The organism is Photobacterium carnosum (assembly GCF_002849605.1).
GTDB classification, from domain to species: Bacteria; Pseudomonadota; Gammaproteobacteria; order Enterobacterales; family Vibrionaceae; genus Photobacterium; species Photobacterium carnosum.
In genome coordinates this window covers 1-57,671 of sequence record NZ_NPIB01000009.1, presented here as the reverse complement: position 1 = coordinate 57,671, position 57,671 = coordinate 1, and the positions used below count along the sequence as shown (strand labels likewise).

General features: G+C 39.5%; 51 protein-coding genes and 1 tRNA gene (1 of these 52 running past the window's edge). 22 read left to right on the top strand and 30 right to left on the bottom strand.

What is annotated here, in order from left to right:
• Positions 1-163 carry the 5' portion of a YeaC family protein gene (locus tag CIK00_RS09445; protein ID WP_101768628.1) on the bottom strand. Its footprint begins 161 nt before the window's first position, so the window shows 163 of its 324 coding nt (coding positions 1-163); it begins with the start codon at positions 161-163; the stop codon falls past the left edge of the window.
• A 173-nt stretch (positions 164-336) separates the two neighbouring features.
• Between CIK00_RS09445 and CIK00_RS09440 the strand changes: the two genes are divergently transcribed.
• Complete coding sequence (locus tag CIK00_RS09440; protein WP_233426548.1) at positions 337-1,191, top strand: DUF2989 domain-containing protein; 855 nt, start codon at positions 337-339, stop codon at positions 1,189-1,191.
• Between the two features lie 72 nt (positions 1,192-1,263).
• On the opposite strand, the gene msrB is transcribed toward CIK00_RS09440, so the two are convergent.
• The gene (msrB, locus tag CIK00_RS09435; protein ID WP_101768626.1) at positions 1,264-1,653 is read right to left on the bottom strand and encodes a peptide-methionine (R)-S-oxide reductase MsrB; all 390 of its coding nucleotides are present in this window, start codon (positions 1,651-1,653) and stop codon (positions 1,264-1,266) included.
• 335 nt (positions 1,654-1,988) lie between these two features.
• Between msrB and gap the strand changes: the two genes are divergently transcribed.
• Positions 1,989-2,984, top strand: a complete 996-nt coding sequence (gap, locus tag CIK00_RS09430; protein WP_101768625.1) for a type I glyceraldehyde-3-phosphate dehydrogenase — start codon at positions 1,989-1,991, stop codon at positions 2,982-2,984.
• Positions 2,985-3,323: 339 nt separating this feature from the next.
• Entirely contained in the window at positions 3,324-4,199 is an 876-nt protein-coding gene (locus CIK00_RS09425) for a D-hexose-6-phosphate mutarotase (RefSeq protein ID WP_101768624.1), read from the top strand.
• A 56-nt stretch (positions 4,200-4,255) separates the two neighbouring features.
• Here the strand turns inward: CIK00_RS09425 and CIK00_RS09420 are convergent, their stop codons facing one another.
• Entirely contained in the window at positions 4,256-4,636 is a 381-nt protein-coding gene (locus CIK00_RS09420; RefSeq protein ID WP_101768623.1) for a VOC family protein, read from the bottom strand.
• 555 nt (positions 4,637-5,191) lie between these two features.
• Between CIK00_RS09420 and CIK00_RS09415 the strand changes: the two genes are divergently transcribed.
• The 3 genes from CIK00_RS09415 to CIK00_RS09405 all read left to right on the top strand — a co-directional run bounded on the left by CIK00_RS09415 (position 5,192) and on the right by CIK00_RS09405 (position 10,058).
• Complete coding sequence (locus CIK00_RS09415) at positions 5,192-7,126, top strand: PrkA family serine protein kinase (protein WP_101768622.1); 1,935 nt, start codon at positions 5,192-5,194, stop codon at positions 7,124-7,126.
• Positions 7,127-7,150: 24 nt separating this feature from the next.
• The gene (locus tag CIK00_RS09410) at positions 7,151-8,422 is read left to right on the top strand and encodes a YeaH/YhbH family protein (protein ID WP_101768621.1); all 1,272 of its coding nucleotides are present in this window, start codon (positions 7,151-7,153) and stop codon (positions 8,420-8,422) included.
• A gap of 106 nt (positions 8,423-8,528) precedes the next feature.
• A complete protein-coding gene (locus tag CIK00_RS09405; protein WP_101768620.1) occupies positions 8,529-10,058 on the top strand; it encodes a SpoVR family protein in 1,530 nt (509 codons plus the stop codon).
• 88 nt (positions 10,059-10,146) lie between these two features.
• Here the strand turns inward: CIK00_RS09405 and fadR are convergent, their stop codons facing one another.
• Positions 10,147-10,998 carry a fatty acid metabolism transcriptional regulator FadR gene (gene fadR, locus CIK00_RS09400; RefSeq protein ID WP_101768619.1) on the bottom strand — a complete coding sequence of 284 codons (852 nt, stop codon included), beginning with the start codon at positions 10,996-10,998 and terminating at the stop codon, positions 10,147-10,149.
• A gap of 520 nt (positions 10,999-11,518) precedes the next feature.
• On the opposite strand from fadR, the gene nhaB reads away from it, so the two are divergent.
• Positions 11,519-13,108 carry a Na(+)/H(+) antiporter NhaB gene (nhaB, locus tag CIK00_RS09395; protein WP_101768618.1) on the top strand — a complete coding sequence of 530 codons (1,590 nt, stop codon included), beginning with the start codon at positions 11,519-11,521 and terminating at the stop codon, positions 13,106-13,108.
• Between the two features lie 139 nt (positions 13,109-13,247).
• Positions 13,248-13,760 carry a disulfide bond formation protein DsbB gene (gene dsbB, locus CIK00_RS09390; protein ID WP_101768617.1) on the top strand — a complete coding sequence of 171 codons (513 nt, stop codon included), beginning with the start codon at positions 13,248-13,250 and terminating at the stop codon, positions 13,758-13,760.
• 71 nt (positions 13,761-13,831) lie between these two features.
• On the opposite strand, the gene CIK00_RS09385 is transcribed toward dsbB, so the two are convergent.
• Positions 13,832-14,485: a YecA family protein gene (locus CIK00_RS09385; protein WP_101768616.1), complete on the bottom strand. Its 654-nt coding sequence runs from the start codon at positions 14,483-14,485 to the stop codon at positions 13,832-13,834.
• Between the two features lie 182 nt (positions 14,486-14,667).
• On the opposite strand from CIK00_RS09385, the gene CIK00_RS09380 reads away from it, so the two are divergent.
• From CIK00_RS09380 to ypfJ, 3 genes are all read left to right on the top strand, one after another.
• Positions 14,668-15,345: an NAD(P)H-binding protein gene (locus tag CIK00_RS09380; protein ID WP_101768615.1), complete on the top strand. Its 678-nt coding sequence runs from the start codon at positions 14,668-14,670 to the stop codon at positions 15,343-15,345.
• Positions 15,346-15,423: 78 nt separating this feature from the next.
• The gene (gene dusC, locus CIK00_RS09375) at positions 15,424-16,380 is read left to right on the top strand and encodes a tRNA dihydrouridine(16) synthase DusC (protein WP_101768614.1); all 957 of its coding nucleotides are present in this window, start codon (positions 15,424-15,426) and stop codon (positions 16,378-16,380) included.
• Positions 16,381-16,428: 48 nt separating this feature from the next.
• Complete coding sequence (ypfJ, locus tag CIK00_RS09370; RefSeq protein WP_101768613.1) at positions 16,429-17,295, top strand: KPN_02809 family neutral zinc metallopeptidase; 867 nt, start codon at positions 16,429-16,431, stop codon at positions 17,293-17,295.
• 90 nt (positions 17,296-17,385) lie between these two features.
• On the opposite strand, the gene CIK00_RS09365 is transcribed toward ypfJ, so the two are convergent.
• A complete protein-coding gene (locus CIK00_RS09365; protein ID WP_101768612.1) occupies positions 17,386-17,829 on the bottom strand; it encodes a YcgN family cysteine cluster protein in 444 nt (147 codons plus the stop codon).
• 292 nt (positions 17,830-18,121) lie between these two features.
• Between CIK00_RS09365 and CIK00_RS09360 the strand changes: the two genes are divergently transcribed.
• Positions 18,122-18,373, top strand: a complete 252-nt coding sequence (locus CIK00_RS09360; RefSeq protein WP_101768689.1) for a YkgJ family cysteine cluster protein — start codon at positions 18,122-18,124, stop codon at positions 18,371-18,373.
• A gap of 30 nt (positions 18,374-18,403) precedes the next feature.
• Here CIK00_RS09360 and CIK00_RS09355 read toward each other — a convergent pair whose 3' ends face one another.
• Both CIK00_RS09355 and CIK00_RS09350 read right to left on the bottom strand, forming a co-directional pair.
• Positions 18,404-18,649 (bottom strand): TIGR02647 family protein, encoded by a 246-nt coding sequence (locus CIK00_RS09355; RefSeq protein WP_101768611.1) that lies wholly within the window; start codon positions 18,647-18,649, stop codon positions 18,404-18,406.
• 280 nt (positions 18,650-18,929) lie between these two features.
• Positions 18,930-19,808 carry a Tim44 domain-containing protein gene (locus CIK00_RS09350; RefSeq protein WP_101768688.1) on the bottom strand — a complete coding sequence of 293 codons (879 nt, stop codon included), beginning with the start codon at positions 19,806-19,808 and terminating at the stop codon, positions 18,930-18,932.
• 408 nt (positions 19,809-20,216) lie between these two features.
• On the opposite strand from CIK00_RS09350, the gene CIK00_RS09345 reads away from it, so the two are divergent.
• The 3 genes from CIK00_RS09345 to CIK00_RS09335 all read left to right on the top strand — a co-directional run bounded on the left by CIK00_RS09345 (position 20,217) and on the right by CIK00_RS09335 (position 23,310).
• The gene (locus tag CIK00_RS09345; RefSeq protein ID WP_101768610.1) at positions 20,217-20,621 is read left to right on the top strand and encodes an NINE protein; all 405 of its coding nucleotides are present in this window, start codon (positions 20,217-20,219) and stop codon (positions 20,619-20,621) included.
• A gap of 199 nt (positions 20,622-20,820) precedes the next feature.
• Positions 20,821-21,417 carry a TetR/AcrR family transcriptional regulator gene (locus CIK00_RS09340; protein WP_101768609.1) on the top strand — a complete coding sequence of 199 codons (597 nt, stop codon included), beginning with the start codon at positions 20,821-20,823 and terminating at the stop codon, positions 21,415-21,417.
• Between the two features lie 18 nt (positions 21,418-21,435).
• On the top strand, positions 21,436-23,310 hold the full coding sequence (locus CIK00_RS09335; protein WP_101768608.1) for an MFS transporter: 1,875 nt from the start codon (positions 21,436-21,438) through the stop codon (positions 23,308-23,310).
• 135 nt (positions 23,311-23,445) lie between these two features.
• Here the strand turns inward: CIK00_RS09335 and menE are convergent, their stop codons facing one another.
• The 5 genes from menE to CIK00_RS09310 all read right to left on the bottom strand — a co-directional run bounded on the left by menE (position 23,446) and on the right by CIK00_RS09310 (position 29,776).
• Positions 23,446-24,867: an o-succinylbenzoate--CoA ligase gene (gene menE / locus CIK00_RS09330; RefSeq protein ID WP_101768607.1), complete on the bottom strand. Its 1,422-nt coding sequence runs from the start codon at positions 24,865-24,867 to the stop codon at positions 23,446-23,448.
• Positions 24,855-25,829 (bottom strand): o-succinylbenzoate synthase, encoded by a 975-nt coding sequence (gene menC, locus CIK00_RS09325; RefSeq protein WP_101768606.1) that lies wholly within the window; start codon positions 25,827-25,829, stop codon positions 24,855-24,857. Before menC ends, menE begins: the two co-directional genes overlap by 13 nt.
• Before the next feature lie 86 nt (positions 25,830-25,915).
• The gene (gene menH / locus CIK00_RS09320; RefSeq protein ID WP_101768605.1) at positions 25,916-26,728 is read right to left on the bottom strand and encodes a 2-succinyl-6-hydroxy-2,4-cyclohexadiene-1-carboxylate synthase; all 813 of its coding nucleotides are present in this window, start codon (positions 26,726-26,728) and stop codon (positions 25,916-25,918) included.
• Entirely contained in the window at positions 26,712-28,445 is a 1,734-nt protein-coding gene (gene menD, locus CIK00_RS09315; protein WP_101768604.1) for a 2-succinyl-5-enolpyruvyl-6-hydroxy-3-cyclohexene-1-carboxylic-acid synthase, read from the bottom strand. Before menD ends, menH begins: the two co-directional genes overlap by 17 nt.
• Entirely contained in the window at positions 28,442-29,776 is a 1,335-nt protein-coding gene (locus CIK00_RS09310; RefSeq protein ID WP_373322838.1) for an isochorismate synthase, read from the bottom strand. Before CIK00_RS09310 ends, menD begins: the two co-directional genes overlap by 4 nt.
• A gap of 393 nt (positions 29,777-30,169) precedes the next feature.
• Here CIK00_RS09310 and CIK00_RS09305 point away from each other — a divergent pair, with 393 nt between their 5' ends.
• The 3 genes from CIK00_RS09305 to CIK00_RS09295 all read left to right on the top strand — a co-directional run bounded on the left by CIK00_RS09305 (position 30,170) and on the right by CIK00_RS09295 (position 33,517).
• Positions 30,170-31,384, top strand: a complete 1,215-nt coding sequence (locus CIK00_RS09305) for a pyridoxal phosphate-dependent aminotransferase (RefSeq protein WP_101768603.1) — start codon at positions 30,170-30,172, stop codon at positions 31,382-31,384.
• Positions 31,385-31,565: 181 nt separating this feature from the next.
• The gene (gene yfbR / locus CIK00_RS09300) at positions 31,566-32,150 is read left to right on the top strand and encodes a 5'-deoxynucleotidase (protein WP_101768602.1); all 585 of its coding nucleotides are present in this window, start codon (positions 31,566-31,568) and stop codon (positions 32,148-32,150) included.
• Positions 32,150-33,517 (top strand): anti-phage deoxyguanosine triphosphatase, encoded by a 1,368-nt coding sequence (locus CIK00_RS09295; RefSeq protein ID WP_101768601.1) that lies wholly within the window; start codon positions 32,150-32,152, stop codon positions 33,515-33,517. Before yfbR ends, CIK00_RS09295 begins: the two co-directional genes overlap by 1 nt.
• Positions 33,518-33,783: 266 nt before the next feature.
• Here CIK00_RS09295 and CIK00_RS09290 read toward each other — a convergent pair whose 3' ends face one another.
• Positions 33,784-34,392 (bottom strand): tRNA-uridine aminocarboxypropyltransferase, encoded by a 609-nt coding sequence (locus CIK00_RS09290; protein ID WP_101768600.1) that lies wholly within the window; start codon positions 34,390-34,392, stop codon positions 33,784-33,786.
• 10 nt (positions 34,393-34,402) lie between these two features.
• Here CIK00_RS09290 and rrtA point away from each other — a divergent pair, with 10 nt between their 5' ends.
• Positions 34,403-34,951 (top strand): rhombosortase, encoded by a 549-nt coding sequence (gene rrtA, locus CIK00_RS09285; protein WP_227990269.1) that lies wholly within the window; start codon positions 34,403-34,405, stop codon positions 34,949-34,951.
• Between the two features lie 71 nt (positions 34,952-35,022).
• On the opposite strand, the gene CIK00_RS09280 is transcribed toward rrtA, so the two are convergent.
• The 8 genes from CIK00_RS09280 to CIK00_RS09245 form a co-directional block, all read right to left on the bottom strand.
• Positions 35,023-35,325, bottom strand: a complete 303-nt coding sequence (locus CIK00_RS09280) for a ComEA family DNA-binding protein (RefSeq protein WP_373322839.1) — start codon at positions 35,323-35,325, stop codon at positions 35,023-35,025.
• 129 nt (positions 35,326-35,454) lie between these two features.
• Complete coding sequence (gene ppiD / locus CIK00_RS09275; RefSeq protein ID WP_101768597.1) at positions 35,455-37,347, bottom strand: peptidylprolyl isomerase; 1,893 nt, start codon at positions 37,345-37,347, stop codon at positions 35,455-35,457.
• A gap of 435 nt (positions 37,348-37,782) precedes the next feature.
• Entirely contained in the window at positions 37,783-38,055 is a 273-nt protein-coding gene (gene hupB, locus CIK00_RS09270) for a nucleoid-associated protein HU-beta (RefSeq protein WP_045027685.1), read from the bottom strand.
• Positions 38,056-38,278: 223 nt separating this feature from the next.
• Positions 38,279-40,642 carry an endopeptidase La gene (gene lon, locus CIK00_RS09265; protein WP_101768596.1) on the bottom strand — a complete coding sequence of 788 codons (2,364 nt, stop codon included), beginning with the start codon at positions 40,640-40,642 and terminating at the stop codon, positions 38,279-38,281.
• A 197-nt stretch (positions 40,643-40,839) separates the two neighbouring features.
• Positions 40,840-42,123 carry an ATP-dependent protease ATP-binding subunit ClpX gene (clpX, locus tag CIK00_RS09260; RefSeq protein ID WP_101768595.1) on the bottom strand — a complete coding sequence of 428 codons (1,284 nt, stop codon included), beginning with the start codon at positions 42,121-42,123 and terminating at the stop codon, positions 40,840-40,842.
• 112 nt (positions 42,124-42,235) lie between these two features.
• Positions 42,236-42,859, bottom strand: a complete 624-nt coding sequence (gene clpP / locus CIK00_RS09255; protein ID WP_045027680.1) for an ATP-dependent Clp endopeptidase proteolytic subunit ClpP — start codon at positions 42,857-42,859, stop codon at positions 42,236-42,238.
• Positions 42,860-42,964: 105 nt separating this feature from the next.
• A complete protein-coding gene (tig, locus tag CIK00_RS09250; RefSeq protein ID WP_101768594.1) occupies positions 42,965-44,263 on the bottom strand; it encodes a trigger factor in 1,299 nt (432 codons plus the stop codon).
• A 449-nt stretch (positions 44,264-44,712) separates the two neighbouring features.
• Positions 44,713-44,789: transfer RNA gene (locus CIK00_RS09245), tRNA-Arg, on the bottom strand.
• Between the two features lie 340 nt (positions 44,790-45,129).
• On the opposite strand from CIK00_RS09245, the gene folD reads away from it, so the two are divergent.
• Complete coding sequence (gene folD / locus CIK00_RS09240) at positions 45,130-45,987, top strand: bifunctional methylenetetrahydrofolate dehydrogenase/methenyltetrahydrofolate cyclohydrolase FolD (RefSeq protein WP_101768593.1); 858 nt, start codon at positions 45,130-45,132, stop codon at positions 45,985-45,987.
• 79 nt (positions 45,988-46,066) lie between these two features.
• On the opposite strand, the gene rfaH is transcribed toward folD, so the two are convergent.
• Complete coding sequence (gene rfaH, locus CIK00_RS09235) at positions 46,067-46,570, bottom strand: transcription/translation regulatory transformer protein RfaH (protein WP_101768592.1); 504 nt, start codon at positions 46,568-46,570, stop codon at positions 46,067-46,069.
• Positions 46,571-47,022: 452 nt separating this feature from the next.
• On the opposite strand from rfaH, the gene CIK00_RS09230 reads away from it, so the two are divergent.
• Entirely contained in the window at positions 47,023-48,417 is a 1,395-nt protein-coding gene (locus CIK00_RS09230; RefSeq protein ID WP_101768591.1) for a peptide MFS transporter, read from the top strand.
• Between the two features lie 84 nt (positions 48,418-48,501).
• Here the strand turns inward: CIK00_RS09230 and CIK00_RS09225 are convergent, their stop codons facing one another.
• Entirely contained in the window at positions 48,502-49,551 is a 1,050-nt protein-coding gene (locus CIK00_RS09225; protein WP_101768590.1) for a response regulator, read from the bottom strand.
• 345 nt (positions 49,552-49,896) lie between these two features.
• On the opposite strand from CIK00_RS09225, the gene CIK00_RS09220 reads away from it, so the two are divergent.
• A complete protein-coding gene (locus tag CIK00_RS09220) occupies positions 49,897-50,781 on the top strand; it encodes a LysR family transcriptional regulator (protein ID WP_080157996.1) in 885 nt (294 codons plus the stop codon).
• A 166-nt stretch (positions 50,782-50,947) separates the two neighbouring features.
• Here the strand turns inward: CIK00_RS09220 and purF are convergent, their stop codons facing one another.
• The 6 genes from purF to truA form a co-directional block, all read right to left on the bottom strand.
• The gene (purF, locus tag CIK00_RS09215; protein ID WP_101768589.1) at positions 50,948-52,465 is read right to left on the bottom strand and encodes an amidophosphoribosyltransferase; all 1,518 of its coding nucleotides are present in this window, start codon (positions 52,463-52,465) and stop codon (positions 50,948-50,950) included.
• An 86-nt stretch (positions 52,466-52,551) separates the two neighbouring features.
• A complete protein-coding gene (gene cvpA, locus CIK00_RS09210; RefSeq protein WP_101768588.1) occupies positions 52,552-53,043 on the bottom strand; it encodes a colicin V production protein in 492 nt (163 codons plus the stop codon).
• 64 nt (positions 53,044-53,107) lie between these two features.
• Complete coding sequence (dedD, locus tag CIK00_RS09205) at positions 53,108-53,770, bottom strand: cell division protein DedD (RefSeq protein WP_101768587.1); 663 nt, start codon at positions 53,768-53,770, stop codon at positions 53,108-53,110.
• Positions 53,771-53,833: 63 nt separating this feature from the next.
• Entirely contained in the window at positions 53,834-55,096 is a 1,263-nt protein-coding gene (gene folC / locus CIK00_RS09200) for a bifunctional tetrahydrofolate synthase/dihydrofolate synthase (RefSeq protein WP_101768586.1), read from the bottom strand.
• A gap of 203 nt (positions 55,097-55,299) precedes the next feature.
• Complete coding sequence (gene accD / locus CIK00_RS09195; protein WP_101768585.1) at positions 55,300-56,217, bottom strand: acetyl-CoA carboxylase, carboxyltransferase subunit beta; 918 nt, start codon at positions 56,215-56,217, stop codon at positions 55,300-55,302.
• A 226-nt stretch (positions 56,218-56,443) separates the two neighbouring features.
• Entirely contained in the window at positions 56,444-57,223 is a 780-nt protein-coding gene (truA, locus tag CIK00_RS09190; RefSeq protein ID WP_101768584.1) for a tRNA pseudouridine(38-40) synthase TruA, read from the bottom strand.
• Positions 57,224-57,671 lie beyond the last annotated feature (448 nt).

The window sequence follows — 57,671 nt, the reverse complement described above, 5'->3', positions numbered from 1 at the left end:
CAATATTATGCCGTGACTGGTATAGCATTACTGCTTGCTGTGCACTGTCTCGCAATGGTGGTGTTAATACCGAACCATCAAGCCATTTACCTGTTTCAACTGCGGTTAAAATACGTTGATAAATCTCTGGCGTCATTACTGCTAATAGTTGGTTAATGTCCATATTCCTATCCTTATTTTCCATAATTACATCACACCACATTTTTTAGTTCTATCTCAAAAAACGAATTCATTTTTTATAAAACTATCACGCTAAATTAATTTACGACTACCTTGTCATTTACAAACAAAATAATACTGCTAAATTTAACTATCACTTTTTTATGAGTTTATCTTTTGAGCGTTGTTTTATTCTTCTCGCGTACGATGTCATTTCGTCACTTACTCAGTATTAAAGCGATAATATTATTACCGCTACTACTCAGTGGGTGTTTTGACCATTACCGAACCACAGACAGTTTATGTAACGACAACCCCAACTTATGCCAACCATTAAACCTGAATGATGGTCAATGTCGAATCCAACGCACAAATCTCATCTGGCAACGCTATGACACCTTACAAACACCAACCGATGAATATAAATTTAAAGAATTAAAAGCGACCAAAGAATATCAATACTGCCTTGAGTATGCAGCACGTATTGAACCCACAAAATTAAAACAACGTAAAACTAAACGCATACAAGCGTTATATCATAGCTATGAAAGTATTGAACGACTCAATCAAGAGTTACAGTCATCTCAAGATCCGCATATTATTTACTATCGTTGGAATCAGGGAGATCAAATAGCTAAACAACAATTTATTGCGCTTGAAGGCGATGAAAAACTTGAACACCCTGAATTACAGTTAGCGCTTGCTCGTTATTATGTAAATAAAGACAAACATAAAACATTAGATTTATTACACCATAGCCTTAGTCTTTACAAAGCAAAAGATAATATTAATATCAGTATATTACGTTCTCTTTCAACCTTATATTACCAACAGCACAATATGGCGGCGGCTTATGTATGGACCAATATTAGCACCCATTATCAACCCAATCATACGCCTCAAAAAATAACGCGTCATAATCCGTTTAAGTTAACCGAAGACGATCGAAAAAAATTAGATCGCGTAACACTCAACATCATTACAACGTTGAATAACGGCCAATACCATCGTACGGACATCATGACTCAATAGTCATAACAACACGCCATCGAATAATGATATCAGCGCTATTGTCTTAAACAGTCACAGGTACACAGTAAAAGATTAATTGTCGGCAGAAAAAAGCAGTGAAATAGAATTAACACAAAATCGCTCACCTGTTGATGGTGGGCCATCAGGGAAAATATGCCCTAAATGGCTATCACATTGTGAGCAGCGTATTTCAGTACGCACCATGCCATGACTATTATCATTTAAATAACGGATAGACTCTTTGGTAATAGGTGCATCAAAACTTGGCCAACCACAACCTGAATCATATTTATGAGCAGAAGCAAATAAAAACTGCCCACAACAGGTACAAGAATAAATACCCGTTTCATGGTTATGTAGCAAAGTACCACTAAATGGCGCTTCAGTAACTTGTTCACGACACACTTGATAAGCATCAATAGATAACTTATCTCGCCAATATGCATTATCTTTTTTATTCATTCTTCGTGGCCTTTTATAGTGTTTTAAGTAAACCAAATAAATATATTTGCAATTTAGGGGCTCTGTACCACATACTTCTTGTGCAAAAAGTCACATAAACTCGAAAACAGTTTTTACTTTTTGTAAATATGATTAAAAGTTAACAATTACTGTGACGTTAATTTAAACAATATTTGTACAAATTACCGTCGTTGTAGTGGGAATGTAAAAATATACGAACTTTTTTTTGACCTCAAGCAATTTAAACGATTTTTTTGCTTGCAGCCTTACAAAGGTTTCTGTAATTTTACCACCAGTTATATTTCATTAGAAATTAAGTTGTGGAGCAAACTGTAATGACAATTAAAGTAGGTATTAACGGTTTTGGCCGTATCGGTCGTTTTGTTTTCCGTGCAGCGCAAGAGCGCACTGACATCGAAGTTGTTGGTATCAACGACCTAATCGACGTTGAATACATGGCATACATGCTTAAGTACGACTCAACTCACGGCCGTTTCAACGGTACTGTTGAAGTTGAAGGCGGTAACTTAATCGTTAATGGTAAAACTGTACGTGTAACTGCTGAGCGTAACCCTGAAGATCTTAAATGGGATGCTATCAACGTTGACGTAGTTGCTGAAGCTACTGGCCTGTTCCTAACAGACGAGACTGCACGTAAGCACATCACAGCTGGCGCTAAGAAAGTTGTTCTAACTGGCCCATCTAAAGATGCAACTCCTATGTTCGTAATGGGTGTTAACGATTCAACTTACGCTGGTCAAGATATCGTTTCTAACGCTTCTTGTACTACTAACTGTCTAGCGCCTATCGCTAAAGTTCTTAACGACAACTTCGGTATCGTTTCTGGTCTTATGACAACAGTTCACGCAACTACAGCAACTCAAAAAACTGTAGATGGTCCTTCAGCTAAAGACTGGCGTGGCGGTCGTGGTGCTTCTCAGAACATCATCCCATCATCAACTGGTGCTGCTAAAGCAGTAGGCGTTGTTCTTCCAGAAATCAACGGCAAACTAACTGGTATGGCTTTCCGCGTACCAACTGCTAACGTTTCTGTAGTTGACCTAACAGTTAACCTAGAAAAAGGCGCATCTTACGCAGCTATCTGTGCTGCAATGAAAGAAGCTTCTGAAGGTTCTCTTAAAGGCGTTCTTGGTTACACTGAAGATTCAGTTGTTTCTACTGACTTCAACGGCGACACTCGCACTTCAATCTTTGATGCTGCAGCTGGTATCGCACTTAACGATAACTTCGTTAAAGTTGTATCTTGGTACGACAACGAAATCGGCTACTCAAACAAAGTTCTAGACCTAATCGCTCACATCTCTAAGTAATGTAAGCAATTAGCTGACTTTCTTTGAAAGCAGATAATAATAGGCGACGCTTAAGGGTGTCGCCTTTTTTACATCTAAAATATATCGATCAACTAATTAACGCTGTATTCACGCGATCAAGATGATTTAGTATCTTATAAAACAACCTATATATACGTATTTAAGCTATCACACATGAAAGATAGCGATCAAATACGTTACAAAAATAACAAATAAATCTTAATATTCTTTGATATTTTAAAACGAAAAATAAGTTTTCATTGTTTATAGTTTTGCACTGAATATCACCAAAAACATAAACAATGGGCGCTTTCGCCACCTAACATTAAGGAAAAGAAGATGAATTTACATCAACTTTCGATAATTAATGCATTATCTGATGCTGTTACTGTCTGTGAATACCAAGGTATTAAAATTATCCGCATTATTCACCCAATGGTAGAAGCAGGTATTTCTCTTCATGGTGGTCATCTACTTTGGTTTAAACCTACAGGTGAAAAAGACGTAATTTGGTTAAGTGAAAATGCTGAATTTGATCTAACCAAAGCGGTTCGAGGTGGTATTCCTGTTTGTTGGCCATGGTTTGGTAAAGCAGCAACCCCTTCACATGGCTTTGCACGTACTAGTGAATGGTCGTTATCTCAGCATCGTGAAAATGATAGCGGTGTTATTGTTACTTTAACCCTTGAAGATAACCAACAAACACGTGAAATTTGGCCGCATAAATTCCATAACCAAATGACATTTGAAATGAATGCCGAACTTAATGTGAGTTTGACATCAACCAATACAGATACTCAGCCTTGGTCATATGGTGGAGCATTACACACTTACTTTAATATCGCAGATATCAATAATATTTCAGTCACAGGCATGGGCGCTAAATATTTAGATAGCACCCAAGCAGGGAAAGCGTGCCAAGGTAATGATGTATTAACCTTCAGTGCAGAAACTGATCGTGTTTATACTCATCCTCAACCAACGATTATGATTGCTGATAAAAATAATCAACGTACTATTTCAGTGACCAATAACGGTGATAATGCGGCAGTTATTTGGAATCCTTGGCAAGAATTATCAATAAGCATGGCTGACATGGCAAACAATAGCTTTGAAACCATGGTGTGTGTTGAATCAACTATTCATACTCCAACCATTGAATTACAGCCTGGACAAACACATACACTATCCACCCGCATTGCAGTTAACCACTAATTAATAACAATTGTTCGTTATACATCATTAGCAAGCACTTAATCTTGCTAATGATTTCATGCCAGCATCGTACCTGTTGATTCAATCAATACCCACCCGTTACCATCGGGATCATTAAAAGTTGCAAACCGCCCTTCCATCATGGTAATAATTTCAGATAATGCAACCCCACGATGACTGAGTTCTTGATGGGTTGATTGAATATCATGAGTTTGAACGACTAATCCTTGTACCCCTCCCGCTTCCATTCCAGCAAATGGCTTTACTAAACTGATCGTTGTTTCTGCACCTTTTGGTACAAGCTGCACCCACCGAGTTTGTTGACCCTCTGCATGATCCCTAATCACTTCAAAACCTAATACATCACGATAAAATCGCAGTGCTTGATTTTGATCCATGACAGGGATTGACACCGTATCTACACGACAAATAGACATACATCTCGCTCCATATTCTTTTAAACCTCTATATCAACTATCACATATAGAGGTTAAATCAGCCGTTGCTATTTTGTGTAAAAAATACGTTCACTACCTTAAATTCTTACAATTTGTCATTAACTCTTAAGATTAAGACAGAATAAATGACAATTTCAGTATAAAAACCACAATAAAACTGCATTTACCTATCAATCAAAATATTTACTTCAAAAAAGTTCTATTTAATAGCGATAAAAACCACGAGGAATACTATTTTTAGCACTAACATCTAATTGATTAAATTGTTACTTGTGGCGATAAAAAACAACATACTTACAATAACTTTGCAACAATTTAGCTTGCGAAACCCTATTAATTAAAGGATAGTAGTTAACGTAGGTTATTTAATCAGCAATTTAATCCTATTTACTTTTGAAGAAATTTATTTACCGACCCGTAATTCTGCAATACAAAGTGACAAGTTCAGACTAGGCTTAAATAAGTGAACAATGCAAAAACATTATGTTTTTCATTAATTACTCTTAAATATAAGAACGATTCAGGGGGCATACTATGAGTATTTTTGACCACTATCGTCAGCGCTACGAAGAAGCTAAAGACGAAGAGCTTTCATTACAAGAATTCCTTGATATCTGTAAAGACGATCGTAGTTCTTACGTCAACGCAGCAGAGCGTCTTCTAATGGCTATTGGCGAGCCAGAAATGATAGATACCGCACAAGATCCACATCTTAGTCGCTTATTTTCAAACCGTGTAATATCACGTTATGACACATTTAAAGACTTTTATGGCATGGAAGAAGCCATTGAACAAATTGTGTCTTACCTTAAACATGCGGCTCAAGGGCTTGAAGAACGTAAACAAATTCTCTATTTATTAGGTCCTGTTGGTGGTGGTAAATCATCATTAGCCGAAAAACTTAAAAGTTTAATGCAAAAAGTGCCTATTTATATTCTTACAGCCAATGGTGAACGTAGTCCTGTCAATGACCATCCTTTCTGTTTATTTGATAAACAAGAAGATGGCAGATTACTTAAAGATGAATATGGCATTCCTGATCGTTACCTTAATAGCATTATGTCGCCATGGGCAGCCAAACGCTTACATGAATTCGGTGGTGATATTACCCAATTTAAAGTAATTAAAATTCGCCCATCGATTATTGATCAAGTTGGTATCGCAAAAACGGAACCCGGTGATGAAAATAACCAAGACATTTCATCATTAGTTGGTAAAGTTGATATTCGTCAACTTGAACATTTTTCTCAAGATGACCCTGATGCGTACAGTTATTCCGGTGCCTTATGTAAAGCAAACCAAGGCTTAATGGAGTTTGTCGAGATGTTTAAAGCACCGTTAAAAGTGCTACATCCATTACTAACGGCAACCCAAGAAGGTAACTATAACGGTACTGAAGGGCTATCAGCATTACCTTTTGATGGCATGATTTTGGCGCACTCAAATGAATCCGAGTGGCAAACATTCCGTAACAATAAAACTAACGAGGCCTTCTTAGATCGGGTCTACATCGTTAAAGTACCTTATTGTTTACGGGTTTCAGAAGAGATGCGGATTTACGAGAAACTATTACAAAACAGTGAGCTATCATCAGCACCATGTTCTCCAAGTACTCTCGAAATTTTAGCGCGTTTCACAGTATTATCACGTCTTAAAGAGCCAGAAAATTCAAGCGTCTATTCAAAGATGCGTGTTTATGATGGAGAAACCCTTAAAGACACCGATCCAAAAGCAAAATCGTATCAAGAGTACCGTGATTATGCGGGTGTTGATGAAGGCATGAATGGATTATCAACCCGTTTCGCCTTTAAGATCCTCTCTCGTGTATTTAACTTTGATCATGCAGAAGTTGCCGCAAACCCTGTTCATCTATTCTATGTTCTTGAACAACAGATTGAACGTGAACAATTCCCACAAGATATTGCTGAAAAATATCTTGAACATCTTAAAGGTTTCTTAACGCCAAAATATGTTGAATTTATTGGTAAAGAAATTCAAACCGCCTATCTTGAATCTTATTCAGAATACGGCCAAAACATCTTTGACCGTTATGTCAGTTATGCTGATTTTTGGATTCAAGATCAAGAGTTCCGCGATCCTGATACAGGCCAATTATTTGATCGTTCTGCACTTAATAGTGAACTGGAAAAAATTGAGAAGCCAGCCGGAATCAGTAATCCAAAAGATTTCCGAAATGAAATCGTAAATTTTGTCCTTCGAGCTCGAGCGAACAATGCAGGCAAAAATCCGAATTGGACTAGCTACGAAAAACTACGCACTGTGATTGAGAAAAAAATGTTCTCAAATACAGAAGAACTGTTACCGGTTATTTCCTTTAATGCAAAAACCTCAACTGATGAGCAGAAAAAGCATGATGATTTTGTCGCTCGAATGATGGAAAAAGGCTATACCCGTAAACAAGTTCGTTTATTGTCTGAATGGTACTTACGCGTGCGTAAGTCGTCGTAACCAACTGACAACGAGGGGGGAGCTATGGCACATTTTATTGATCGAAGGCTCAACGGTAAAAATAAGAGCACCGTCAATCGCCAACGTTTTTTACGTCGTCATAAGCAGCGAATTAAAGAGTCTATTGCTGATGCGGTAAATAAGCGTTCGATTACTGATGTCGATAGTGGTGAGGATATAACCATCCCCTCTCGCGACATTAGCGAACCAATATTTCATCAAGGGAAAGGGGGACAACGAGAAGTTGTCCACCCAGGTAATGACCAATTTAGTCCAGGCGATCGCATTGAACGTCCACCAGGTGGTGGTGGTCAAGGTGGTGCAGGAGACGGTCAAGCAAGCCCTGATGGTGACGGTCAAGATGATTTTGTATTCCAAATTTCAAAAGATGAATATCTTGATTTATTATTTGAAGACTTAGAATTGCCTAATCTACAAAAAAATGCGATTAACCAGCTTGTTGAATGGAAAACATTTAGAGCAGGTTATAAATCACAAGGCGTACCTTCAAATATCGCGATTGTAAAATCATTGCAAAATTCACTTGCAAGACGAATGGCAATGACCGCAGGTAAACGTCGAAAAGTGCGTGAACTTGAACAAGCGCTTGAGTTACTGTTTACAACTGAGCCCGCTCAACCATTTGAAGAAGAGCGGATTAAACAAGAAATTACTGTATTACGGAAAAAAATTAACAGTACTCCGTTTATTGATACATTTGACTTACGTTATAAGAACTATGAGCGCCGACCACAACCATCAAGCCAAGCCGTAATGTTTTGTTTAATGGATGTATCAGGCTCCATGGACCAAGCAACCAAAGATATCGCTAAGCGGTTTTATATACTGTTGTATTTATTTTTAAATCGTACTTACAAAAATGTTGAAGTGGTATTTATTCGTCATCACACCCAAGCAAAAGAAGTTGATGAGCATGAATTTTTCTACTCACAAGAAACCGGTGGAACAATAGTTTCAAGTGCATTAAAAATGATGTATGACATCGCTAAACAGCGATATCGCCCTGAGGAATGGAACATTTATGCTGCGCAAGCATCAGACGGTGATAATTGGGCTGATGACTCCCCTGGCTGTCGTGAGTTGCTTGATAAACACATATTACCAATGACACGGTATTACTCATATATTGAAATCACGCGTCGGGCACATCAAACGTTGTGGCGAGAGTATGAGGCTTTACATAACAGTCATGAAAATTTTGCAATGCAAAATATAAAAACGGTTGATGATATTTTCCCTGTCTTTAGGGAATTATTTAAAAAACAAGTTAGTTAAATTCATACCATTCTATCGAACTGAATATAATCGGCACACCAATAAACAAGTGCCGATTATAACTACTTATCAGTTAAAGATTGGATAAACATGGGGAGATTGAGTGATGGCAATAATGACAACAACAAAACCACTCAGTGATGGACCAGATTGGACTTTTGATTTGCTTGAACAATATCACGTTGAAATCAAACGTGTTGCTGCACACTACCGTCTTGATACTTACCCAAATCAAATTGAAGTAATCACTGCAGAACAAATGATGGATGCCTATTCTAGTATAGGTATGCCGATCAATTATCACCATTGGTCATTTGGTAAGCGTTTTATTGAAACAGAGCGTGGCTACAAACACGGTCAAATGGGATTGGCTTATGAAATTGTTATTAACTCCGATCCTTGTATTGCTTATCTAATGGAAGAAAATACCATAACCATGCAGGCCTTAGTGATGGCGCATGCGTGTTATGGACACAACTCATTCTTTAAAGGTAATTACCTGTTTAAAACATGGACTGATGCCAGTTCTATCATTGATTATCTTTTATTTGCTCGTAAATACATTACTGAATGTGAAGAAAAATATGGCGTTGATGACGTAGAGAAACTACTCGATTCTTGCCATGCTTTAATGAATTATGGCGTCGATCGCTATAAACGACCTCAAAAAATATCTTTAGTCGAAGAAACTGCACGTCAAAAAGCCCGTGAAGATTACCTTCAATCTCAAGTTAATTCGCTATGGCGCACCATTCCACAACACCAAACTAAAGAAACTGTTATTGAGGAGGAACGCTTTCCCGCTGATCCTCAAGAAAACATCCTCTATTTCTTTGAAAAACACGCCCCACTACTTGAACCATGGCAACGAGAATTAGTTCGAATTGTACGTAAAGTTAGCCAATATTTTTACCCACAAAAGCAAACGCAAGTCATGAACGAAGGCTGGGCAACATTTTGGCACTATTCCATTTTGAATCATCTTTATGATGATGGTTTAGTCACTGACAGATTCATTATGGAGTTTTTACATAGCCACACTAATGTTATTGCACAACCCGAATATAATAGTCCCTATTACAGTGGCATTAACCCTTATGCACTCGGCTTTGCAATGTTCCAAGATATTCGCCGTATTTGTGAAAACCCTACCGATGAAGATAAATATTGGTTCCCTGATATTGCTGGTTCAAATTGGCTAGATACCTTACATTTTGCGATGGAAAATTTTAAAGATGAGAGTTTTATTAGTCAGTTTTTATCACCAAAATTAATGCGTGATTTCAAATTGTTTGCGGTTAATGATGATGACCGTCATAACTATGTCGAAGTCAGTGCGATACATAACGAAGAAGGCTATCGCGCTATTAGAGACAAATTATCATCGCAATATAATCTCAGTAATAATGAACCTAATTTACAAATATGGAATGTTGCTCTGCGTGGTGATCGCTCACTCACTTTACGTTATATTCCACACAATCGTATTCCTCTAGCCGACAGTCATACTGAAGTTATTAAACACTTACACCGTTTATGGGGATTTAAAGTAACGCTAGAAGAAGAGTTGCCTGATGGCCGAGGCAAAATCATTGCTACTTGCCCTGCCAACACCCAATATAATACAGAGATATAACAACGATAAATAACAAACATCTAAAATAAAACGGGGAATCAGCATTACACTGAATCCCCGTTTTAATTATGAATAATAGCTGCAAATATTACTGTTCTTCTTCGTATAAATATTTAGAAATTTTAACGCGATGGGTATACCAAATTGCGCCAGTTTCTCGGCCATATTTTTTAATACGTTCAGCCACTAACTCTGCTTGATGATTATCACAACACCCTTTTAAATCACTATAAAAATCAAGCGCTAATTGACATGCTTCAGGATTCATAAAGTAATAACCGCCTACACGGGTATAAATTTTACGTAATCCATTAATTGTCAGCACATAAAGCGTATTTCCTGATTTTCCCGCCATTCCTTGAAATAAACGGTAATCATAATAATTAAAAGCGCGTGCACGACAAATTTCCTCACATAATTGAGGATCATTTTTACCGTATTTATCAACGATTTTTTTTACTTCTTGCAGTAAATCTAATCGATCATCACTATTTTCAATAAACTCAGCAAAGCTCTCAGCAGCTAATAATCGTTGACATGATTCAATAACATGTTGAATTAATTCGCTTGAATTTTCTGGATTGCCTTTGACAGCATAGCGCATAAAAACACTACTGATATCCGTACGAGCAGCCAATAAATCAGCCAATACTCGTTGGACATCCTGTCCATCTAATGTAATTAACGTATCTAAAATGCTTAAACCTGAGGTATCCATGTAATTATTCACACGGGTTGGCTTTCCATGTTTAATCGTGAGCCAGCCATCTCGAGATAAACGCTGTAAGACTTCACGTAACGTCGTTCGAGTTACGCCAATTAGTTCTGAAAGTTCACGTTCCGCAGGAAGAATCGAGCCCTGAGGAAAGTGATTATTCCAGATACTTTCAATAATGTATTTCTCAGCAAACGTCGCTGGGCTATCAGCCTTAATAACCATCTAAGTTCAATCCAATTCGCTTCTTGCTTATATTATTTATTAACACTCATCATACCACTAGTTGTTCAATAGCTGAAATCTAGTACACCGGCCTAATCTTAAGTAGATAGATATGTACGAAAATAAACCACCTACGCTTCTAAAGATTATATTAGTTACATTATTTTATTAGCTAGCGATATTTTGCCCTTAATATTCTGTATATTGTACCCCTAATGTCTTAGGTATCACCCTCAGTTTGTAATGAAAATGTCATGATAATTTTACATACTTATGTCTGTGATTGACTAATCCAATTCAATCGGTCAAGTTATCATGAATAAACTGGGAGCAAATGGACGCTGCTGCCTGCTTTAAGTTAAATATCATCATCCATTTTTTATGGTGTTTATCTTAAAGAACTCATCACTTCTAAAAATTTTTAGCATGATGCTATTAATTATTAGCTGATTAGTGCTTGCGGGCGACATCCGTATCATTTCATACCTTTAAATTCGTACTAATAATAAGAGATTCAAACATGGCTATATCGCTAGGGAATGCCTTTATAAAAAACTTTTTAGGTAAGGCACCTGACTGGTACAAGATTGCAATTATTTCTTTCCTTATCATTAACCCTCTGGTTTTCTTTCTCATAAATCCTTTTGCCGCTGGTTGGTTACTGGTTGTAGAATTTATATTCACCCTTGCAATGGCACTAAAATGTTACCCACTTCAACCAGGGGGATTGCTTGCTATTGAAGCGGTTGCTATTGGAATGACCAGTGCGGAACAAGTAAAACACGAGCTTGTGGCTAATATCGAAGTATTATTACTGTTGGTATTTATGGTTGCTGGCATCTACTTCATGAAGCAACTATTACTATTTATATTTACCAAAATATTAATAGGTATTAAATCTAAAATACTGCTTTCTCTTGCTTTTTGTCTCATGGCAGCTTTTCTGTCAGCGTTCCTTGATGCCCTTACCGTTATTGCCGTTGTTATTAGTGTGACAGTTGGCTTTTATAGCATTTATCATAAAGTGGCGTCAGGACAAGATCCTATGGTAAATCACGACCATACCGATGATGATCATGTTCAAGAACTAAGCCGCGATGATCTAGAAAACTACCGAGCATTTTTGCGCAGCTTATTAATGCATGCCGGTGTTGGTACAGCATTAGGCGGTGTAATGACGATGGTGGGTGAACCACAAAACTTAATTATTGCCGATCAAGCAGGCTGGCAATTTGGTGAGTTTATTATTCGCATGTCTCCGATTTCGGTTCCTGTTTTAATTTGTGGCCTCTGTACTTGTGTATTAATTGAGAAATTTAAAATCTGTGGTTACGGTGCGAAATTGCCTGACAATGTTCGTACAATTTTAGTTGATTTAGATAACGAAGAGCGCAAACGTCGTACTAATATTGATTATGCTAAATTTATCGTTCAAGGCATTATTGCAGTATGGCTGATTGTCGGTTTGGCAATGCACTTAGCTGCTGTTGGATTGATTGGTTTAACGGTTATTATTTTTGCAACCGCATTTACAGGTATAACCGAAGAGCATGCATTAGGAAAAGCATTTGAAGAAGCTTTACCTTTTACCGCATTACTCGCTGTGTTTTTCTCAATCGTTGCCGTCATCATTGATCAACACTTATTTACGCCCATTATCAGTTGGGTATTAACACTTGAGGGTAATTCTCAATTAACCATGTTCTATATTGCTAATGGTTTATTGTCGATGGTATCGGATAATGTTTTTGTCGGCACGGTATACATTAATGAAGTTAAAACCGCATTACTCAATGGTGTTATCGATCGTAATCAATTTGATATGTTAGCTGTCGCTATTAATACGGGTACTAACTTACCTTCTGTTGCAACGCCTAATGGTCAAGCGGCCTTCTTATTTGTATTAACGTCTGCGCTTGCTCCTCTTATACGCCTATCTTACGGACGTATGGTGTACATGGCTTTACCCTATACTATCGTTTTAACCTTTGTTGGCTTAGCCGGAATTGAATTGTTATTGGTACCAATGACCGATTGGTTCTATAGCATAGGCTGGTTAACTCAAGGCGCAGTAGACGCAGCAACATTAGTTCCTGCCATTGGCCATTAAAATAATATAACCGACTTAATGGCGATTTACTTATCTTCAGAGCTATGTTTGAATAACGCTCAGTAATAAGTGCCCTATATTTTCAAGGCCCTGATGTTCGGGGCTTTGTTTTATCCAAAAAGTCATTAGAGAACCAATAATGCAAGTGCTTAATTCTTTTTCAAAAACACGTTTAGCTTGGTTGCTACTGCTACTATCCATTATTTTCTTTGAAAGTTCAGCGCTCTTTTTCGAACATGTCATGAAGCTAGCACCCTGTGTGATGTGTGTTTATGAACGTGTTGCGATGATGGGAATAGGTATTGCTGCGCTAATTGGCTTACTCGCCCCTAGAAATGGAGTATTACGTTGGTTAGGGTTAGCTGGCTGGGGATTTAGTGCTTACCGTGGCGTAGAACTAGCCTATCAACATGTTGGTTTTCAATTTAATTCTTCACCCTTTGCAACCTGTGATTTATTCGTTCAATTTCCTTCATGGGCTCCTCTTAATCATTGGATTCCGTGGATGTTTGAAGCCTATGGTGATTGTGCCAAAGTAGTATGGACCTTCCTTGATCTCTCAATGCCACAATGGTTAGTGATCATTTTTTCTGCCAACCTTGTTGTATGGGCAGTTATGGTTATCGCACAATTTTTGGGTAACAAGCGTTAAGCTACCGTGTCCGAACAAAAAGCAGAATATAAAAAAGCGAAGCTCGATGCTTCGCTTTTTTGATCTAACAATTACAGCGTTTTACCACAGCATTGTTTAAATTTCTTACCACTTTCACACAGACAAGGGTCATTACGTCCAATACCTTTAAATGGGTTAATGGCCTGCGCACCAGAACCAATCTGCAATTGATCCGCCGCCATCATTACTTCAGTTAGCATTAATGGTAATTGTGTATATAACTCACTGACCGCAGGCATTCCGGTCACACCCGCTTGTTCCATTTGTGCTAATGTTCCCGCTTCATCAACCTGCAACATTAATGTGGTTAGTAATGCAGATAACATTCGCATAGTGCCATCAGAGACGGTTTGCTGTTGCCAATTAGGCTCAATAAATACCCATACGGCTAAAAAGCCTTGCGAAAATTCACGTAACGCACTTTGATTACTGCCATCTTGTTGCCAAACCAAACTCTCCGGTAATTGGTATTCACCCGCTTTAACCCTACGATATTGCATATCAAAGTGACTAAGAATCAGCTTTTTGTCAGTATCATCAACCATGACGACCACTGAATCATCACCTCCGCCATTGATTAAGACGGGTAACCACACTTCGGGCTCCATTGGCTTTGGATTAGCATTCGCTGCAAATAAAGCGCCTTCAATAAAAGCCGCTGACATACCTTGCCAATGTGATGATAACGTCATTAATGTATTCATTCGATGTCCTACTCATTAATTCTTTTCATTCGTTTTAGCGGTATTATACGTCGAATATGAATAACAATAGCCATAACGACACCATTAATCACCGTAAATAGCTAAAATTTGACAAAGTTAAAAGCAAATTAAATAAAAATACGTTATTTATAGCCCCCGATTTATATCTGATGGATTCACTTATGTCACCCCATTCACTGAATGCGATTATTGCCGGAGCCAGCGGCTTAGTCGGTACTGAGCTATTACATCAATTACTCGATCACCCTCGTTTTAATCATATCTACGCCTTGGCGCGTCGCCCATTATCTTTTCATAGTAAGAAATTACATCAAATTATAGACAGCCAATTACGTGTTATTGCTTGGGAAAACGATCAACCCGTACCTGAATATGGTTTTATCTGTTTAGGCACAACTAAAAAAAAGGCGGGCACCAATCAAGCTCTTGAAGCAATTGATGTTAATTTAGTTAAAAATGTTGCCATTAGCATGAAAAATTTAGGTGTAAAACATCTTTTTGTGATATCAAGTTTAGGCGCATATAAACATTCACCCTCTCATTATTTGCGCTGTAAAGGTAAAATGGAGCAAGCATTAACAGCATTAGCGTTTGAACATTGTGTGTTTGTTCGCCCAGGTCCACTCAAAGGTGAACGCAATAATCCCCGTAAAGATGAACTCGCCCTTCAACGTATTTTTGAAACTATCCATCCAATAATGGTTGGTCCACTGAAACACTTCACACCCATTCCAGCAGAAGATGTTGCTACCAGCATGGTCAAACTAGCAATGGCATGTGATAAACAGCACTTACAACCTATCACTATTATTTCTGGTCATCATCTACACGCTATGTAAAAACAAAGATGACAAATTAGTCGACTCGCACTAGACTCTTGCCCCTTAGCGTATTTACCGAATAGAGCAAACACCCCTATGCGAGTTATTTTAGGCCCGATGGAAGGCGTATTAGATCATCTAATGCGTGAGATGCTAACCGAGATTAATGACTATGATCTTTGCGTAACTGAATTTATACGTATCATTGATAGCCTACAACCAAATAGTGTTTTCTATCGTTTATGTCCTGAATTACATCAAGGCGGTAAAACACGCTCTGGTACACCAGTTCGCGTTCAACTATTAGGTCAAGATCCACAATGGATGGCTGAAAATGCCCATCGTGCCTGTAACCTCGGTTCTGCGGGCATAGATATTAATTTTGGCTGCCCTGCCAAAGCGGTAAATAAAAGCCGTGGTGGTGCGGTATTACTAAAAGAACCAGAATTAATCTATCAAATCGTTAAAGCAACCCGTGCAGCGGTTAATCCAATCAAACCTGTAACCGCCAAGGTACGTTTAGGTTGGGATGATCCTCAACAATGTTTTGAAATTGCAGATGCTATTGCACAGGCAGGCGCTGATGAAATAGTGATTCATGCGCGCACAAAAGATGATGGCTATAAAGCAGATACCATCAAGTGGGATTATATTCGCCAACTTCGTCAACATGTTACATTACCGATTATTGCTAATGGTGAAGTCTGGAGCAATGCTGATGGTCAAGCGTGTTTAGCCGCAACCAATACCGATGCTTTAATGGTTTGCCGTGGCGCACTCAACTTACCTAACTTAGGTAATGTGGTTAAATATAATCAAGCGCCAATGACCTGGGAGCAAGTATTAGTCCTATTATTAACCTACTCTCAATTTGAAATTAAAGGCGATAAAGGCTTATATTATCCTAATCGTGTAAAACAATGGTTTGCTTACTTACGCCACCAATACCCACAAGCAAAAGTATTATTTACTGATATTCGTTGTCTTAATAAAGCGACACCAATTATTGAACGATTAGAACTTGCGCAACAGCAATTATCGTTAACAGTGTAAAAATCCATATTTAATCAGCGGCTCCCTCATAATACTAAAGGATCGATAATGCGTTGGAAGAATTCTCGCCAAAGCTCAAACATTGAAGATAGACGTGGCGATAGCCCTGCTCAAGCTGGTGTGCCAGCGGCAGGTTTATTGCGTCTAGTCCCTTTACTGATGCGCAGTAAAATAGGCCGAATCATATTAGTCATCGGTGGCTTATTTTTAGCTTTTCAATATTTCACTGGTGGCGGTAGTTCCCTTGGTTTACAACAATCTCATACTGCTAAAAAAGCCGCGGTACAATCTAACGATGAAAATAAGCAATTTGTTGCTGCCATTCTTGGTACAACAGAAAGTGTCTGGAACAAGCAACTATCGGGAAAATATCAGCCACCGACGTTAGTTCTGTATAACAATGTCACTCATACAGGTTGTGGTACAGGATCAGCACAAACAGGCCCATTTTATTGCCCTGCAGATCAAAAAATATATCTTGATCTTGGCTTTATTAATGAATTAAAAAAATTAGGTGCCCCTGGTGATTTTGCCTTTGCTTATGTGATTGCACATGAGGTTGGTCACCATGTTCAGAAATTACTTGGTACAAGTGACAAAGTCCATCAACTACAACAACGAAGCGATAAAGTCACCGCCAATAAGCTCAGTGTAAAATTAGAGCTTCAAGCCGACTGCTACGCTGGTGTTTGGGGTCACTATGTAAATCAACAAGGTATGCTTGATGCAGGTGATATTGAAGAAGGGATCAATGCTGCCAGTGCCGTTGGCGATGATCGTTTACAAAAATCAGCAGGACAAGCTGTACAGCCAGATACATTTACTCATGGCAGTTCACAACAGCGTATTTCATGGTTTAAAAAAGGTTTTAAATCAGGCGATCCAAAAGTCTGTAATACTTTTGCTCGTCCATAGTTTGCACTAAGAGTGTAATCAAATTAAAAATGCCCCCGTAACAGTCAGTGACGGGGGCATTTTTTATGACATCAACGGATTATTAGCCGCTTATTCACTAATACGATTAGGATGATTTAGGATGTGGTCTTCCCAATCAATCACATCAATTTCATACACGATTTTATCACGTACAGATTCATCTGCAGCATGCATTGCCTCTTTCGAGCCTGTAATCAAAGGATGCCACTCAGGTAATGGTTTACCTTCTGCTAATAACCGATACGCACATGTTTCAGGTAACCATACAAATTCTTCAATACGCTCACGGGTTAATTTTAGACACTCTTCACCTGACTCAAACCGATTAGCATAATCTTTACATGAACATGTTTTATTATCGAGCAAACTACAAGCGACATTAGTGTAGTAAATATCATCGGTATCATCATCAATTAACTTATGTAGACAACACTTGCCACAGCCATCACAAAGTGATTCCCACTCTTGATCTGTCATTGTCGTTAAGTCTTTCTGTTGCCAAAAATGGGTCATGATACTTATACCAGTATTGTTATTTGTGCCGTTAAATACGCCACAATAATGAATGGGCTTATCAAAAAAGAAAGCAGGCACTTTTTATAGCGATCAATACGGTAAACTGCAAATTAAAAATACCTATTAATCGTCAATATCCATAGAAATAATAGTTATTATCATTTAGCGTAGGAATAAATAACTAATCTGTAAATAATCACTACGGATAAAATCACTAAGTTATTTGGCTTTTAAGATTAACAATGGTAATTTGCGCAGCCGATTTGCAAAGCAGAAAGAGAGAAATATGATGGAATGTCGTTTAGGTTGTGGAGCGTGCTGTATTGCACCGAGTATATCATCTTCGATTCCAGGCATGCTTGATGGAAAACCTGCGGGAAAGCGTTGTGTGCAGCTAAATGAAAATAATTTATGTCGATTATTTGGTAAATCTGAACGCCCTGCGGTATGCCATAATTTTAAAGCTTGCTCTGATATTTGTGGTAATACCAACGAACAAGCCTTTATAATTATTACCGAACTTGAGCAAATAACCGGATGATTATTGCTACTTATTTACTAAAGAATAACGTTATTCTTTAGCTGCGCCAGTCAGAATATGTAATGCACTTTTGGCTTTTTCTACCACTTGACGGCCAGAATATGTCAAATATCCTCCATCCTCTTCAGTTACTAATCCTTTAGCATACAGACGTTGCGCTGCAGAGATAACAGCAGGACTTGCATCACTATGTACTTTAATACCTTCCATATTGCTATGCATAGGGAATTTTACTAGCAGATTCATTTCATCAACGATATCGGGAGTGTACAGCATAGTCACCTCTATAATATGGAAAATCCCAGTGGGATAAATAATCTATTATTAATATTAGCGTTTGTTGGTAAGAAAACTAGGTGCAGAGATCAATATCTGAAGATCTTTCTCTCTCAAAATGAGATCCACATCAAAAAATTGAATATCTATAAGTCATTCAGTTTCATTTTTGTATAAAAAACAACCTAAGTTATTGAGAGATATAAAAAAGCCGCTGTGCAAAATCATCATAATATATGAAACATCTTGCTCTTAGCGGCTTTTGGGTGGCTATTCTTTACTACTGTGCTTGAATACCAACAATTAACCATGGCGCATTAGGTTTACGTAAATCACGCTCTAAATGCCATACATCATTAATGTCTTCTTCTACACCTTCAACACTATCTTTATAACGACCACTAAACTTAATGCTTAATTGTGCCATATTTGCGTCATGATCAGCGCGCACAAGTTCAGCATCAACATACATTACTTCTGTGTGTTGTTCTTCAGACAGTTTTGCACGCTCGGCAGTTAAATCCACTAATAAAGCTGGAGACACGTACTCACGAATTTTTTCTAATTCGTTATGGTTCCATGCGCCTTGAATAATACGATAATGATCACGAGAACCATTTAAGAATGTATTCATATTAAAGTTTGGCGGCAAATTAAACGGCACATCGCTATCTGTTGATTCAAAACCAGATGACTGTTGTTGCTGTGCTGCGCCTTGACGGAACTGTTGCTGCTGACGTTGCTGTTGTTGAGGCTGACGAGGAGAATTACCCGCATAAGACTCACGGTGCCCCATCGGAGTACCTTTATTAGCGCGCATTGCTTTAAATAACTTAAACAATACAAAAGCGATGATACCAATGATAAGAATATCCATAAATTGGATACCATCAAATGCACCACCAAAGAAAGCAGCTAACAAACCACCAGCAAGAAGACCACCTAACAAACCACCCATTAGGCCTTTTTTCGCTGATGACGCTGCGGTTGGATTTTGTTTACGGATAGTATCAGTCTGTTGTGGTTGTTGCTTACGAACCGGAGCGGTTTTAAAGCTTTTACCAAATGACTTACCACCACCGAATCTTTTTGCTTCTGCATGTGATGCTGTAAACGACACCGCCACAATAAGAGCAAATACGGTAAAAAAGCGTTTCATAATAATCGGTATACCTTCGTCATTAACTCTAAGCATCGTAGCTATTCGCCACAAAATGTCAATTTAATCACTCATTAAAATTGTTACTAAGGTTTAACATCAACGGTGTTTATTTAAAACAACACATTAAACACATAACAATCAGACAACTAACACTAGTAATATAGACATTATTTTACGTGATTTTTTATATAATTAAACATAAAGATATTTACTGTGCATATTTATGCGTAATAAATTGAACTAATACAACCTAAAAGGTGAAAATCCTAATATCATTTCATATATTATCCGCAGTAAAGGTTTATTATTATATACTGTTTTTTATAGCATCAATGAAAGTTAACACTCTCTATTCAACGAGGTTACTTTCATTACTTATTATGATTTTTCTCAATGGAGATATCTATGCAAGAGAACAATACACATAGTAAATTTGTGGGTTATCTATTGTGGATTTTTGGTTTTACAGGCGCTCACCGTTTTTATTATGGCAAACCAGTAACCGGCACTATTTGGTTTTTAACACTCGGTTTATGCGGAATCGGTTGGTTAATCGATTTCTTTTTAATCCCATCAATGAACCGTGAATCTGATTTACGTTTTGCCAGTGGTGAAATTGATTACAATATTGCGTGGCTACTACTGACATTCCTCGGTGTATTTGGTGTCCACCGTATGTATATGGGGAAATGGTTAACAGGTATTCTTTATTTATGTACGTTTGGTTTCTTCCTTATCGGTATTCTTATCGATTTTTGGACGCTTAATGATCAAGTATCACTAGAAAACACAGAGAAACGAAACGCTTAGCATTTAAATTTGGTGATTTGTATTACGGCATTATATGCTTCTGCCACTTAAGGCAGTGGTAATACCTTAATACTTACATTATGGGGAAATTATATTTCCCATAATGGCTCAGGGATGGCAATTATTAGAATAATTAAAAAAGCAGTCTATCACTAGACTAATTACGACAATTGCAAACAGACTTAAAGAGTATAATTCCATGGCAAGAAGAAATGATCATACCCGCGAAGAATTGGTAAATATGACACTTGAGCAAGTAAAAAACTTTCTCAATGAGCATCCACACCATGAATTAAGCTTACGTAAAGTCGCAGGGATGATTGGCTATGTTCCAAGTACTTTAGTCAATGTCTTTGGTAACTATAATCTGCTACTCCTTCATGCCGTAGCTCAAACACTTGACGAATTATTCCAACAAGCTGAGCTTTGTGTCCGTGATTCAACCACGTCACAACAAGCACTTCGTAATCTGGCTTTCTGTTATCTTGATTTTGCTACCGCACATCCTTACCGTTGGCAGTTAATTTTCCAACATACAATGAATGGCGAAGATCTACCTGAATGGCAAACTGATCGTATTGATAATATGACGGGTATGCTTGAAGCATTAATTGGTCAAATTAATGATGAAATGACAGATAAAGAAGTACTTGAAGCAAGCCGTGTTATTTGGGCTGGCGTACACGGTATTACCTTATTAACTGTAGACGATAAATTATTCACCTCAACCCCTGTTGATGGTAAAGCATTGATCAATAATCTATTAGATACCTACCTTAATTCATGGCATAAATAATTTAACGAGAACAGCAGAATGTCCCCTAAGCCTCAGTCAAGTCTGTTAACTAAACGACGGTTTTTGCCTTATTTCCTTACACAGGCTTTAGGGGCATTTAACGATAATGTTTATAAAAATATTCTGCTTATTTTTATTGCATATGCTTCAATACATACACTTCCACTTAATGCCGATCTATTAATTAATTTGGCTGCAGGGTTATTTATTCTGCCCTTTTTTTTATTCTCAGCATCTGCCGGTATTCTCGCTGATATTTATGATAAGGCTAAAATAATACGCATAGTCAAACTTGCTGAAGTCATTATTATGTGTGGTGCTGCCATCGCTTTTATTTACCAAAGTTATCTATCATTATTATTTTTATTGTTTTTAATGGGTACTCAATCTGCTTTCTTTGGCCCCGCTAAATATGCCTTATTGCCACAACACCTTAAAAAAAATGAATTAATATCAGGTAATGCGCTAGTTGAAACTGGCACTTTTCTTGCTATTTTACTCGGTACTATTATTGCGGGGATAATAGCTAATAGTGACAATAGCCGTTATATTGCGGCTGCTAGTGTGATTCTGTTTGCTATTTTAGGTTATATAACTTCATTAGCTATTCCTGCTGCGCCACCAAGTCAGCCTCATATTAAATTTCATTGGCGTCCATGGCAGCAAACACGCCACACCATGAAAATAGCCCAGCAAGATAAAATAATATTTCAGTGTATTATCGGTATTAGTTGGTTTTGGTTCCTTGGCGCATGTTACTTAACCCAATTCCCTAACTTTGCTCGATCTAATTTAGGCGGCCAAGCTTCCTCTGTGTCTTTTTTATTGACCCTATTTTCTATCGGTATCGCTATTGGTTCAATGTTATGTGATCGTTTATCACACCATCGCATTGATCCTGGCATCGTTCCTATCGGCTGTTTTGGAATCAGTCTGTTTGGGTTCGGGCTCTACGCCATGACACCCACAGTGATTCCTGTCAGTGACTCAATATTAACGTTCGTCGCACAACCCTCACTGTGGCCAGTTTTTATCTCTCTATTATTGCTTGGGGTCGCTGGCGGTATTTTTATTGTGCCGTTATATACCTTAATGCAACAACGCGCCCAAGAAGATCAACGTGCTCAAATTATTGCGGCTAATAATATTTGGAATGCGGTCTTTATGGTCATTAGTGCCATTGTTGCCATTATTTGTTTATCACTATTACAGCTGTCTATTCCTCAGTTCTTCTTATTATTATCAGGATTAAATGGGCTCGTTTTGGTGTATATCTATTTTCAAGCACCAGATTTCTTCTGGCGCTTCGTGGTATGGGTCGTCACTCACACCATGTACCGCGTCCAGCATCACAATCTTAACAACCTTCCTCAACAAGGAGGCACATTGTTAGTTTGTAACCATGTTAGTTATATGGATGCCCTACTGTTGGCTGGCGCTTGCCCTCGCCCAATTCGCTTTCTAATGGATAAAAAAATTTACAACCTGCCAATCGTTAATGCTTTTTGTCGAGCTTGCAAAGCCATTCCTGTAGATGCAAATGATCGTAAATCAGTCCGTACTGCATTTTCTCAAGTGGCTACCGATCTAAAAAATGGTGATATTGTGTGTGTATTTCCGGAAGGGCATCTGACACAAGATGGCGAAATAGCGCCCTTTATGCGAGGCATTGATTTGATCATTAAGCGTTCAAGTGTTGAGGTGATCCCTGTCGCTTTACAAGGTTTGTGGGGCAGTTATTTTAGTCGTAAAGGTGGACATGCTTTACTTAAATGGCCTAAACGTTGTTGGTCAAAAGTCACTATTGTTGCAGGAAGTTGTGTACATTCAGAAGCAACCAATAGCCAATTACTGCGTCAACAAGTCATAGCCTTACGGGGTGATAAACGTTAATCATAACGCGATTATTCGTCGTCAGCACCTCAACCAAACTAATTCAGAACAAACGCACCAACACCTATAATAAAAAAACGAAAGTAAAAAGGCGAAGCTGTTACGCTTCGCCTTTGTGTTTATATACGTTTACTTTTAGGCTTGTGATGCTAGCCACTTTGCCAAATCTGAACGGGAAACCTTTACATTTTGGGTAAAGCATTCAGGTAATGAAAAATAGCGAATCGGCCGCTTATGTGGCGCGACATTTTGTGACATATAAGTCACTAATTGATCAACTAAATAACTGTCTAGCGGTTGTGCGGTGGTTACTATCGCCACCGGTCGAGCACCAAAGTCATGATCATCTATTGGTAAGACAATAACTTGGTTAACCGCAGCGTGTTGTAATAATACTTGTTCAATGTCTTCGGGTTGCACATTTTCGCCACCGGAAATAAACATATTATCAGCACGACCACGAATAAATAATTCATCATCATGCCACTCGCCTAAATCTTTGGTCGCAAACCAATCATCATCGTCACAGCCCAATAACGAAAAAATCGTATTATTACGGTAATACCCTAAACATAATACTTTGCCACGTACCCAAATTTCACCATCACGTAAAATAAGCTCACGATTTGGTAAAACTGTCCCCACACCGGCACTGCTATTAGCACGTTTAACAGTTATGGTTGATGCCATTTCTGTCATCCCATAACCACTCCAACATTCAATTCCCGCTTGTTCCGCCGCGGTGGTTAAACTGACCGGAATTGTAGCCCCGCCTAATAACACTTGTTGTAACTGGTGCTGATGTGCGTATTCAGAATCAAGGAAGCGTTGCAATTGCGTTGGCACCAATGAAGCATGACTCACCCATTGTAAGGCTTGTTGCTGTAATGCGGGTTCCACCAAAACGATACGTGCGCCACGGTATAACCACCGCCAAACAATCGCTAATCCTGAAATATGAAATAACGGCAGCGACAATAACCAACTATCATCAGCGGTAAAGGTCATTTGCTTTAATAACCCACTCGCGCTAGCTAAATGTGATTGTGGATGATGAACAACCGCCTTAGGTAAACCTGTCGATCCTGATGTTAGCGTGAGTGAAACCGGACGGTGCTCTTGCCACATCACAGGAATAATACGTTCAGACGTTACAGCCGGATTTAAAGAAAGCGTATGCCCCGGCAATTGTTCTGCCACAGATATATCTGGACACCAAATGTGATTATTTCCCAATGCCGTTAACTGTTCAATTAACGCCTTCGAGGGCAACTTAGGATTAAGGCCAACATAACGGGCACCAACACGAATAATGGCTAATAACAGCCACAACACGTCGATACTGTTTGGCGCAACCACCGCAACTAATTGATCACGCTTGACCCCTTGAGCCACAAGTTGCTGTGCATAAGTTTCAATATTGGCGGTAACTTCAATCCAATTCCACGTAACAGCCCCTGCGTTTGCATCACCTAATGCAATCGCAATCTCTGTTGGTCGTTGCTCAGCCCAATATTGCCAAGGCCACATTTGAAATGCTGTTTTTATTTGTGCCATACCATGTCTAATTCAGATAAAGGGATCACTGGCAGTTCACAGCCTGGCCATGATTGTATTAATTGAGCTTGAAATAACTGCATTGTGTCTAACCCGGGGATCACATTAGGCGTTTGCCACTGTGCTAAACGTGCCAACTGGTTTAAGCCTAAACTTGATTCAATGCTAGAGCTAATCACGGCGGTCAATCCAACGGCATGTGCTTGCCCGATCAATGAAATACAGCGTTCAAGTGAACCAATTAAAGTCGGTTTAATAATAATCGCCGCAACACCTGGTTCTGCTTTCACTTCAAACCCAGCATCACGTACGGTCTCATCCCAAGCAATATTAATTCCAGTTTGTTGTGCAAACGCTAAACTGTCACTCGGTAAACGGCAAGGCTCTTCTAAAAAGGCAATACCACTGCGGTGTTCAGGCTTAACATACTTAGCAAATTGTTGTGCTTTTAGCGGTGTCCATTGGCGATTAGCATCAAGTCGTAATTGCATATCCGGAATCGCTTCAAGTAGCATATTCGCCACAATGCCATCACGCACGGCTTCATACATGCCCACTTTAATTTTAGCCACTTTATCGCCAGGCATCTGATTAAACCGTTCAACTAAATCATCAGGATCACCACAACATAATGGTGCCACTAAATAATTACCCGTAACCGGAAGTTCTGCGGCTAACTCAGCCATCGCACAACTAATACCAAAAGCAACAGATGGCAAAGCTGACTCAAGATCAAGTGCTTCACCTGCAACCCATTGTGAGAGTAGCTGTTGTGCTTGCTCGCCCGCTTCTGTGGCAGTTTCAACACTAAATTCAGGTAATGGCGCAATTTCACCATAAGCTAATTGTTGATCTTGGCATAACTCAACCACCCAACCTTCACGTGTAATCAAACGTTGGTCTCGTAAAATAACCCCAGAATCCATTGGAAGTTGGTATTGAAATAACTTAGCGCTGCGCATTACATTTCCTTATATGGTGCTAAAGCTGAATTTAACGAATACTCTAGCCAGAAAACAGAGTCTCTTATTACTTTATAACGTTATGATTAATCAAGAAAGGCTAATAATGCCGTCGTAAAAGCAATAGGTTGTTCAATATGGATATTATGACCCGCATTATCAATAACCGTTACTGCTAATCCACAAGCCAACGCTAAGTCTAGAAACTTAGTATCATGCTCACCGCACAGATAATGTATGGGTAGTGAAAGCTGTTGTAATTGGGGTAATAATTGCGGCTGTTTAGCGAGCGAGGTCGCTAACATCATTCTAGCTATACCAGAGCCTAAATTATCACTTCGTTTTGTAATCAAAGCCTGTCGCTGTTCTGTCGTCAGTGACATAAAAACAGGTTGTTGATACCAATCTTGTAATACATCGACCAATGGCTGTTGTGCAAATCGTGCCGCCCAACGTTGATCGTGCTGATAACGCGGTTCTCGTTCAGCATCAGGTAATCCAAAATGCCCACCTTCAAGCAACACGTTAATTAATCGGGGTCCATTCGAGGATACAGATGAATTTTCCGCCAATGCACACGCATGATACATCGCTAAACGTGCGCCCATCGAATAACCGATAAGCACATAATCATTAACGCCACGGTGGGCTAATGTTGCAGTCAGTGCTTGATGAATCACCTCAAAGCCACCATCTGGCGCTTCGGTTGTCATTTCAGCATCAACAAACGCACTCAGCCCATGACCGGGTAAATCGATAGTTATGCATTGCTGAGTCGCAGCAAGCTGACTAATAACATAACGCCAATCACGACCATTACCCAATAATCCATGTAAAAACACCAATGTCGGTTGATTGATATCGGCTTTAGTTCCAAAGGTTTCAGAATAAAGTAGCATGCTCAACCTCAGCAAAGAGTGTCTTTAACATTGATCCGGCTTCACCCGCTGGGGTTTTAATTTCAACTAAAGTTGTGCCTGCTTGTAATTGCCCTTCACGGATCGCCGTTTCAGCGGCGGTCAATGATGTTGGTGCGCAATACTGTAAGCCAAACATCGCTGCCGCATGGCTAAACTCAAACCCATGTGGCATACGATAAAAATCATCTTTTTGCTGATCAGGCACAGGCAACATATCAAAAATACCACCACCATCATTATTGGTGACAATAATAACAATTGGATATTGCTGTTGATGTAATAATGCCAACGAATTGAGATCATAAAGCAGCGAAGTATCACCGATCAAACACACTAAAGGTGCTTTACGTGCTCGCTGTACACCTGCTGTGGTCGCAATTAAACCATCAATGCCCGATGCACCACGGTTCGCAAATGTCGCAGTTAAAGGTAATTTAGCGCACATATCCAATAATCGAACAATCATGCTATTACCCAAAAACAATTCTGTTTGAGGTGTGATCCACTGCATGACTTGTGCCGCCAAACCCAATTCAGAAAAACGATTACCATGAGCTGCAACGATATCAAAATAACGCTGCGATGCTTCAACTAATGGCAGTGCCCATTGTGAATGTACGGACTCAGTGGTTAATGCTATTGCTGCTTGCGCCCACGCTTCAACATTCGCTTGAATACGTTGGCTACGGCGATGATTAGGATCTAATCGACCAGCAAGAGGATCAATCAGTAAAAAAGACTGCCACGTTTGGCTGCCAATTAACTGTAATAGCCGTTTTGAAACGATACGGCCACCAAATTGCAGTAATACTTGTGCTTGTTGTAGGTGATGTTGGCAGGCAGCGTTTTGTAACCACCCATCAAATCCAGCGTAATCACTACTACCACCCGCTTGTGGATCCACCAGCAATGGCCAGCCTAGCGCAGAGGCTAATTGTTGCACTGCTTTAAGCTCATTCGCAACCAGTCGACCTGCAACAATCACCCCTTTTTGAGCACACAATGTTTGCCACTGAGTCGGATCAATTGTCGCAGTTGTTGACGACAGCAAAGCTTGATGCTGACAATACGAAGTATGATCCTGCTGCCATTGTGCAACAGGCGTAAGATAATCACTGAAATCAACATCATCGCCATACAGCGGCTCAGGATAATGACAATTAAAATGTACCGAACCACCACGCAATTGTTGCTGTTGCATTACATCATCAACAGCACACAACAACCAATTAGGGTCAATATCCAAACTTGGACTAGGTACATCTAAAAAATGGCTCACATGATCAGAAAAGATCCCATGCTGACGAATCGCTTGATTAGCGCCACATTGAATTAATTCAGCTGGGCGGTCAGAGGTTAACAACACCAATTTCTCACCCGTTAAACCAGTTTCAGCCACCGCGGGTAATAAATTCGCTACCGCTGTACCTGATGTCACAATAACTGCGACCGGAGATTGAGATGCTTTAGCTAAACCTAAAGCTAAAAAACCCAAACCTCTTTCATCAAAATGGGTATGAATGGTCAGTTGGGTTAGTTTTGCCGCCGCCAACGTTAATGGTGTCGAACGAGAGCCTGGTGCAATGCAAACATGTTGCACGCCAAGTCTCATTAATTCTTCAAGCATTAAACTTGCCCAGCAACCATTTAATGCTGCGCGGTATGGTTGGCTGGTTGTTAATGATGGCTGTGTCATGCGCTTTTATATTCCATCTTATCGATACTCTTACCGTCATCAGAACTAGGCTGTTCAAATAAACTGCATAAAGTTGATGTTTTACGATCAAGTTCTTTCCATTCACTATCAGCAACGGATCCAGGCACAATACCCGCGCCAGCAAATAAATGTAGATCATCGCCGCTGATCATTGCACTACGGATCGCAACACAAAATTCACTGTGTTGTTGACCAATATAGCCCACAGCACCGCTATACCAACCACGGGCAAAGGGTTCATGTTCCGCAATAAAATGTAATGCGGCATCCCGAGGTAAACCCGCGATGGCAGCTGTTGGCTGTAAGCTGTCAAGTAAATCGGCGCTCAATACCGCATCATTGAGTTGACCATCAATGCTACGCTTTAAATGCTGCACTTTACGTAACTGCACTAATTCAGGAACAGGAGCAACATTCATCGACTCACACTGTGGTATTAAACGTCCAACAATATCATCAACCACTAAGCGATTTTCATAGCAGTTTTTAGTATCGGCTAACAACCATTGGGCTAATTGTTGATCTTCTTGGATATCAGCACCACGGCCAATCGTGCCTGCCAGAGCTTCCGTTTGTAAAGCACGATCATGGCGTTGAAACAATCGTTCTGGTGTTGACCCAACAAAACAATGCTCCGCATCTAATGCCATCAAAAAATGAAAACTATTACTATTACTACCACGACTCGCTTTGAGTAGTTGCGCGGGTAATACTGGGTGGTCTAGCTGCAACGTTGTCCGTCGAGCCAACACCACTTTTTCAAATTCATCGTTGGCAATACCTGTTAATGCTTGTTCAATCATGGTTGACCAACCTGCAAAATCAGGGCTATAACTACGGCTTAAAATACGACTATCAATGTCGGTGACCACTGCTGGATTGATGGCGATTTTTTGCAGCATCGCTAACATTCGAGGTTTATCGTCACTCATATTGGCAGCAAGATGCCATTCACCATCGAAACGAATAATTTCAAGTAATGGCAAAAAGAAAAAAGAAGAAAGACAACGACGATTGCGATCAGTATGACCATCAAAAGAACGTCCACCCCAGACTCGCTGATCATCCGTAATAACTTGTTCCGCAGTTAACGGATCAGTAAACGTTTTGATCTGCCCTAAAGCAACCACTTCTTCACGACAATCTCGAGATTGCCAATAAAATTTAGGAAATAGAGACTGAGCATCCATCCAATCAATTAAATCAGTATTTGCAGGCAGTTCTAGTTTTACTAGTAATCGTTGAGTTGTTACTGATGCTTGTTTAATGTTAGCAATCAATAATGCAACGGCTTGTTGTAACGCAGTCAAGATAACCTCGCTCAGCTAAATATCACCAATACGGCTCATCCCTGGCTGAAAGATATGCCAATCATGGACATACTTGATTCTTTGCTGAAAAGAATCATTATTTCAATGGTTATCTAACGAGACAAGCATTGATTATCAGCAAAGAATAATGATTTGGGTATTCTACCTCACTCGATAGCATCTGACTAATGAAGTAACGTCATTCCTTTTGGCTATATTTCAGCATAAATAGCTGAACCTTAACCATAACTCTAGTCGATAACACAGCTAGTATGGGTTTGAAATAACACAAAAAACTATTTTACAAAATTTTATGCTAAAAGGTGTTCCTTTAAACTGGTTTTATAGTGTAATTTGTGAGGATACCAAAAATCATCATCAGGAAAGTATTATATGCAAAATTTCGGGATGTCATCCAAGCTCAATAATGTTTGTTATGATATACGTGGTCCCGTTCTTAAGCATGCTAAACGCATGGAAGAAGAAGGCCAAAAGATACTTAAACTTAATATTGGCAATCCAGCGCCATTTGGGTTTGATGCCCCTGATGAAATTCTGGTTGATGTGATCCGTAACTTGCCAACATCGCAAGGTTACTGTGATTCAAAAGGTATTTACCCTGCACGCAAAGCCATTGTTCAACATTATCAAAAATGTGGTTTATTAGACATTGACGTTGAAGATGTTTTTATTGGTAATGGTGTATCAGAATTAATTGTGATGGCGATGCAAGCATTGCTCAATCATAAAGATGAAATTTTAGTCCCTTCTCCTGATTATCCATTATGGACTGCTGCCGTGTCACTTTCTGGTGGTACTGCGGTGCACTATACCTGTGATGAGCAATCTGATTGGTATCCTGATCTTGATGATATCAAGAAAAAAATCGGACCACATACCCGTGGTATCGTACTGATCAACCCTAATAATCCGACAGGCGCTGTTTATAGCCGTGAATTTTTATTAGAAATCGTTGAAATTGCACGTCAGCATAATCTGATTATTTTTGCCGATGAAATCTACGATAAAATTTTGTATGACGGCGCTAAGCACACTTCAATTGCACCATTAGCGCCTGATGTGTTTTGTATTACGTTTAATGGCCTCTCTAAATCATACCGCGTGTGTGGTTTCCGTGCGGGTTGGATGGTACTTTCTGGCGCAAAACATAAAGCGAAAGGCTATATTGAAGGCCTAGAAATGCTGTCTTCTATGCGTTTATGTGCCAACGTACCGATGCAACATGCGATTCAAACAGCATTGGGCGGTTATCAGAGTATCAATGAATTGATTTTACCCGGCGGACGCTTATTAGAACAACGCGATAAAGCGTATGATTTATTAACTCAAATCCCTGGGGTTTCATGTGTAAAACCTAAGGGCGCGCTGTACTTATTTCCAAAATTAGATCAGAAAAAATTCAATATTGTTGATGACCAACGCTTTGCTATGGATTTCTTACTGCAAGAAAAAGTCTTAGTGGTTCACGGAACGGGCTTTAACTGGAAACAACCGGATCACTTCCGTATTGTTACTTTGCCACGAGTTGATGATCTTGAACTTGCAATGATCCGCTTAGAGCGCTTCCTGCATAGTTATCGTCAATAGCAACGATTACATAACTACTGTCATAATAATAGCGGTAGGTAATACCCTATCATTAGCCTCGATTCCTGTCGGGGCTTTTCTTTATCTGTACTGTTAAACCCTACGTAACTAATTCCCCCACCAACGAACCAGTATTGGTATACTCAAGTCATCAGTATTTTAGCTATAGGGGAACTATCCCATGGAAAAAAGCCATTTTTTTGCTCATCTAGCGCGGATGCGTTTAATTCAACGCTGGCCATTAATGCGCAGTGTTGAAACTGAAAATATTTCAGAACACAGTCTTCAGGTTGCTTTTGTTGCTCACGCACTGGCACTGATTAAAAACCGTAAGTTTGGCGGTAATGTTAATCCTGAACGTATCGCTTTATTAGGCATGTTTCATGATGTCAGCGAAGTGATCACGGGGGATATGCCAACACCGATTAAATACTTCAACCCAACAATCGCCGAAGAATATAAAAAAATCGAACTAGCCGCAGAACAAAAGCTGCTGTCAATGTTACCAGAAGAATTTCATGAGGATTATGCACCGCTACTTGATAGCCATAAGCTCGATCCTGAAAATGCAGCCATCGTTAAACAAGCTGATACTTTATGTGCTTATCTCAAATGCTTAGAAGAATTAAGTGCAGGGAATCACGAATTTACTAAAGCAAAGAAACGCCTTGAGGAAACCTTAACGGCACGTAAAACGCCAGAAATGGACTATTTCCTCACCATCTTTGCCGATAGTTTTAATTTGACGCTAGATGAGATCAGCTAATGACGGCCTTTATTATTGATCCTTGCTGGCAACAACGTCACAGCGACGAACAAAAAATGCGTCGTGATGATCACCGTTCTGCCTATCAACGTGATCGTGCGCGAATTTTACACTCAGCAGCGTTTCGACGTCTGCAAGCCAAAACCCAAGTGCATGGCGCTGGCAATCACGATTTCTATCGTACCCGCTTAACCCATTCCCTTGAAGCTTCACAAATCGGCACCGGCATTGTGGCTCAACTAAAATTAAAACAACCACAATTTCATTCGTTATTAGCCTCAACCAGCTTAATGGAAAGTCTTTGTCTGGCGCATGATATTGGTCATCCCCCGTTTGGTCATGGTGGTGAAGTCGCATTAAATTACATGATGCGTAATCACGGTGGTTTTGAAGGTAATGCGCAAACCTTCCGAATCGTCACATTGCTAGAACCCTACACTGAACATCACGGCATGAACCTTTCACGCCGTACGTTATTAGGGCTACTTAAATACCCAGCATTACTAAGTCAAACCACCGCAACTGAACGCGCCGATGATGTGGTTAATTTCCGTCATTTAAAAGCCAAACTGTGGCATCCTGCGAAAGGCATTTATGATGATGACAAAACGGTCTTTGATTGGGTGTTAGCGCCATTATCTGAACATGATAGCCAACTGTTTAAACAAATGCGTAATCACGCGCCATTACCGCATCAGCATAATAAAACCCGCTTTAAATCACTTGATTGTTCAATCATGGAGTTAGCCGACGATATTGCTTATGGGGTCCATGATCTTGAAGATGCCATTGTGATGGGTATTGTGAATCGTGATCAATGGCAAGAAGCAGTGGCGTCAAAAATTGCTGAATGTGGTGATCCGTGGTTAGAACAACGTATTGGTGAAATAAGCGAACATATGTTTGCTAGCCATCACCAACGTAAAGATGCTATTGGCGCGCTAGTTAATGCTTTATTGACCTCAATTGAAATCGCGCCAACACTGCAAGATGGCTTACACAGTTTTGAAGAGCCACTATTAAAGTGGAATGCATTTCTGTCGCCCGCAATGGAAAAATCGCTTAATGTACTAAAACAATTTGTCAGTGATTATGTGGTTAAAAAACCTGAGATTCAGTTACTAGAATATAAAGGCCAACAATTAATCATGGAATTGTTTGATGCCTTTGCGTCAGATCCTGAACGGTTATTACCAGAGGCTACTCGTCAACATTGGCAACGAGCAGTAGATAAAGGTGATAATGATATGCGGATCATTGCCGATTATATTTCAAGCATGACCGATGGCTTTTCACAGCGACTTTACAATACCCTATTTCAACCCTCAATCATGATGGAAATAGGCAGTGAGGGGCATGGAGTTTAGTGAGAGACTCTACGACGCGCGGGTAGTAGATTCCCTATCTCGTTCGTAACCTCACTGTAGGGAATGACGGGGTTGGGCTTTGCATTCACCAGCCTATTATTCACATCTCGGAAGTTGAGGCACGAAGCTATCCGTGATCTACTCACCGCGAACTTGAGCATTAAAGACGCCAGTGAAAACCGTATATAACCATAGTAACTCTACGACGCGCGGGTAATATATTCCCTATCGCCCTCACGGGCATGACGGCGATTAAGCTCTGATCCTCACAAATAATTCTTCTCAAACACCCCTTGTGGCATATGCTTGATCTGAAAATCTATCATGTGATTAAAGGTTGCTAACAACGGCGCAAATTTATCAGCATTGGTTTCAAATGCAGACAAGGCTAAATACCCAGCCTCTACCGTTGATACTCCCTGCTCTTTAGATGATTTACGAATACGGTAATTACCGCTATCAGCATTATCTAAATTAACCAAGGGAAGGTGATGTAAATTTGTTGCAAGCAACCACATCTTATAAGCTTTTTTCCACGTACCATCTAATAAAATAACCGTTTGTAGACGTTGCTTATTCGCTGTTGTTGCAACGGTTGAAATAGGTATTGAACCTTCACCAGGATAAACAACATACACATCACGTTCAGGATCCGCCAATAAGCTGTTGAGTTCATCATTATCAGAAAAATCTTCTCCAACCCAGAGTCGGCTATTTGGTAAGGAAAGTGATAATATTCTTGCGGTACCTATTGCGCGTTTAATTTCAGATGGGTGCTGTAAAATCCAAATTTCCGTTGTTGCTGTGATGTTTTCAATCCAGTGGCAAATACAGGCTTTTTTTGCCTTACCACAGTATTCACAATACCGACTCATTGAGGTTGCCTTGTCTATTCGCAATTACATTATTCTCGCATTAATTATAGGGATTATTGCTCAAATCCCACAACTTCAACCACTGTTAGTATGGGATCGCCAAGCGATACTCAATGGCGAGGTATGGCGGATCCTAACAGGAAATATCACCCATACCAACTGGATCCACCTTGCTATGAATGCAGGTGCATTTGCTATTATTAGCTTTATTTTTCGCGCTCATTTTAATTCACACCATTACAGCTTATTAATTTTAAGCCTCAGTACTATTATCGGCGTTGGCTTATTTGCCACGCAAATTAGCTGGTATGCTGGCTTCTCGGGCGTATTACATGGCTTATTTGCTTGGGGAGCCATTCGTGATATTCAAACTAAAACTAAAGGCGGTTGGTTATTATTCTTTGGTTTGATAGTTAAAATAAGTTGGGAGCAATGTTTTGGTGGCTCTGCGAGTTCAGCTGAACTGATTGGGGTACAAGTCGCAACCCAAGCCCATTTAATGGGTGCTATCTCTGGTGTAATTATTGCCTTAATCACAACACCAAGAAATAAAGCCTAGAGAATAACAATAATACAAAAAACGACAGGCGCGATGCCTGTCGTAATAGATAAAACTCGAATTATTAATAATTACAGCTTAATTCGATTACGGTTTTTATCTACTGTTGAAGTACCAATACCTTTCACTTTCTCAAGATCATCAACAGATGCAAACTTGCCATATTTAATTCGATATTGAATAATGTTTTCTGCTTTATCTGGCCCAATTCCTACCAATAATTTATCAAGCTGTTCAGCGTTGGCATCATTTATATTAACTATAATATCAATACCTTTGTGCTGATCTGGATTAGCATAACTTAACGGTGCTAATACTAATGTTCCCGCTACAATGATGGCTTTAAACAACTGATATTTTATTGTCATATTCATTCCGTTTCTCGTTTAGGTGAATACGAATAATATGCAATAAAGCCAGTATTGTAATAACAATCACTAAAATTTAAGCAAAAAAAAGACGGGGCGCACAAGACGACCCGTCTATTTACATTACAATTTCAATTAATCTTTCGATGAGTCTTGCATTGGGTAGCTAATCTCTGCTGATTCACGCAATGTTTTCAGCGTAGCAGCAAGATCTTCTTGAGCAAACATCTGCCCAATTTGCTCTGCAAACTGACCATTTATTTTTTCGCCAGCCAACTTCATGTTAACAACTTTATCTAGTGCGATAATTTCAACATTACCGTTGTTATCACGAGCCATACCATAAGTTGCCTTATCTGCCGTTGGTTTAGGTAAACCAAATGCTACATTTGAAATGTTCACCTTTGGACCTGAACGATTAATTGTTTGTTCGCCAGAGAAGCTTAAACCATCTTTAGCAACAATATCATTCTTACCTTTACGAAGGTCAGCGATAATCTCATCAGCTTTAGCTTGTGCTTGTTGTTCACCTTTTTGGCTCGCAACCATTGCATTCACTTTTGCTGCAACATCTTTAAATGGTAACACTGCTTGAGCACGAGCATCATCAACACGCACCACAATCACATGTTCAGGACCTAACTCAATCACATCAGAGTTCATACCATCATCATGAACTTCTGGACTTTGTAGTGTTTCTTGAACTTGCTTATTAGCTAATGCACCTTTCTCTTCTGCTGGTGTTATATACCCAGTATGAATGATTTTTACATCTACGGCTTCAGCGGCAGCATCTAATGAATCTGGAGATTCAAAAGCAACTTCAGCTAACTTGCTTTTAAGCTTGTAGAAATGATCAGCGGCTTGCTGCTGTTGTAGTTCAGCAATAATTGTCGCTTTAACATCTACAAATGGTTTCACTTTTCCGACTTTAATACCATCAAGTAAAATAATGTGGTAACCAAATGATGATTTAACAAGGCCTGACATATCACCCGGTTTTGCAAGAGCAAAAGCTTCTTGTTCAAACGCAGGATCCATCATGCCTTTAGTAAACCATTCTAGTTTACCGCCATCTTTAGCACTGAATGTATCATCAGATGATTGTTTGGCAACTTCAGCAAAATTAGCGCCGCTCTGTAACTTGGCAAGTAGCGCTTCAGCTTTCGCTTTAGCTGCCGTTGTATCACCTTTTACTAAGATATGGCTAACTTCACGCTCTTCTGCAGAACTGAATTTAGTTTGATTATCTTTGTAGTACGTTTCAGCAGCTTGCTCTGATACTTTAATATCTTTAGTTAAGCCTTTATCAGAAAGTTCGACGTAAGATACTTTGATTTGTGCAGGTCGAGTAAACAAGTTAGGGTTTTGATCGTAGAAATCTTGCGCTTCTTTATCTGTTACTTTTACTTTTTGAGTAAAGCCAGCAAGGTTTAGCGTTAATGTACGAACAACACGTTGTTGTGACTCAAGTTTACGTAACTCATCAGCTTCGTCTGTCAATACAAAGTCACTGCCTTGTAATGCTGCTAGGAATTGCTGACGTAGCATGTCTTTACGGATCGTTTCTGCAAACTGATCAGGGGTAAAACCAGCACGACGTAACGCCATATTGTATTGCTCGTTATTAAATACACCACTAACGGCAAAGGCTGGCATCGCAAGAATTTCTTGTTTAACTTGTGCATCACTGACACTCAGACCAAGTTTACTAGCACGTTGTTGAATTAATTCATCATTCACCATACGGTCTAATACACTTTGACGGAATTGCTTCACGTAAGTAGGATCGCTCATCAACGTTGAAAAATAATCGCCCATACGCTGTTGCATACGGTTACGTTCATTTTGATAAACTTGCTCAAACTGACGTTGGCTAATGTCTTTACCATTAATCTTTGCTGCAACTTGCTCATTTCCACTCGCCAGATAACTACCGACGCCAGCAAATACAAAAGATAAAATAATTAGGCTTAGAATAATCTTAACCCAGATGCTGTTAGCGCCTTCGCGCAATCGCTCCATCATGATCTGCCGTCTCTCCTACTGTTCGATCTGGCTCGGTTTCGAACTACTATCAAATTAATGCACAATGCTACCGACATCACCATGATGACAGCACCATACTATTTACTACATGTTATATAACAACAACTGAATAGATACTGCTATATCAATGACCTTGTTTTAATTAACTTAGCCTTATCAATATAGATAACCTGTGACCGATAAGCCACACACAGCACTGAGAATTGTTACATAAACTCAATTAAACAACATTTATAATGAATATCTCACATGATATTTATTGTGGGCTGCTGTTATGAGGCCATCTTATAAGTAAAAAAAACGCATCAACCGATGCGCTTTTATCGTACCGAATGAGTATACCCTTTTCGGTCGCAATTTTTAAGCCATGAAAACATGACTAAATAATGGCATGCCGCCCATTATTTCTATTTTTTAGTTTACAGAATCTTTAAGCGCTTTACCTGGCTTAAAACCAGGTACTTTTGCAGCTGCAATTTGGATCTCTGCACCTGTTTGTGGGTTACGGCCAGTACGTGCTGCACGCTCACGAACAGAAAAAGTACCAAAACCAACTAACGCAACTTGATCACCCTGTTTTAACGTTTCAGTGACAGTTTCAATCAATGCATCAAGAGCACGGCCAGCAGATGCTTTAGAAATATCAGCACTTTCTGCGATTTTATCAACTAGTTGAGTTTTGTTCACAATTAGATCCTCTTAATGAACCTTGATTACAACGCTATATTCAAATATATACTCACGTAACGTAACCAAATAGAAAAACATTATTACCTTGATAAGCCATTATACATCGCTATCAAGACTTGAAATTAGTTCGCATAACGCGATTAGATGTACCTTATAGCCACACAAAAAAACGCTGACAAGGTTTTTAATCCTGAAAGCGTTTTTTCTTTAATTAATTTAGCTATAGGTCACTATTTTGTACATTAACTAACTCAATGCCTGTTGGATTATTCTGCAATGCCAACATAAGCACTTCATCAATCCAACGTACTGGACGTATTTCCAAATCAGCAATAACATTCTCAGGAATTTCTTCAAGATCACGTTCATTTTCTTTTGGAATTAATACCGTTTTAATACCACCACGGTGAGCGGCTAATAGTTTCTCTTTCAAGCCACCAATCGGTAATACTTCACCACGTAACGTGATTTCACCGGTCATTGCAACATCAGCACGTACAGGATTACCCGTTAAGCTTGATACCAATGCAGTACACATTGCGATACCTGCACTTGGGCCATCTTTTGGTGTCGCGCCTTCAGGAACGTGAACATGAATATCGCGTTTTTCGTAAAAATCGCTCGCAATACCTAATCGGTCAGCGCGACTACGTACTACTGTCATTGCTGCCTGAATAGACTCTTGCATCACATCACCTAAAGAACCGGTGTATGTCAGCTTACCTTTACCAGGCATAGACTCAGTTTCGATAGTTAATAAATCACCACCAACTTCTGTCCATGCAAGACCAGTCACTTGACCAACACGGTTACTTTCATCAGCTTTGCCATAATCGCAACGCTGCACACCTAAATAATCTTTAAGATTATCTTGGCTAATAGAAACGTGCTTGATGTCTTTATTTAATAAAATTTCTTTTACGGCTTTACGGCATAGTTTAGAAATTTCACGCTCAAGACTACGTACGCCAGCTTCACGAGTGTAGTAACGAATAATACCCATTAATGCTGAATCTTCAATCGTCAACTCACTTGGTTTTAATCCATTACGTTGGATTTGTTTATCAAGTAAGTGATTCTTGGCAATGTTTAGTTTCTCGTCTTCGGTATAACCAGAAAGACGAATAACTTCCATACGATCAAGCAACGGCCCTGGAATATTCATTGAATTCGACGTTGCAACGAACATTACATCAGATAAGTCATAATCAACTTCTAAGTAATGGTCATTAAACGAACTATTTTGCTCAGGATCTAATACTTCTAGTAATGCTGAAGCGGGATCGCCACGCATATCAGAAGACATTTTGTCAATTTCATCCAATAGAAATAGTGGGTTTTTCACTTCCACTTTTGCCATTTTCTGAATTAACTTACCCGGCATCGAACCAATGTAAGTGCGACGATGACCTCGAATTTCCGCTTCATCACGTACGCCACCTAATGCCATGCGCACGTACTTACGTCCCGTTGCAGCAGCAATAGATTGACCTAATGAGGTTTTACCCACACCAGGAGGACCGACAAGACAAAGAATAGGACCTTTAAGTTTATTAACACGGCTTTGAACCGCTAAATACTCAAGAATTCGTTCTTTAACGCGATCTAAACCATAGTGATCAGCATTAAGAATTTCTTCCGCCTTGGCCAGGCTCTTCTTCACTTTAGAACGCTTATGCCAAGGCACACTTAACATCCAATCGATGTAACCACGAACAACGGTTGCTTCCGCTGACATCGGTGACATCATCTTCAGCTTTTGTAATTCTTGCTCAGTTTTTTCACGCGCTTCAGTAGGCATCTTAGATGCTTCAATCTTTAACTTTAACGCTTCAAACTCATCTGGCACGTCATCTAGCTCACCCAATTCTTTCTGAATGGCCTTCATTTGTTCGTTAAGATAATACTCTCGCTGACTCTTTTCCATCTGCTTTTTAACGCGTCCACGGATACGTTTTTCTACTTGTAACAGATCGATTTCAGATTCCATCATTGCCATCAAGAACTCTAATCGCTCTGTGATATCAACAACTTCAAGTACTTTTTGCTTATCCGCTAATTTCAATGGCATATGTGCTGCGATGGTATCAGCCAAACGCGCAGCATCATCAATGCCATTTAAAGATGTTAATACTTCTGGTGGAATTTTTTTATTAAGTTTGATGAACCCTTCGAACTGGCTTATCGCTGTTCGAACAAGGACTTCTTGCTCACGCTCATCCATTTCTGGTGTAACCAAAAATTCAGCATTTGCGGTAAAAAACTCATCATCAGCAAGATCTTCAACTTTGGCACGTTGTTGGCCTTCAACCAACACTTTTACCGTACCATCAGGTAATTTCAATAATTGAAGAATCGTTGCAACAGTACCAACATCATAAAGATCAGTGATCGACGGTTCGTCTGTGGCTGCTTCTTTTTGAGCGACCAACAGAATCTGTTTATTGTTTTCCATTGCCGACTCAAGACAACGAATTGATTTTTCCCGGCCCACAAACAATGGAATAACCATATGAGGGTATACCACTACATCACGTAGAGGTAGAACCGGGATCTCAAGGCGCTCGGAACGCTCCAGGTTCATATTCTTCTCTCTTCCTATCCATACTAATCGTATTAAATAACATAACTGGATACAGCATAGTTACTTAATACGATTAGAGTTAGCTTATATTGAGTATATGGGGGTAAAGCATCAAGTTTCAATGTATGAAATGTCAGAAAATAAAAAAGGAGGCAAAAGCCTCCTTTTTTTAGCTTTTATGTGCAGATATTGAACACTTACTCAGCACTTGCCGCTTCTTGTGTTTCTGTATTTTCGAAAATCAGTAATGGTTCTGATTCACCGTTAATTACAGACTCATCAATAACAACTTTACTGACACCGTCTTGAGACGGAAGCTCATACATAGTGTCAAGTAATACTGCTTCAACAATAGAACGTAGGCCACGTGCACCTGTTTTACGCGCCATTGCTTTTTTAGCAATCGCAATCAACGCTTCATCGCGGAATTCTAATTCAACGTTTTCAAGCGCTAATAATGCTGCATACTGTTTAGTAAGGGCATTTTTAGGCTCACGTAGAATCTGAACTAACGCATCTTGATCAAGTTCACCAAGCGTTGCGGTAACAGGTAGACGACCGATGAATTCAGGAATTAAACCGTATTTCACCAAATCTTGTGGTTCAACTTTCTTAAACAAATCACTTAATGTATCTGTTTGGTCTTTTGAACGTACATCAGCACCAAAACCGATACCAGTACCTGTTGCTACACGTTGTTCAACCACTTTATCTAGGCCTGCAAATGCACCACCACAGATAAATAAGATCTTAGAAGTATCAACTTGTAAGAACTCTTGTTGAGGATGCTTACGACCACCTTGCGGCGGAACAGAAGCAACAGTACCTTCGATCAGTTTCAGCAATGCTTGCTGAACACCTTCACCGGATACATCACGTGTAATTGATGGATTATCTGACTTACGAGAAATCTTATCGATCTCATCAATGTAAACAATGCCACGTTCGGCTTTGGCTACGTCATAATCACATTTTTGCAGTAACTTTTGAATGATGTTTTCAACGTCTTCACCAACATAACCAGCTTCAGTTAATGTTGTTGCATCAGCCATTGTAAACGGAACATCAAGCATACGCGCTAATGTCTCAGCCAATAGTGTTTTACCACTACCAGTAGGACCAATAAGTAGGATATTACTCTTACCTAATTCAACGCCATCACTACTTTTATCGCCATTACGTAGACGCTTATAGTGATTGTATACAGCAACAGCCAACACTTTTTTAGCATGTGATTGACCGATGACATAATCATCTAAGTTATTACGAATTTGTTGTGGAGTCGGCAGCTCGTCGCTATCGCTTTTTGTCATCACTTCTTTAATTTCTTCGCGAATAATGTCGTTGCATAAATCAACGCACTCATCACAAATATAAACAGAAGGACCAGCAATTAGCTTGCGAACTTCATGCTGACTTTTGCCACAAAAAGAGCAGTAAAGTAGCTTGCTGCTACTTCCCTCTTTGCGCTTATCTGTCATTCGCTAACCTCTTTATTGGGGTATCCCATCATTGTCATGTCTTGAGTGTATAACAAGTCGACTTATTTTGCTTTACTAAACCCGCTTCGCGAATTGCAAAATAAAACGCCTTTTAATCACGCTTACTCAATACAGAATCAACTAGACCGTACTCTACTGCCTGATCTGCAGACATAAAGTTATCACGATCGGTATCACGCTCAATAATCTCTAACGGTTGACCCGTATGCTCAGCCAATAATCCATTTAAACGTTGTTTAATCGTTAGGATTTCTTGAGCATGGATTTGAATATCCGATGCTTGGCCTTGGAAACCACCCAATGGTTGGTGGATCATCACGCGAGAGTTAGGTAGGCAATAACGCTTACCTTGAGCTCCGCCTGCCAATAGGAATGCACCCATTGAACATGCTTGTCCCATACATACTGTACTTACATTTGGTTTAATAAACTGCATGGTGTCATAAATTGACATACCTGCAGTTACAGAACCGCCTGGAGAGTTAATGTAAAGGAAAATGTCTTTGTCTGGGTTCTCAGACTCCAAAAATAGCAACTGGGCTACAACTAAGTTAGCCATATGATCTTCAACCTGACCGGTTAAGAAAATCACACGCTCTTTTAGGAGACGGGAATAAATATCGTAAGAACGCTCACCACGAGAAGTCTGCTCGACCACCATAGGTACCAGTGCATCCATAATCGGTGACATGCCGTTTTGTGCTTGGTAGCTCATAATCTTATTTCCCTAAAATAAATGGCCCGAATGAAAATATTCACACGGACCATTGTTAGCAGAAGACTTGAGATAATGTCAAATCTCTACAGCAATTTCAGTAAATTAAGCAGCAGGATTCATTAGATCGTTGAAACCAACTTCTTTATCTGAAACCTGAGCTTTAGCTAGAAGTGCGTCAATTGCTTGCTCTTCTAAAGCAACGTTGCGCATATTATTCATTAGCTGCTCGTTGCTTGCGTAGTATTTAACTACTTCAGTTGGATCTTCGTATGCAGAAGCCATTTCAGCGATGATTGCGCTAACACGCTCTTCATCTGCTGCTAGTTCTTCAGCTTTAATTACTTCACCAACTAATAGACCAACAACTACACGACGCTTAGCTTGTTCTTCGAACAATTCACGTGGTAGTTCAGGCATGTTCTTAGCATCGCCGCCAAAACGTTGTGCAGCTTGCTTACGTAGTGCTTCGATTTCTTGATCGATAAGCGCAGTAGGAACTGTAATGTCGTTTTGCTCAACAAGACCGTTAAGAACTTGATCTTTAATACGACCTTTAACAGCTTGCTTAAGCTCACGTTCCATGTTCTTACGAACTTCAGTCTTAAGACCTTCAACAGAACCATCTTCAACGCCGAACTTAGCAACGAACTCTTCAGTTAGTTCAGGTAGCTGTTGTGCTTCAACTTTATGAAGAGTGATAGCAAACGCTGCTGACTTACCTTTTAGGTTTTCTGCATGGTATTCTTCAGGGAAAGTTACTTCGATAGTAAATTCTTCACCTGCTTTATGACCAACAACACCTTCTTCGAAACCAGGGATCATACGACCTTGGCCCATAGCAAGTGCGAAACCTTCAGCTTTACCGCCATCGAATACTTCACCATCGATAGTACCAACGAAATCGATAGTTACACGGCTATCTGCCTCAGCAGCAGCTTCAACATCAGTCCAAGTCGCTTGTTGCTTACGTAGTGTATCTAGCATGCCGTCAACGTCAGCATCAGTTACTGTAACAACTGGCTTCTCAACAACAACTTTATCTAGACCAACAAGTTCGATCTCTGGGAAAACTTCAAAAGAAGCTTTAAACACTAAATCTTTACCTTCAGCAATTTCTACTGGAGTAAAAGTTGGTGCGCCCGCTGGATTGATCTTTTCTTTAACGATAGCTTCGATAAAGTGACGGTGCATTACTTCACCTAGGATGTCTTGACGAACAGAAGCGCCAAACATTTTAGCAACCATTTTCATTGGTGCTTTACCTGGGCGGAAACCGTCGAAACGACGAGTTTTAGCAATTTTACGTAATTCAGCAGCAACTGCATTTTCAATGTTTGCAGCAGGCACTGTAATAGTTAGGTGGCGTTCTAGACCTTCAGTGGTTTCAACGGTAACTTGCATTATATTTAACCTCAAAACTTACTCAGCTTTTCTGAGTGGTGTTGCCGAACAGCCATTTACTGACGGTGGCATCCTTTCATGTTACAGCTCGAAAACCATAACGCCTAAATTCTTTCTTCAAGATTCTGATAGTAAGTAACCTACTTATCAGAGCGCGCTATTATAACGACACGTAAGCGTGACGTCGAGGTAGATACCTTTAAACGCGAGCGATCTTTTCAACTCATTACAAGATAAGGGCTATAAATATCATTTCAAGGGGAAAAATGAAAAAAATCGCTCTAAAACCGCTTTTTTTAGTTTAAATGTTGGAAAAATGAACTAATTAGGAAAAATTTCAGCAATAATGTATTAGAAAAATAAGAGAAAGATAATTGTAATAGTAGAAAAAAGAGAATTGATAAAACTGAGAAATTACAACAAGAAGAAAGAAAATAACGAGGAGTTAGTGGTGCGCCCTGCAGGATTCGAACCTGCGACCACATACTTAGAAGGTACGTGCTCTATCCAACTGAGCTAAGGGCGCATCATTAATGTAACTTGATGTTACGCAGCGAATTATACGTAGCTATTATATAAGGTCAATCCCTTTAGTCTCTTTTTTATGTTTCAAGCAACTGACTGGTTAAAGATACAACAATAAGCCAATCTTTGAGGATATTTTCAAGGTCAACAAAAGCTCACTCTAATTATTTACCCTCATTCTTATTACAATATTTCCTGACCAATCATCTATAAGGCAACAACATCACAATTCTATATAAAAGATAAAACTAAATAGCAATCGTTTGCTCAATAGCTATTCCATTTATAATCTGCCACAATATTGGCGTTGATACGTTCAACCAATACAACAAAGGATCACCATGAGCGCTCAAATTATTGATGGGAAAATTATCTCCCAAACTGTACGACAGGAAGTTGCCGCTAGAGTAAAAGCACGCACCGATGCCGGATTACGCGCACCAGGTCTCGCTGTTGTTCTCGTCGGCCATGATCCAGCCTCGCAGATCTACGTTGCCAGTAAACGTAAAGCATGTGAAGAAGTCGGGTTTATTTCAAAATCATTTGATTTACCAACTACGGCATCTGAACAGCAATTACTCGATTTAATTGATGAACTCAATCAAGATTCGACGATGGACGGTATTTTAGTTCAATTACCGTTACCTGCAGGCATGGACTGTACCCGTATTCTTGAACGCATTGATCCAGAAAAAGATGTTGATGGGTTTCATCCTTATAACGTCGGTCGCCTCAGCCAGCGAATTCCTAAATTACGTTCATGTACTCCCAAAGGCATTATCACGCTACTTGAACGGTATAATATTGAAGTACGTGGTAAACATGCGGTTATTGTTGGTGCATCAAATATTGTCGGACGCCCAATGACGCTAGAATTATTACTGGCTGGTGCAACGACAACAACGTGTCATCGCTTTACGCAAGATCTAGAAGGTCATATTCGCCAAGCTGATATTTTAGTCGTTGCAGTAGGCAAACCTAATTTTATTCCAGGCAATTGGATTAAAGAGGGGGCAACAGTCATTGATGTAGGTATTAACCGCCTTAAAAACGGTAAGCTATGCGGTGATGTTGAATTTGATATCGCTTGTCAACGTGCAAAATATATTACACCTGTACCTGGCGGTGTCGGACCAATGACGGTAGCCAGCTTAATTGAGAATACATTGCTTGCTTGTGAGCAGTACCACTCAGCATAAATCAATGATATATAACTAATATATATCATTAATTAATACACAAAAAGCGAGTAATCATATACTCGCTTTTTTATTGTTGTTAATCTTTATTTTTAATTAAATCAGTATTTTCCACACTAACTTTCACTTGTTTACCAAGTAAATTAATCAGCATAAATGACCGTTTTTCACCATCAGCTTCCTGATAAATTGCATCAAGACCTTTAAACTTACCTTGCTCTAAGATTAGTTTATCGCCCTGTTGAGGTAATGATTCAAACATATGTTCATATGAATTATTATCTTCATTGAGCATCAAATTATAAACAAGTTCTTCGCTAACAATTTGTGGCAAGGCCCCTTGACGAATAAAGTCAGCTACCCCACGGGTTGACCGTACGGTCGTAAAACTTAATTGTTCAGAATCAAAAGTAACAAAAACATAGCTTGGAAATAGTGGTTCAAAGCATTCACAGCGCTTACCGCGTACTATTTTTTCTACCACAACCTGAGGGTAATAACATTCAGCCCCTTGACGATCAAGATTGATCACTGCGCGCTCTTGTTCGCTACGCTTACAATAAAGTAGATACCAATCTCTCATTATCAACATCAACCTCAATAAAATCTTAACTTTAATTAGTATATACAAAATCAATACTGATTTATATCTTCACCCAAATCCTATTTTTTACAACACACAACTGTCTTTTTATTCCATAGATATATATTCACACGATATTATTGACTAATATTCGACTCTGAATTTGTAACATATATGAATATTCTCAACTGGTAATATAAGCATCTAACATAAGATCTAAAAACAATATAAAAACCTGAATTAAAGCAATATAATAGTGTAAGATACATCTTTAAGTGATGAAATTTAATTTTTCATAACTGAGCACAAAATACACGAATACTTATTTATCAGCGATTTATAATGTTTTATTATTGTTGGTTAAATGTAAAAACTTGCAGTTAAATATATTGTGCTTTATAAACCTATATGAAATAAGCAAACACACTAATTAAAATAAAATAGAGAATCCTATGAGTCATAATAGTAGTGGTACCCTTCTGGGCCACCCAAAAGGCTTGTTCCTTTTATTTGGAACAGAGCTATGGGAACGCTTTTCTTATTACGCGATGCGAGCAATTCTGGTTTTATATCTAACAGATAAAACCATTAATGGCGGTCTTGGGTGGACCACAGAAGAAGCACTTAACTTATACGGTATCTACACTGGCTTAGTTTACTTTACCCCTCTTATTGGTGGTTGGATTGCCGACAATATTTTAGGTCAACGCCGTTCGATTATCATTGGTGGCATGTTAATGGCGATTGGCCAATTTACACTAGCATTGCCTCACAGTGTGGTTGATCCTCATTCAGTTACCGCCTTCTATGTTGGCTTAGCTTTCCTTATTGTGGGTAATGGTTTATTTAAGCCTAATATTTCAACCATGGTTGGTGATCTATACCCTGAAGGTGATCATCGTCGTGACGGTGCTTTCACTATTTTCTATATGGGTATTAATATTGGTTCATTGTTAGCCGGTATTATTGCAGGTACCGCATCTGCTGTTTACGGTTGGAAAGCAGGCTTCCTATGCGCAGGTATAGGTATGTTAATGAGCTTATTAACTCAACTTTTCTTTGCTCAACGTTACCTGGGTGATATTGGTAAAGTACCTGCCGCCGTACGTGATGCAGCAAACAACGCAAGTGGTAAAAAAGAGCCGTTAACTAAAATTGAACGTGATCGCTTGAAAGTAATTTTAGTGATGTCTACTTTTGTTATCGTATTCTGGGCTGGCTTTGAACAAGCTGGCGGCTTAATGAATATTTACTCGCAAGAATACACTAACCGTATGATTGGTAACTTTGAAGTACCAGCGGCATGGTTCCAATCACTGAACCCATTCTTTATTATTTTATGTGCTCCGTTACTTGCTGCACTATGGGTTAAAATGGGGAAAAGCGAGCCAAATTCACCCGTTAAATTTGCTTTAGCGATGTTCTCTCTTGCGCTAGGTTTTGCGTGTATGATTGGTGCAGCGTTAGAACAAAATGGCGATATGACCGTTAAAACATCAATGATGTGGCTAGTCGGCGCTTATTTCTTCCATACAATTGGTGAACTATGCTTATCACCTATTGGCTTATCAATGATCACTAAATTAGCCCCACTTCGTCTTGCGTCATTAATGATGGGTGCATGGTTTGGTGCTAACGCAATTGCAAACTACATTGCAGGTGTTGTTGGCGCAAGTATCGGTGAAGCAGGTCCACTAGCGATCTTCTCTGGTATTGCGATTACAGCGGTTATTGCTGGTCTATTGTTACTCTTGTTCTCTAACAAGCTAATTTCATGGATGCATGGTGCAGAAGGCGCTGTGGATAACGATGATAATGAAGTTAAACCACAACCTGCTAACGCTTAATTGTGACTTTAACTAAATAAAAAGAGGATGCGTAAGCATCCTCTTTTTTATTTTTATCTTTTCTCTGATAATACATATATACACTTATGTCACTGTTTCAAAATTAACACTAAAATTAGCATGATTAATATCATTCAATGACAATCGCCCACCAGCATCTGTCATGGATAAAATCACCAATGGATTATCACAGGCCTGCTCACCCAGCCACTGTCCAGCAGCTATCATTACACGCTGCTCACCAAGGTGTAATTCCCCACCAAGACCTGCCGTAATAAGGTGTAATTGCTTTTCTGCTAAATTAAACACCCCAAATAAGCCTTTTACAGGCGTCGCATAACCTGAAGACTGTAGCCCCAATTCTATTTGCGCCACTAAGTGTTGAACACTGCTTAAATAATTACCTTGCTGACGTAAGAAATCATTAAAACATGCTCTAATCAATAATGCTGTCGCTGTGCTATTTTCACCACCAGAACTGGTGTCAACCATATAAAATGCTAATTGGCCATCAATCAACCAGATATAATCAAAAATAACCGGTGATATTTCTGCTGCTTGTAAAGCACGATAACTGAGTTTCCAACGTCCACAACGAGATTGAAGATCAGGCATTAACCCCATTAATAAATCGCGAGCGGCTTGAGGATTACTTTTTAATTCTGAAATATGCCATTGTAATTCTTCTTCGACTAAACCTGCATCATCACCATCAATGACCCAACGCTGAGAAAAATCTTGTTGTTTCTGTCTAGCGCTGTCTTGCATTTTTAATACCGACACAATCGATGATTTCAGCGTCATAATATTATCAATAGGTTTAATTAAAAAATCTTTAACGCCCAAGCGTAATGCCTGAGCAACATCAGTCATATCTCCAGTACCTGAAATTACAATCACAGGCGTCATTGGATACTGTAGTGCAACCTCTTCAACAAACTCCATTCCCGTCATTACTGGCATCGATAAATCACATAATAATAAATCAGGGATCTCATCTTTTAGGGCTCTTAATCCGACCAATCCATCTTCCGCTTCTCGCACCTGACAACCTTGGCTATTTAAAAAACCAACAATCATGGTTCGAAACACAGGATCATCTTCTACGATAAGTATATTTTTCCCTTTAAGCAAAAGTGTCTCCTTTTTCATAACTACATTTATGAGTGTATAAGCTAAAATTAACAACACCAACTACGATCACTAAACTTTATCATCACACCCATTTTTAAAAGCTAGCAACCACTAAAGCATAGCGAATAGTTTACATCTAATAGCTCTTTTCTATGTATTATCAAAATATTTGTTCTATAAATAGAGATGAGTTCAAACTCTATCAAAATTTATAAATAAATCCGCCTCAGGCCAATAACCATAAGAGCTAACATATTTTTATTGAAAATACATAACAAAAGGGGGTGAATTTGACTCGTTTTGTTATACAATTACCCATTATCAGTTTTCACAAATGACTTAGATATGAAACTTGACGATCTAAACCTCTTCCGCATGGTTGTGGAAAATGGAAGTTATACAGCAGCATCACGTAAGACACAGGTACCCGTTGCGACGCTAACACGCCGCATTCAAGCGCTTGAAGAAGGCCTTAACATTCGCCTTTTGAATCGTCATGCTCGAAAACTGTCACTGACTGAAGCTGGTCAGAAGTTTTATCATGATTGTGCCCCATTATTACAACAGTTACTGGATACTACTGAGCATATCAGTGAAGAGTGTAAAGGCGCTGCAGGTAAACTACGCATTGCAGCACCGACCAATATCACTAAGGTGATGTTACAGCCGTTGCTAACTGCATTTATGCAAGAACATCCGGCAATTAGCATTCAACTGTTTATGAGCAATGAACCTGATCAACTTGATCCAACCGATTGGGATGTTATGTTCCGTGTTGGTCCTCAACGCGATTCAACGCTTATTGCACGCCGCATTAACGAAGTAAAAGATATTCTGGTCGCTAGTCCTGATTATCTAAAGAAAAACCCAGAACCTAAGCATGCTCAGGATCTACATGAACATACATTATTGAAAGGTAATCCGCTGTTACGCTGGCGTTTAACTAATCAAAATGGCGAGACAGTTACAATTAACGAACGCGCACGCTTTGAAGCAAGTGAACTTAATGTCATTCGTAAAGCATGTAGTGCAGGTCTTGGTATCACACTAATGCCAAATGTAATGTTAGAAAAATACATTGCAGCAGGTGACGTTGTACAAGTACTTAAAAACTGGTCTGCTAACCCACGTGACGTATATTTGATTTATAACCACCGTGATTACCAACCAGAGAAACTACGTCTATTTATTGATTTTGCAAGTCATTACTTTGATCTTGAAAAACACTAATTAGAAAAATTAGTCCCCAAAAAAACAGAGAAAAATGCCGCCAAATAAATTAGGAGCGGCATTTTCGTTTATGATGACCATTAACTATCAAAAAAACACAAATCCAGACCAACAAAAAAGCGATAGATATTCATCTATCGCTTTTAGCATTATTTAGACTGTAAAATTACATTCCTTCGTTATACATCTCAAGGTTAACTAAATCTTGGTGTAATTCAGACTGCAATTTTGAACCTTCATTGCGTAACGCATCGAGATAATCAAGATAGTGTTGATCAACATCACCCGTCACATAATTGCCATTAAATACTGACGTTTCAAACAAAGTAATATCAGGGTTACCTTCCGCGACAGCAGCAACCAAATCACTTAAATCTTGAAAAATCAGACCATCAGCGCCAATTAATTTACTAATTTCATCTACTTCACGACCATGAGCAATTAACTCATTGGCACTGGGCATATCAATCCCATACACGTTAGGAAAGCGAACCTCAGGAGCAGCAGAGGCCAAATAGACTTTCTTTGCACCTGCATCACGCGCCATCTCAATAATTTGCTCAGAGGTGGTTCCACGAACAATAGAGTCATCCACCAGCAGTACATTTTTATCTTTAAATTCAGAACGGATAGCATTTAATTTACGGCGAACTGATTTACGACGCATTTGCTGACCCGGCATGATAAACGTACGGCCAACATAGCGATTCTTAACAAATCCTTGGCGATAAGGTTTATCTAGCGTACGGGCAATTTCAAGCGCGCTATCACAGGATGTTTCCGGAATGGGAATAACAACATCGATATCAATATCAGCCCACTCTCGCTTGATTTTTTCACCAAGCTTAGTGCCCATTGCTAAACGCGCACCGTAAACTGACACTTTATCAATAAATGAATCTGGACGTGCAAAATACACAAATTCAAATATACATGGATTAAGCTGTGGATTGAGAGCACATTGCTGAGTATGAAGCTCACCCTCTAACGTAATATAAATCGCTTCACCCGGTGATACATCGCGCACAAAATCAAAACCAACCGCATCTAATGCGACTGACTCTGACGCTACCATGTATTCAATTTTGCCGTTTTCTTCACGCTGACCTAAACACAATGGGCGAATGCCATGAGGATCACGAAAAGCAATTAATCCATGCCCAATCACTAAAGCAACAACAGCATAGGCACCTTTAACGATGTTATGTACGTCGCTAACCGATTTAAATATATCATTTGGGCTAATGGGGTAACTTTCGCTATGCGCAAGTTGATTAGCAAGCACATTCAATAAAATTTCCGAATCGGACGTCGTATTAACATGCCGCTTTGTGTGTTCAAACAGCGTTTCTCTAATATCAGCAGCATTGGTTAAATTACCATTATGCGCCAAAGAAATACCATAAGGAGAGTTAACATAAAACGGCTGAGCTTCAGAAACACTTGAGCTTCCTGCCGTTGGATAACGTACGTGTCCAATACCCACATTACCTTGTAAGCGCTGCATATGTTTAGCTTCAAAGACATCACGAACTAAACCATTCGCTTTACGCAGACGGAAACGATTGCTTTCTAAGGTACAAATACCAGCGGCATCTTGGCCGCGATGTTGTAACACTGTAAGTGCATCATAGATAGCCTGGTTTACCGGGGTTGATCCCACGATTCCAACAATACCACACATTCCCTTAACCCTCGTTCTGCATAAAATAACAGCTACTAACATTACTATTTATAACAGTAACGTCAGCAACCGCAGTTAATCTTGCACTATTTAATGCTATGTAAAAAACTAGAGCTCTCTTTGATATATTCGAAGAACCATTCAATTACAGCACCAAATTGAGGTATTAACTCAGATTTTTTCCACCATTCTGAGCTAGATAATCCTGTAAAGGTGTCAATAAAGAACAATACTGCCGCCACAATAAGCACGCCACGAACGGCACCAAAAACAACCCCTAAAACACGATCTGTACCAGACAAACCGGTTTTCTGTACTAATTGACCAATAACGTAGTTTACTACTGCGCCAACAATCAATGTCGCAATAAACAGTACTGCAATCGCACTACCATTACGCAACATCTTGTCACTGAAATTGGTAAAATAAACCGCCAATTCCATATAAAAATTACTGGCGACAAAAAATGCGGTAAACCAAATTACTAATGACAGTGCTTCTTTAACAAAACCGCGAACCAAACTTACCATTGCTGAGAAGCAGATCACGCCCAATATTACATAATCAATCCAGATCATTGTTGTTATTGCTCGTTGTGTTGATGGGTATTCTAACAGAAAAAACGCTTACGCAAACGTTTACCTAAGGATTTATTGCATCAAATCGGTTCAATTTACCATTTAAGCCAGTAATTTTTTTCAATTCTGCAATTTGCCCCGTTAGCTTAGCTTTTGATACATCAGGACCAACAACAACCTTTACATATTGGCCTGGCTTAGCATTTCGAGGGATTAATTGTGCTTGATAACCGTTCAAACGCAGTTTTGCTACCAGCGCATTGGCGTTATCAAAATTACCAAACGTTCCCATTTTAATTACCCATGCCGAACGGGTTGCTGGCGTTGGTTTATTAACAACAGGTGTCGGTTTTTTCACGACTGGCGTTGGCTTTACAACCGGTTTTACGATTGGTTTAACCTCATGCTTGATATTATGTTGTGGCTTTATTTGTGGCTCAGCTGTCGCATTATTATCAGCTTCAATGGTATATGTTTCATCACCCGTTGAAGCCGATTTATCTGTCGTTGCTGTTACAGGTTCTTGAGGTAACACAACATCCGCATTTTCAGGTTCAGGGATCGTTTTTGCTTCACTTTCTCCCCCCATTTTGGGCTGTAATGGGATACTCGCAAACTGTTCTTTATAATGTTCTTTTTTACCATCGAAAAAATCGGGTAGAAAAATAACGCCTACCACGACTAAAATAATGGTTCCAATTAGTCGATTTTGAAATTGACTCGCCACAATGACTCCTGTTGATATCTAAAACGAGAACACTGCACAATCACAATGTACTCTCTGTCTGTTCTACAACTTTAAATGCGTGGTTATTTGACCGACAGTGTAAAACGAGCCAAACACGATTACTATATCGTCAGCGCTTGCTTGTGTTAAAGCTTGGTCAAAAGCCACTGTTGGGCACTCAAATCCACGACAACCTGTTGGTAAATGCAATAATATCTCATCAGCGATAGCAGCACGAGGCCCTTTCAATGACGCAGGATACCAATAATCAACGCTTGATCGCATTGCAGCGACAGTGGCTGCAATATCTTTATCGTGCAACATTGCGACCACAGCATGAACTTTATTTTTACCTTCTTGCGCTTTTATGCAAGCAAGCTGAGTAGCAAAATACTGCGCAGAATGTGGGTTATGTGCAACGTCCATAATAATTAACGGTTGTTCGCTAACACGTTGCATCCGCCCAGGAAGGCTCGCATTACGTAGACCTTCAATAATATTTTCATCACTAATATCAAGATCGGTGACAGCTAATGCCATTAACGCCGTTGCCGCATTAGGCAATGGTAAACTTGGCAAAGGTAAATCAGCCAACGCAAATGCACCTGCTTGCCAATGCCAACGGTCAGCCTCTACTTGATAATCGAACTGATACCCGACTTGATAAAACTCAGCCCCAATATCATCAGCATGTGCAGGCACTGTCGCTGGCGGATGCGGTTGACCACAAATTGCAGGCTTACCACCACGGTAAATGCCTGCCTTTTCATAACCAATAACGTCGAGGTTATCGCCAAGCCAATCAACATGATCAATCGCTAAGCTAGTGATCACACACACATCATGATCAACAATATTGGTTGCATCTAATCGCCCGCCTAAACCGACTTCTAACACCACCACATCGACCTGATGTCGTTTAAATAACGTTAGCGCGGCTAAGGTGCCAAATTCAAACAAGCTTAAACTGGTTTCACCACGCGCCGCTTCCACACTCGCAAATGCCAAGCAATGTTCACTATCATCAAGTTCTTGATTATTAATTCGAACACGTTCGTTATAACGCACTAAATGCGGAGAGCTATATACCCCAACTTTATAACCTGCTGCCAATAAAATGGCTTCAAGCATGGCACAAGTAGAGCCTTTACCATTGGTACCAGCAACAGTAATAACACATGGTGCAGGCTTAATAAGATCAGCCTGTTGCGCGACTAATTGAACTCGGTCGAGTCCTAAATCAATTGCGCTAGTATGAAGTTGTTCAAGATATTTTAGCCATGTTGAAAGCGCGGCTGTCGCTTGCGGAGGGGTCAATCCTGACATTTAAAATCATTCACTTGTAGTAACGTACTGAGTCATTAATTTACCACTGAATGACCAATAATTTAATCATCGAGTACAATAAATTAGTGATTCGGTCTAGAAAACGAAAATGCCACTCTAATTACATCAATTAGAATGGCATTTATTGACATTAATCGTTGTTATTACCGTTAACTAATAACACACGATTAAAGTTGGAATTTTTAGTCTTGTTGTTCTGCTGCAGGTTGTGGCTCTTCAGGTTTACTGTCAATAGAAACCACTAATGGTGATGCTTGATTCATCATTTTCGCCATTAAACCTGCAATACGTTGACGCATTTCACGACGATCAACAATCATATCAATCGCACCATGCTCAAGTAAAAACTCACTACGTTGGAAGCCTTCTGGTAGCTTTTCACGTACAGTTTGCTCAATAACACGTTGGCCAGCAAAACCAATCAATGCTTTTGGCTCACCAATATTAATATCACCAAGCATTGCAAGAGAGGCTGATACGCCGCCCATTGTTGGATCTGTTAATACAGAGAAGAATGGTAAACCTTTCGCAGATAAACGCTCTAACGCAGCACTGGTTTTAGCCATTTGCATTAATGCCATTAACGCTTCTTGCATACGAGCACCGCCACTAGCAGAGAAACAAACCAATGGACAGTTTTTTTCAATGGCAGAATCAACCGCACGTACAAATTTAGTCCCAACTACTGATCCCATAGAGCCACCCATAAAAGAGAACTCAAAGGCACAGGCAACAACAGGTAGACCAAGCAACTCACCGTTCATCGCAATTAAAGCATCTTTCTCGCCTGTTGCTTTCTGGGCTGCTGATAAGCGATCTTTATATTTCTTAGAGTCACGGAACTTAAGCTTATCTTGCGGCTCAAGTTCAGCTGCAATTTCCACTTGCGTATCAGCATCAAGAAATGTTTCAAGACGACGACGCGCTTTCATACGCATGTGGTGGTCACATTTAGGACAAACTTCAAGATTGCGTTCGAGATCTGCGTGATACAGAACCTGATCACAAGATGTACATTTCGTCCAAACGCCTTCAGGGATTGATACCTTGCGCGAAGATACGATGTTACTTTTCGTTAGAATCTTTTCAAGCCAGCTCATGAATGACCTTTCTTTTTTATTCTTCGGCCAATAATGACTGAAGAGACAAATTCATTAAATATTATCTATAGATTAAAACATAATCTTATTAATCTGTAGATAAAAAACTGGTATTACCTTTGATCGTCATGATGATGTTTTTGAGTAAAAACATCAGTACACGTTAAAAACAGCCATAACATTAGTAACTGTAGACTAAACATTTAACCTGTACTGAACAAATGGCTTACAAAAATAACGGACCTAATGCCGAACGAGGTAAATTATACTCCGCAGGATAATCAACATCGACTAAATATAAGCCGGCTGATTTTGCTGTTGGACCAGCAATACGACGATCTTTTTGTTCAAGTACCCATTTAATCCAATCCGGCTGTTTTTCACCTTTGCCGACTTTGATCAAGCTACCTGCGATATTACGTACCATATGATGCACAAACGCATTGGCTTTAATGTCGATAACAACGTAATCACCTTGGCGAGTCACAGTTAAATGTTCAAGTCGACGCCACGGACTGCGTGACTGGCATTGGCTAGCACGAAATGACGTGTAGTCATGTTCACCAATTAAATATTGCGCGGCTTCATGCATTTTTTCTTCGTCAAGATGACCATGGTAATGGCTAACACCTTGTTGAAAAATAGCCGGACGCACTGAATGATTATAAATCACATAACGGTAGCGACGCGCGGTAGCAGAAAAGCGGGCATGGAAATCTTCATTAACTTCATGTGCCCAACGAACAGCAATATCTTTAGGAAGATAAGCATTTACACCCATCGTCCATGCTATCATTTTACGGTCAATATCAACATCGAAGTGAACCACTTGTCCGGTGCCATGAACACCAGTATCGGTGCGCCCAGCACAAAAAACAGCAATCGGCTGATTAGCAATGTGTGACAACGCTTTTTCTAAACGTTCTTGAACACTATCCACATCTACTTGACGCTGCCAACCACAATATTTAGCACCATCGTATTCTATACCTAACGCTATTCGCATAATCTCACTTCGACTTAATTCAACATAAACACACAGGCGATATTATTTAAGCGCCTGTTCAAAACAGAGGGTGAAGTATAGGGGATGGTGCAACAAAGGGGAAGCAATGGCGAGTTCTCAGCCCATTATCCGGGCTCTACTCACCGCGTGATTGAGCCTCAAAGACACCAATGAAAACATGCTAAAACGCCACAGAAAATACTGGCTCTACAATGCGCGGGTAGTAGATTCCCTATCTCGTTCGTAACCTCACTGTAGGGAATGACAGGGTTCAGGTACAAAAAAAGCGACAGGCTTTCACCCATCGCTTTTATCTCGTCCTGTTGTGGCTTAATGAACTTGTACACCTAAATAGGATAAAATACTCTTAATATCAAAATGGTGTACATAATGAAAAAAGCTCGAACAACTTATTCAGTCGCATTCAAACACGATGCTGCTAATTTAG

Excerpts from the sequence above, each read along its gene's own strand:
- msrB (WP_101768626.1), bottom strand. The coding sequence starts at position 1,653 with ATGAATAAAAAAGATAATGCATATTGGCGAGATAAGTTATCTATTGAT.
- gap (WP_101768625.1), top strand. The coding sequence starts at position 1,989 with ATGACAATTAAAGTAGGTATTAACGGTTTTGGCCGTATCGGTCGTTTT.
- CIK00_RS09425 (WP_101768624.1), top strand. The coding sequence starts at position 3,324 with ATGAATTTACATCAACTTTCGATAATTAATGCATTATCTGATGCTGTT.
- CIK00_RS09420 (WP_101768623.1), bottom strand. The coding sequence starts at position 4,636 with ATGTCTATTTGTCGTGTAGATACGGTGTCAATCCCTGTCATGGATCAA.
- CIK00_RS09415 (WP_101768622.1), top strand. The coding sequence starts at position 5,192 with ATGAGTATTTTTGACCACTATCGTCAGCGCTACGAAGAAGCTAAAGAC.
- CIK00_RS09410 (WP_101768621.1), top strand. The coding sequence starts at position 7,151 with ATGGCACATTTTATTGATCGAAGGCTCAACGGTAAAAATAAGAGCACC.
- CIK00_RS09405 (WP_101768620.1), top strand. The coding sequence starts at position 8,529 with ATGGCAATAATGACAACAACAAAACCACTCAGTGATGGACCAGATTGG.
- fadR (WP_101768619.1), bottom strand. The coding sequence starts at position 10,998 with ATGGTTATTAAGGCTGATAGCCCAGCGACGTTTGCTGAGAAATACATT.
- nhaB (WP_101768618.1), top strand. The coding sequence starts at position 11,519 with ATGGCTATATCGCTAGGGAATGCCTTTATAAAAAACTTTTTAGGTAAG.
- dsbB (WP_101768617.1), top strand. The coding sequence starts at position 13,248 with ATGCAAGTGCTTAATTCTTTTTCAAAAACACGTTTAGCTTGGTTGCTA.
- CIK00_RS09385 (WP_101768616.1), bottom strand. The coding sequence starts at position 14,485 with ATGAATACATTAATGACGTTATCATCACATTGGCAAGGTATGTCAGCG.
- CIK00_RS09380 (WP_101768615.1), top strand. The coding sequence starts at position 14,668 with ATGTCACCCCATTCACTGAATGCGATTATTGCCGGAGCCAGCGGCTTA.
- dusC (WP_101768614.1), top strand. The coding sequence starts at position 15,424 with ATGCGAGTTATTTTAGGCCCGATGGAAGGCGTATTAGATCATCTAATG.
- ypfJ (WP_101768613.1), top strand. The coding sequence starts at position 16,429 with ATGCGTTGGAAGAATTCTCGCCAAAGCTCAAACATTGAAGATAGACGT.
- CIK00_RS09365 (WP_101768612.1), bottom strand. The coding sequence starts at position 17,829 with ATGACCCATTTTTGGCAACAGAAAGACTTAACGACAATGACAGATCAA.
- CIK00_RS09360 (WP_101768689.1), top strand. The coding sequence starts at position 18,122 with ATGGAATGTCGTTTAGGTTGTGGAGCGTGCTGTATTGCACCGAGTATA.
- CIK00_RS09355 (WP_101768611.1), bottom strand. The coding sequence starts at position 18,649 with ATGCTGTACACTCCCGATATCGTTGATGAAATGAATCTGCTAGTAAAA.
- CIK00_RS09350 (WP_101768688.1), bottom strand. The coding sequence starts at position 19,808 with ATGAAACGCTTTTTTACCGTATTTGCTCTTATTGTGGCGGTGTCGTTT.
- CIK00_RS09345 (WP_101768610.1), top strand. The coding sequence starts at position 20,217 with ATGCAAGAGAACAATACACATAGTAAATTTGTGGGTTATCTATTGTGG.
- CIK00_RS09340 (WP_101768609.1), top strand. The coding sequence starts at position 20,821 with ATGGCAAGAAGAAATGATCATACCCGCGAAGAATTGGTAAATATGACA.
- CIK00_RS09335 (WP_101768608.1), top strand. The coding sequence starts at position 21,436 with ATGTCCCCTAAGCCTCAGTCAAGTCTGTTAACTAAACGACGGTTTTTG.
- menE (WP_101768607.1), bottom strand. The coding sequence starts at position 24,867 with ATGGCACAAATAAAAACAGCATTTCAAATGTGGCCTTGGCAATATTGG.
- menC (WP_101768606.1), bottom strand. The coding sequence starts at position 25,829 with ATGCGCAGCGCTAAGTTATTTCAATACCAACTTCCAATGGATTCTGGG.
- menH (WP_101768605.1), bottom strand. The coding sequence starts at position 26,728 with ATGCTACTTTATTCTGAAACCTTTGGAACTAAAGCCGATATCAATCAA.
- menD (WP_101768604.1), bottom strand. The coding sequence starts at position 28,445 with ATGACACAGCCATCATTAACAACCAGCCAACCATACCGCGCAGCATTA.
- CIK00_RS09305 (WP_101768603.1), top strand. The coding sequence starts at position 30,170 with ATGCAAAATTTCGGGATGTCATCCAAGCTCAATAATGTTTGTTATGAT.
- yfbR (WP_101768602.1), top strand. The coding sequence starts at position 31,566 with ATGGAAAAAAGCCATTTTTTTGCTCATCTAGCGCGGATGCGTTTAATT.
- CIK00_RS09295 (WP_101768601.1), top strand. The coding sequence starts at position 32,150 with ATGACGGCCTTTATTATTGATCCTTGCTGGCAACAACGTCACAGCGAC.
- CIK00_RS09290 (WP_101768600.1), bottom strand. The coding sequence starts at position 34,392 with ATGAGTCGGTATTGTGAATACTGTGGTAAGGCAAAAAAAGCCTGTATT.
- CIK00_RS09280 (WP_373322839.1), bottom strand. The coding sequence starts at position 35,325 with ATGAATATGACAATAAAATATCAGTTGTTTAAAGCCATCATTGTAGCG.
- ppiD (WP_101768597.1), bottom strand. The coding sequence starts at position 37,347 with ATGATGGAGCGATTGCGCGAAGGCGCTAACAGCATCTGGGTTAAGATT.
- lon (WP_101768596.1), bottom strand. The coding sequence starts at position 40,642 with ATGAACCTGGAGCGTTCCGAGCGCCTTGAGATCCCGGTTCTACCTCTA.
- clpX (WP_101768595.1), bottom strand. The coding sequence starts at position 42,123 with ATGACAGATAAGCGCAAAGAGGGAAGTAGCAGCAAGCTACTTTACTGC.
- clpP (WP_045027680.1), bottom strand. The coding sequence starts at position 42,859 with ATGAGCTACCAAGCACAAAACGGCATGTCACCGATTATGGATGCACTG.
- tig (WP_101768594.1), bottom strand. The coding sequence starts at position 44,263 with ATGCAAGTTACCGTTGAAACCACTGAAGGTCTAGAACGCCACCTAACT.
- folD (WP_101768593.1), top strand. The coding sequence starts at position 45,130 with ATGAGCGCTCAAATTATTGATGGGAAAATTATCTCCCAAACTGTACGA.
- rfaH (WP_101768592.1), bottom strand. The coding sequence starts at position 46,570 with ATGAGAGATTGGTATCTACTTTATTGTAAGCGTAGCGAACAAGAGCGC.
- CIK00_RS09230 (WP_101768591.1), top strand. The coding sequence starts at position 47,023 with ATGAGTCATAATAGTAGTGGTACCCTTCTGGGCCACCCAAAAGGCTTG.
- CIK00_RS09220 (WP_080157996.1), top strand. The coding sequence starts at position 49,897 with ATGAAACTTGACGATCTAAACCTCTTCCGCATGGTTGTGGAAAATGGA.
- purF (WP_101768589.1), bottom strand. The coding sequence starts at position 52,465 with ATGTGTGGTATTGTTGGAATCGTGGGATCAACCCCGGTAAACCAGGCT.
- cvpA (WP_101768588.1), bottom strand. The coding sequence starts at position 53,043 with ATGATCTGGATTGATTATGTAATATTGGGCGTGATCTGCTTCTCAGCA.
- folC (WP_101768586.1), bottom strand. The coding sequence starts at position 55,096 with ATGTCAGGATTGACCCCTCCGCAAGCGACAGCCGCGCTTTCAACATGG.
- accD (WP_101768585.1), bottom strand. The coding sequence starts at position 56,217 with ATGAGCTGGCTTGAAAAGATTCTAACGAAAAGTAACATCGTATCTTCG.
- truA (WP_101768584.1), bottom strand. The coding sequence starts at position 57,223 with ATGCGAATAGCGTTAGGTATAGAATACGATGGTGCTAAATATTGTGGT.